This is a genomic window from Marinobacter salicampi (assembly GCF_011074795.1).
Taxonomy (GTDB): Bacteria; Pseudomonadota; Gammaproteobacteria; order Pseudomonadales; family Oleiphilaceae; genus Marinobacter; species Marinobacter salicampi.
Window position 1 is genome coordinate 173,015 of sequence record NZ_JAAMPF010000008.1, and the last position, 45,762, is coordinate 218,776.

41 protein-coding genes are annotated in these 45,762 nt (G+C 59.6%); 19 read left to right on the forward strand and 22 right to left on the reverse strand.

Annotated features, from left to right (window positions below):
• Positions 1-100 precede the first annotated feature (100 nt).
• The gene (locus G7W63_RS03470) at positions 101-724 is read left to right on the forward strand and encodes a YbhB/YbcL family Raf kinase inhibitor-like protein (protein ID WP_166253171.1); all 624 of its coding nucleotides are present in this window, start codon (positions 101-103) and stop codon (positions 722-724) included.
• Between the two features lie 68 nt (positions 725-792).
• Here the strand turns inward: G7W63_RS03470 and G7W63_RS03475 are convergent, their stop codons facing one another.
• The 4 genes from G7W63_RS03475 to G7W63_RS03490 all read right to left on the reverse strand — a co-directional run bounded on the left by G7W63_RS03475 (position 793) and on the right by G7W63_RS03490 (position 4,995).
• Positions 793-1,500, reverse strand: coding sequence for an amino acid ABC transporter ATP-binding protein (locus G7W63_RS03475; protein ID WP_207308875.1), 708 nt, complete (start codon positions 1,498-1,500; stop codon positions 793-795).
• Between the two features lie 105 nt (positions 1,501-1,605).
• Positions 1,606-2,691: an amino acid ABC transporter permease gene (locus tag G7W63_RS03480; RefSeq protein ID WP_166253174.1), complete on the reverse strand. Its 1,086-nt coding sequence runs from the start codon at positions 2,689-2,691 to the stop codon at positions 1,606-1,608.
• On the reverse strand, positions 2,691-3,878 hold the full coding sequence (locus G7W63_RS03485; RefSeq protein ID WP_166253177.1) for an amino acid ABC transporter permease: 1,188 nt from the start codon (positions 3,876-3,878) through the stop codon (positions 2,691-2,693). Before G7W63_RS03485 ends, G7W63_RS03480 begins: the two co-directional genes overlap by 1 nt.
• Before the next feature lie 91 nt (positions 3,879-3,969).
• The gene (locus G7W63_RS03490; RefSeq protein WP_166253180.1) at positions 3,970-4,995 is read right to left on the reverse strand and encodes an amino acid ABC transporter substrate-binding protein; all 1,026 of its coding nucleotides are present in this window, start codon (positions 4,993-4,995) and stop codon (positions 3,970-3,972) included.
• A gap of 555 nt (positions 4,996-5,550) precedes the next feature.
• Here G7W63_RS03490 and G7W63_RS03495 point away from each other — a divergent pair.
• The 8 genes from G7W63_RS03495 to G7W63_RS03530 all read left to right on the forward strand — a co-directional run bounded on the left by G7W63_RS03495 (position 5,551) and on the right by G7W63_RS03530 (position 16,213).
• Entirely contained in the window at positions 5,551-7,743 is a 2,193-nt protein-coding gene (locus G7W63_RS03495; RefSeq protein ID WP_166253183.1) for an FAD-dependent oxidoreductase, read from the forward strand.
• A gap of 109 nt (positions 7,744-7,852) precedes the next feature.
• Complete coding sequence (locus G7W63_RS03500; protein WP_166253186.1) at positions 7,853-8,854, forward strand: radical SAM protein; 1,002 nt, start codon at positions 7,853-7,855, stop codon at positions 8,852-8,854.
• Between the two features lie 81 nt (positions 8,855-8,935).
• Complete coding sequence (locus G7W63_RS03505) at positions 8,936-10,339, forward strand: sodium:solute symporter family transporter (RefSeq protein WP_166253189.1); 1,404 nt, start codon at positions 8,936-8,938, stop codon at positions 10,337-10,339.
• Between the two features lie 8 nt (positions 10,340-10,347).
• Positions 10,348-11,307, forward strand: coding sequence for a hypothetical protein (locus tag G7W63_RS03510; RefSeq protein ID WP_166253191.1), 960 nt, complete (start codon positions 10,348-10,350; stop codon positions 11,305-11,307).
• A 134-nt stretch (positions 11,308-11,441) separates the two neighbouring features.
• Positions 11,442-11,954, forward strand: a complete 513-nt coding sequence (gene ectA / locus G7W63_RS03515) for a diaminobutyrate acetyltransferase (protein ID WP_166253194.1) — start codon at positions 11,442-11,444, stop codon at positions 11,952-11,954.
• 165 nt (positions 11,955-12,119) lie between these two features.
• On the forward strand, positions 12,120-13,391 hold the full coding sequence (gene ectB, locus G7W63_RS03520) for a diaminobutyrate--2-oxoglutarate transaminase (RefSeq protein ID WP_166253197.1): 1,272 nt from the start codon (positions 12,120-12,122) through the stop codon (positions 13,389-13,391).
• 102 nt (positions 13,392-13,493) lie between these two features.
• Positions 13,494-14,960 carry an aspartate kinase gene (locus tag G7W63_RS03525; RefSeq protein WP_166253200.1) on the forward strand — a complete coding sequence of 489 codons (1,467 nt, stop codon included), beginning with the start codon at positions 13,494-13,496 and terminating at the stop codon, positions 14,958-14,960.
• A 254-nt stretch (positions 14,961-15,214) separates the two neighbouring features.
• Positions 15,215-16,213, forward strand: coding sequence for a sigma-70 family RNA polymerase sigma factor (locus G7W63_RS03530; RefSeq protein ID WP_166253203.1), 999 nt, complete (start codon positions 15,215-15,217; stop codon positions 16,211-16,213).
• 72 nt (positions 16,214-16,285) lie between these two features.
• Here the strand turns inward: G7W63_RS03530 and G7W63_RS03535 are convergent, their stop codons facing one another.
• The 5 genes from G7W63_RS03535 to pdxH form a co-directional block, all read right to left on the reverse strand.
• Positions 16,286-16,732, reverse strand: a complete 447-nt coding sequence (locus G7W63_RS03535; protein WP_166253206.1) for a DUF3429 domain-containing protein — start codon at positions 16,730-16,732, stop codon at positions 16,286-16,288.
• On the reverse strand, positions 16,729-17,034 hold the full coding sequence (locus G7W63_RS03540) for a DUF6482 family protein (RefSeq protein WP_166253209.1): 306 nt from the start codon (positions 17,032-17,034) through the stop codon (positions 16,729-16,731). Before G7W63_RS03540 ends, G7W63_RS03535 begins: the two co-directional genes overlap by 4 nt.
• An 88-nt stretch (positions 17,035-17,122) precedes the next feature.
• Positions 17,123-17,734, reverse strand: a complete 612-nt coding sequence (locus G7W63_RS03545; RefSeq protein WP_242634296.1) for a DNA-3-methyladenine glycosylase I — start codon at positions 17,732-17,734, stop codon at positions 17,123-17,125.
• Positions 17,715-18,497, reverse strand: a complete 783-nt coding sequence (locus tag G7W63_RS03550; protein ID WP_242634297.1) for a 4'-phosphopantetheinyl transferase family protein — start codon at positions 18,495-18,497, stop codon at positions 17,715-17,717. The genes G7W63_RS03545 and G7W63_RS03550 overlap by 20 nt, the downstream gene beginning before the upstream one ends.
• Complete coding sequence (pdxH, locus tag G7W63_RS03555; RefSeq protein WP_166253212.1) at positions 18,466-19,101, reverse strand: pyridoxamine 5'-phosphate oxidase; 636 nt, start codon at positions 19,099-19,101, stop codon at positions 18,466-18,468. The genes G7W63_RS03550 and pdxH overlap by 32 nt, the downstream gene beginning before the upstream one ends.
• 242 nt (positions 19,102-19,343) lie before the next feature.
• Between pdxH and G7W63_RS03560 the strand changes: the two genes are divergently transcribed.
• Positions 19,344-22,301 (forward strand): DUF748 domain-containing protein, encoded by a 2,958-nt coding sequence (locus G7W63_RS03560; protein ID WP_166253215.1) that lies wholly within the window; start codon positions 19,344-19,346, stop codon positions 22,299-22,301.
• Between the two features lie 24 nt (positions 22,302-22,325).
• On the opposite strand, the gene G7W63_RS03565 is transcribed toward G7W63_RS03560, so the two are convergent.
• Positions 22,326-23,102 carry a substrate-binding periplasmic protein gene (locus tag G7W63_RS03565; protein WP_242634298.1) on the reverse strand — a complete coding sequence of 259 codons (777 nt, stop codon included), beginning with the start codon at positions 23,100-23,102 and terminating at the stop codon, positions 22,326-22,328.
• Positions 23,103-23,229: 127 nt separating this feature from the next.
• Between G7W63_RS03565 and yfbR the strand changes: the two genes are divergently transcribed.
• On the forward strand, positions 23,230-23,823 hold the full coding sequence (gene yfbR, locus G7W63_RS03570) for a 5'-deoxynucleotidase (RefSeq protein WP_166253218.1): 594 nt from the start codon (positions 23,230-23,232) through the stop codon (positions 23,821-23,823).
• A gap of 12 nt (positions 23,824-23,835) precedes the next feature.
• Here the strand turns inward: yfbR and G7W63_RS03575 are convergent, their stop codons facing one another.
• Together G7W63_RS03575 and G7W63_RS03580 are read right to left on the reverse strand one after the other, a co-directional pair.
• Positions 23,836-24,870: an SPFH domain-containing protein gene (locus G7W63_RS03575; RefSeq protein ID WP_166253221.1), complete on the reverse strand. Its 1,035-nt coding sequence runs from the start codon at positions 24,868-24,870 to the stop codon at positions 23,836-23,838.
• A 2-nt stretch (positions 24,871-24,872) separates the two neighbouring features.
• A complete protein-coding gene (locus tag G7W63_RS03580; protein ID WP_166253224.1) occupies positions 24,873-25,331 on the reverse strand; it encodes a nodulation efficiency, NfeD-like protein in 459 nt (152 codons plus the stop codon).
• 285 nt (positions 25,332-25,616) lie between these two features.
• Here G7W63_RS03580 and G7W63_RS03585 point away from each other — a divergent pair, with 285 nt between their 5' ends.
• The gene (locus G7W63_RS03585; protein WP_166253227.1) at positions 25,617-26,432 is read left to right on the forward strand and encodes an SDR family NAD(P)-dependent oxidoreductase; all 816 of its coding nucleotides are present in this window, start codon (positions 25,617-25,619) and stop codon (positions 26,430-26,432) included.
• A 125-nt stretch (positions 26,433-26,557) separates the two neighbouring features.
• Complete coding sequence (locus G7W63_RS03590; protein ID WP_166253229.1) at positions 26,558-27,643, forward strand: GGDEF domain-containing protein; 1,086 nt, start codon at positions 26,558-26,560, stop codon at positions 27,641-27,643.
• Positions 27,644-27,656: 13 nt separating this feature from the next.
• On the opposite strand, the gene G7W63_RS03595 is transcribed toward G7W63_RS03590, so the two are convergent.
• From G7W63_RS03595 to G7W63_RS03605, 3 genes are read right to left on the reverse strand one after another with little or no spacing between them, the layout of a single operon-like run.
• Positions 27,657-28,628, reverse strand: coding sequence for an FAD-binding oxidoreductase (locus G7W63_RS03595; RefSeq protein WP_166253232.1), 972 nt, complete (start codon positions 28,626-28,628; stop codon positions 27,657-27,659).
• 7 nt (positions 28,629-28,635) lie between these two features.
• A complete protein-coding gene (locus G7W63_RS03600; RefSeq protein ID WP_166253235.1) occupies positions 28,636-29,442 on the reverse strand; it encodes a family 1 encapsulin nanocompartment shell protein in 807 nt (268 codons plus the stop codon).
• Positions 29,443-29,444: 2 nt separating this feature from the next.
• Positions 29,445-29,831 (reverse strand): encapsulin-associated ferritin-like protein, encoded by a 387-nt coding sequence (locus G7W63_RS03605; protein ID WP_166253238.1) that lies wholly within the window; start codon positions 29,829-29,831, stop codon positions 29,445-29,447.
• A gap of 202 nt (positions 29,832-30,033) precedes the next feature.
• Here G7W63_RS03605 and G7W63_RS03610 point away from each other — a divergent pair, with 202 nt between their 5' ends.
• Positions 30,034-30,690: a phosphoribosyltransferase gene (locus G7W63_RS03610; RefSeq protein WP_166253241.1), complete on the forward strand. Its 657-nt coding sequence runs from the start codon at positions 30,034-30,036 to the stop codon at positions 30,688-30,690.
• Between the two features lie 49 nt (positions 30,691-30,739).
• Here the strand turns inward: G7W63_RS03610 and ftsH are convergent, their stop codons facing one another.
• Together ftsH and G7W63_RS03620 are read right to left on the reverse strand one after the other, a co-directional pair.
• Positions 30,740-32,842, reverse strand: coding sequence for an ATP-dependent zinc metalloprotease FtsH (gene ftsH, locus G7W63_RS03615; protein WP_242634299.1), 2,103 nt, complete (start codon positions 32,840-32,842; stop codon positions 30,740-30,742).
• Between the two features lie 158 nt (positions 32,843-33,000).
• On the reverse strand, positions 33,001-33,888 hold the full coding sequence (locus G7W63_RS03620) for a metal-dependent hydrolase (RefSeq protein ID WP_207308872.1): 888 nt from the start codon (positions 33,886-33,888) through the stop codon (positions 33,001-33,003).
• 221 nt (positions 33,889-34,109) lie between these two features.
• Here G7W63_RS03620 and G7W63_RS03625 point away from each other — a divergent pair, with 221 nt between their 5' ends.
• Complete coding sequence (locus G7W63_RS03625) at positions 34,110-35,216, forward strand: AraC family transcriptional regulator (RefSeq protein WP_166253247.1); 1,107 nt, start codon at positions 34,110-34,112, stop codon at positions 35,214-35,216.
• 29 nt (positions 35,217-35,245) lie between these two features.
• Positions 35,246-35,647, forward strand: a complete 402-nt coding sequence (locus tag G7W63_RS03630) for a TM2 domain-containing protein (RefSeq protein WP_166253250.1) — start codon at positions 35,246-35,248, stop codon at positions 35,645-35,647.
• 53 nt (positions 35,648-35,700) lie between these two features.
• Here G7W63_RS03630 and nirD read toward each other — a convergent pair whose 3' ends face one another.
• The 3 genes from nirD to G7W63_RS03645 are packed head-to-tail and all read right to left on the reverse strand — an operon-like array spanning position 35,701 to position 39,637.
• Complete coding sequence (gene nirD, locus G7W63_RS03635) at positions 35,701-36,069, reverse strand: nitrite reductase small subunit NirD (RefSeq protein ID WP_166253253.1); 369 nt, start codon at positions 36,067-36,069, stop codon at positions 35,701-35,703.
• A gap of 11 nt (positions 36,070-36,080) precedes the next feature.
• Positions 36,081-38,585: a nitrite reductase large subunit NirB gene (nirB, locus tag G7W63_RS03640; protein ID WP_166253256.1), complete on the reverse strand. Its 2,505-nt coding sequence runs from the start codon at positions 38,583-38,585 to the stop codon at positions 36,081-36,083.
• A gap of 29 nt (positions 38,586-38,614) precedes the next feature.
• Positions 38,615-39,637 (reverse strand): NAD(P)/FAD-dependent oxidoreductase, encoded by a 1,023-nt coding sequence (locus G7W63_RS03645; RefSeq protein WP_166253259.1) that lies wholly within the window; start codon positions 39,635-39,637, stop codon positions 38,615-38,617.
• On the opposite strand from G7W63_RS03645, the gene G7W63_RS03650 reads away from it, so the two are divergent.
• From G7W63_RS03650 to G7W63_RS03655, 3 genes are all read left to right on the forward strand, one after another.
• On the forward strand, positions 39,624-41,369 hold the full coding sequence (locus tag G7W63_RS03650; RefSeq protein WP_166253262.1) for an efflux RND transporter permease subunit: 1,746 nt from the start codon (positions 39,624-39,626) through the stop codon (positions 41,367-41,369). The genes G7W63_RS03645 and G7W63_RS03650 overlap by 14 nt on opposite strands.
• A 204-nt stretch (positions 41,370-41,573) precedes the next feature.
• Complete coding sequence (locus tag G7W63_RS19930; protein ID WP_242634300.1) at positions 41,574-42,026, forward strand: hypothetical protein; 453 nt, start codon at positions 41,574-41,576, stop codon at positions 42,024-42,026.
• Positions 41,939-44,395 (forward strand): nitrate reductase, encoded by a 2,457-nt coding sequence (locus G7W63_RS03655; protein WP_242634307.1) that lies wholly within the window; start codon positions 41,939-41,941, stop codon positions 44,393-44,395. Before G7W63_RS19930 ends, G7W63_RS03655 begins: the two co-directional genes overlap by 88 nt.
• Here the strand turns inward: G7W63_RS03655 and G7W63_RS03660 are convergent.
• Both G7W63_RS03660 and G7W63_RS19800 read right to left on the reverse strand, forming a co-directional pair.
• Positions 44,330-45,169, reverse strand: coding sequence for a hypothetical protein (locus tag G7W63_RS03660; protein ID WP_242634301.1), 840 nt, complete (start codon positions 45,167-45,169; stop codon positions 44,330-44,332). The two genes, G7W63_RS03655 and G7W63_RS03660, sit on opposite strands and share 66 nt — an antisense overlap.
• Before the next feature lie 107 nt (positions 45,170-45,276).
• On the reverse strand, positions 45,277-45,762 hold a 486-nt coding region (locus tag G7W63_RS19800; protein WP_207308873.1), incomplete at its 5' end, for an energy transducer TonB.

The window sequence follows — 45,762 nt, forward strand, 5'->3', positions numbered from 1 at the left end:
CGTAGCCGATCCCTGTAGTAGACAGAGTCCGCAGGTGACTGTTAAAACAAACATGACAGATCAAATAGCAACCGGAACTGAATTCTAAAAGGAGTTTACCGTGAAACTTCGCGTCAAAGGCATCAGCGACAACCAGCCCATTCCAGAGACCTTTGCGTTTGGTGTCTACAACGAAGAAGACCACATGAGCTTTGGTCCCAACCGGAACCCGGAACTGGAGTGGTCGGACGAGCCCCCGGAAACCAAAAGCTTCGTGGTCATGATGTTCGACCCGGACGTACCCAGTGTGGCAGATGACGCCAACCAGGAAGGCAAGACCGTGTCAAAAGACATACCCCGGGTGGACTTTTTCCACTGGCTGCTGGTGGACATTCCGGCAGACGTGCATCAGATCCCCGAAGGCGCTGACAGCGACGGCGTCATTCCCAAGGGCAAACCGGCAGAAGCGGGCCCTGTGGGGCTGCGCGGGGTCAACAACTTCACCCAGTTTCTCGCCGGCAACCCCGACATGGCAGGCACTTACGCCGGCCACGATGGCCCCTGCCCACCCTGGAACGATGAGATCATTCACCATTACCACTATGAGGTGCACGCCCTTGACGTGGAGTCGCTGGGACTCACCGGTGAGTTTGACGGTGCCGCCGTACGCGAGGCCATGGCCGGGCACGTGCTGGACACTGCCCGGGTGACGGGTACCTACACCCTGAACCCCGAGCTGCGTTAACAGCACGGCCTCTATAGAAATGGCAGGGCCCCGGTCAGATGCCGGGGCCTGCCGGATAGTCCTCTTGCTCAGTGCAGGATCTGTTGCAGGAACTGCTGGGTCCGGGCTTCCTTTGGATTATCGAAAAACTCATGGGGAGGCGCGACTTCCACAATTTCGCCCGCATCCATGAAAATGACCCGGTCAGCCACGGTCTTGGCAAAACCCATTTCGTGGGTCACACAGATCATGGTCATGCCGCTCTCCGCCAGCTCGACCATGACGTCCAGCACTTCCTTGATCATTTCCGGGTCCAGGGCGGACGTTGGCTCATCAAACAGCATCACCTTGGGCTTCATGCACAGGGCACGGGCTATGGCGACCCGCTGTTGCTGACCACCCGATAACTGACCCGGAAACTTAAGGGCCTGCTCGGGTATGCGCACCCGCTCCAGATACTCCATCGCTGTAGCCTCGGCTTCCCGCCTTGGGGTTTTGCGTACCCAGATGGGTGCCAGGCAGCAATTCTCCAGCACGGTCAGGTGCGGAAACAGGTTGAAGTGCTGGAACACCATGCCCACTTCACGCCTGACCGTATCAATCTGGCGCAGGTCATCGGTCAGCTCCACGTCATCGACAATGATCTTGCCTTTCTGGTGCTCCTCCAGCCGGTTGATGCAGCGTATGAAGGTGGATTTACCTGAACCGGAAGGGCCGCATATGACTATGCGTTCCCCCTGGCCCACATTCAGATTGAGGTCTTTCAGGACGTGAAACTTGCCGTACCACTTGTGCATGCCCTCGACCCGGATAAAGGGCTTGTCGGTGGCGGTAGTCTGGACCGGCTCTTTGGGCTGTTCAGCGGTTTTCTGGTTGGTCATCTCAGTCATGATTGTTTTCCGTCAGGTCCGGTGGCCGGTATCAAGCTTGCGTTCCAGGTTCTGGCTGTAGCGGGACATGCCGAAACAGAAGATCCAGAAACAGAATGCGACGAACACATAGCCTTCGATGGCGACATTCTGCCAGGCAGGGTCTGTCACTGTGGATTGCACGGCCCCGAGGATGTCGAACAGGCCAATGATCAATACCAGGGTGGTGTCCTTAAACAGGGAGATAAAGGTATTCACGATACCGGGGATCACCAGGGTCAGGGCCTGGGGCAGCACAATCAGGCCCATTTTGCGCCAGTAGCCAAGTCCCAGGGCGCTGGCTGCTTCATACTGGCCCCGCGGGATCGCCTGCAGGCCGCCTCTCACCACTTCAGCCATGTAGGCTGACTGCCATAGCGTGATACCGATAAGCGCCCGCATCAATTTTTCAAAGCTGACGCCTTCGGGCAGGAACAGGGGCAGCATCACCGATGCCATGAACAGGACGGTGATCAGGGGAACAGCTCGCCAGACCTCAATGAAAACCACACAGATGCCACGAATGATAGGCATCTCAGAGCGTCGACCCAGAGCAAGCACGGTGCCGATGGGCAGTGCCGCCAGGATGCCGACATAGGCGAGGATCAGTGTCAGCATCAGCCCGCCCCATTTATTGCTGGGCACTTCTTCCAGGCCGAACCAGCCGCCGGGGATGAGGATGTAGCCAATGATGGGCAGCCCGGTCACACCGAACAGACCGAACCACTTCCGGCCTGGGAAGCGCTCGATGAACTGGGGCACGAACGCCAGAGCCAGCAGCCCGAACATGATGTCTATCCGCCACTGCAGCGTATCCGGATAGAAGCCATAGATGAAGAAGTTCAGGCGCTGGCTGATAAAGAGCCAGCAAGCCCCTTCTCCCGAGCAGTCCGACGCAGTTTCCCCGGTAAACGTGGCTTCCAGAAAAAGCCACTTGAACAGAGGGATGGCGCTGGAAATTACCAGATAGCTGACTACAAGGGTCAGAAGAGCGTTATACCAGGTCGAGAAAAGATTCTTGCGGGCCCAGCCGACGACCCCGAGCTCCGATTTGGGAGGCAACTCTGTTGGATGAGTCATTAGCGCTCCTGCAAGGCGACTTTGCGGTTATAGATATTCATCAGCAGGGAGATCAGCAGACTGATGGTCAGATAAACGGCCATAGTGATGGCCACCACTTCAACGGCCTGGCCGGTCTGGTTCAGGGTGGTGCCCATGAACACACCCACCAGGTCCGGGTAGCCAATGGCGGTTGCCAGGGACGAGTTTTTCACCAGGTTCAGGTACTGGCTTGTCAGCGGCGGCACGATCACCCGCATCGCCTGGGGTATCACCACAAGTCTCATGATCGTCCCGGGTTGAAGACCCAGGGCCTGGGCAGCTTCGGTCTGGCCTTTGCTGACCGCCAGAATGCCGGATCTGACGATCTCGGCGATAAAGCTGGCGGTATAGATCGACAGTGCGAACCACAACGCGGCAAGCTCCGGAATGATGGTAATGCCACCAACGAAGTTGAAGCCCTTGAGCTCCGCCAGCTCCCAGGTCAGCGGCGTTCCGGTGATAAGAAAGGCAAGCCCTGGCAGGGCAATCAGTATTGCCAGGCTCACCCGGAACGTGGGAAAAAGCTGGCCGGTTTTCAGCTGGCGCTTCCGGGCCCAGCGTTTGATGCCCACCACCAGTGCAACAGCAATGGCCAGTGAGGCCAGAACCCAGCCAAAGCCGGACTCCGTGAGCGGTTCGGGCAGGTACAGGCCGCGGTTATTGAGAAAGAATACCCCACCCACGTCGACGCTCTGGCGGGTCGACGGCAGGTTGCGCAGAACCGCGAAGTACCAGAAGAAAATCTGAAGCAACAGAGGAATGTTGCGTATGGTTTCTACAAAAACGAGTGCCAGCTTGGCTACTACCCAGTTACTGGAGAGACGGGCTATGCCCACAATAAAGCCGATGATGGTGGCGGCGACCACGCCCATGGCAGAGACCAGCAGGGTGTTCAGTAGACCCACCCAGAAGGTGCGGCCATAACTCATGGTGGCATCGTAGGGAATCAGGCTCATGATGATGCCAAAGCCCGCGGACTCGTCAAGAAAGCCGAACCCGGTGCTGATGCCGCGGCTTTCCATGTTTTCAAAGGTGTTCTGAAGCAGGCTCCAGCCAGCCCATCCTACTGCGAGTATCGCTATTATTTGAAATGCCAGTGAACGAACCTTGGGGTCGTTCCAGGGCCGTCGCTGGGCCGTTGCCGGCGGCGTATCGGAATCGTTCATCGGGTACCCCGAAATGCATCCCGTGTCAGGGAAAATCAACAGGAACGTCCCGGTCGCCAAAGGCCAACCGGGACAGGAACGCTATCGGGTGTTAGCGGACAGGCGGGGCATACATGATGCCGCCATCAGTCCACAGGGCGTTGAGACCGCGTTCCAGACCCAGCGGGGTGTCAGGTCCGACGTTGCGATCGTACATTTCCCCGTAGTTACCCACTTGCTCGACTATACGATACCCGTAATCAGCCGACAGGCCCAATTTCTCGCCCATGTCGCCCGAGGTGCCGAGCAGACGCTGGATCTCAGGGTTTTCCGACTTCTTCATTTCGTCGACGTTATCCTGCGTAATGCCCAGTTCTTCAGCGTTGATCTGGGTGAACAGCGACCACTTGACGATGTTGAACCACTGGTCGTCACCCTGACGTACCACCGGGCCCAGAGGCTCCTTGGAAATAATGTTGGGCAGGATCACGGCACTATCGGGGTCATCCAGCTTACTGCGCAGGGCGGCCAGTTGCGAACGGTCCGAGGTCAGAACGTCACAGCGGTCAGAAGAGAAGCCCTGCACGGTCTGTTCCGATGTATCAAATACAATTGGCTTGAAGGACATATCGTTGGAGCGGAAATAGTCAGCCAGGTTGAGTTCGGTCGTGGTGCCTGCCTGAATGCACACTGTAGCGCCATCCAGCTGCTTGGCGTCGTCCACACCAATATCCTTCCTGACCAGGAAACCCTGGCCATCGTAGTAGTTGGTGCCGGTAAAGTTCAGGCCCAGGGAGACGTCACGGGTCAGGGTCCAGGTGGTGTTGCGGGAGAGGACGTCAATTTCGCCGGACTGAAGCGCAGTCAAGCGCTCCTTGGCTGTCAGGGGTGTAAACTCGACCTTGGAGCCATCGCCAAAAATCGCGGCGGCTATAGCCCGACAGGTATCCACGTCGATTCCGGTCCAGTTGCCTTTGTCGTCTGGCTGGGAGAAGCCGGGCAGGCCGGAGGTAACGCCGCACTTGAGGTTGCCTCTTTCCTTGACGCTTTCGAGGGTGGTTGCCGCGCTGGCAGAACCGGCAGCCAGCATTCCGCCAGCAAGGGTAGCCGCGGCAGCGAACGAGATTATTTTCTTCATTATGATAAATCTCCAGATGTCAGTTGGGTGCTCAGCACTTTGCCTGAGCAAGGTGCAAGCCAAGCCATTCAAGTCCCTGATTTTTATATTGATATCTCGTGTCCTAAGAACAGAGGCGGTACTTGCGACACATTTTTACGGCCAATTGTGCGCCACAATAGTGCGAAAATACCCGCCGCCCAGCAAGGACGCATCACCTTGATCTAAGCGCTCTGAACCAAAAACCCAGGGATCACGGATAAGCGTAGTTCACAATGTCAGGAATGCCGAGAAGCTAATACCAAGGTCGAATACCTGATGCCCAAGGCGACAGATTGAGAGCCGACCAGCGTCCGAAAAATGGCTCCTGAAATAGCTGTCATCTCTTTTGCACCGGGAAGCGTATGAGGAATGCCCGGAGCGGCTGCATTTCACCTTTTTCAGGGGAGCAGGGGTGCCAGCCAGGAACAGCCGCCCTTTTGAAGAATGGGAAATAAGTGCCCGGATCTGTAACCTTTTGAGAATCGGGGTGTCCAGCAGGTAAGCAAAACATACAACCCAGCACGGATCGGGATCATGAATCGCAAAAAACTGACCATTGTTGTCGTAATCGCTGCCCTGGTAGCCGTATTTATCGGATTTGACGGGCACCAGCTCCTGACTCTGGAGAACCTGCAACGACACCAGGCAGGTATTGAGCAGTGGATTTCGGAGAATATGGTCACCGCCCTGGCGGGCTTTATCGGCACCTATATCCTGGTAACCGCGCTCTCACTGCCCGGGGCCACCATCATGACCCTGGCGGCCGGTGCCTTCTTTGGCAATCTGACGGGTCTGCTGGCGGCCTCTGTGGCTTCTACCATAGGCGCCTCGCTGGCCTTCCTGGTGGCTCGGTTTCTGCTGCGGGACACGCTCAGAAAGCGTTACGCCCAGACAGTGGCGAGAATAGACAAAGGCGTAGCGAAAGATGGGGCCTTTTACCTGGCCACTCTTCGTCTGGTGCCGATCTTTCCGTTTTTTCTGATCAACCTGGCCATGGGCCTGACCGGCATGAAACTTCGCACCTATGCTCTGGTGAGCTGGCTGGCCATGATTCCAGGCACTTTCGTCTACGTCAATGCGGGCACCCAGCTGGCTCAGATCCAGTCGGTGGGCGATGTGGTTTCTGCCGAAGTGCTGTTGTCCTTTGCCCTGCTGGGTCTCTTTCCCCTGATTGCCAAGGCGGTCATCGGGTTGATCCAGCGTCGCCGGCTTTACAGTCGCTTCGAAAAGCCCAAAAGCTTTGATTACAACCTGCTGGTGATAGGCGGCGGGTCGGCGGGACTGGTGTCGGCCTACATTGCGGCAGCGGTCAAGGCCAAGGTGGTGCTGATCGAACGGGACAAAATGGGCGGCGACTGTCTCAATACTGGCTGTGTGCCCTCCAAGGCGATCATCCAGAGCGCCAGGGTGGCGGACACCATGCGTAACGCTGATCGGTATGGTCTCGAATCCGTGCCGGTGAAAGGCTCCTTCCGCACCATAATGGACCGGGTCAAGCGGGTGATTGCGGAGGTAGAGCCCCACGATTCTCCCGAGCGCTATCGTAAGCTGGGTGTTGACTGTATTGCCGGCGAGGCCAGCTTTGTTTCCCCCTGGGAGGTGGACGTGGTTCACAACGATGGCCGCCGCGAACGCCTCTCGGCCCGCAGTATTGTCATTGCGACCGGCGGCAAGCCGGCATTGCCTCCCATCCCCGGCCTGTCTGATATGGCGCCGCTGACTTCCGAAAACCTCTGGCAATTGCAGGACCAGCCCCAGCGGCTGCTTGTGCTGGGCGGCGGTCCCATCGGCAGTGAACTCAGCCAGGCGTTTGCCCGGCTGGGCAGCAAGGTCACCCAGGTGGAAATGGGTGACCGTCTGCTGAGCAAGGAAGACCCGGATGTGTCCGAGCTTGTGCTCAAACACTTCCGGGACGATGGCATTGAGGTTCTGCTGAACCACAAGGCCGCAGAGTTTGTTGAAGAAGAGGGCGAGCGGGTAGCCTACTGTGAGCATGAGGGCGAGCGGGTGCGTATACCTTTTGACCGGGTGCTGGTGGCCCTGGGCCGTGCCGCCAACACCGCGACCCTTAATCTGGCGGCGCTGGGGATCGAGCCTGATGACAACGGCACCGTTCCCACCGGGGATGACCTCAGTGTGGTCTACCCCAACATCTTTGCCTGTGGTGATGTGGCCGGACCTTTCCAGTTTACCCATATGGCGGCACATCAGGCCTGGTACGCAGCGGTCAACGGCCTGTTCGGTAGCTTCAAACGCTTCCACGTGGATTACCGTGTCACGCCGTGGATCACTTTCACCTCACCGGAAGTTGCCCGGGTAGGTCTCAGCGAAGAAGAGGCAAAAGCCCGGAATATCGACGTTGAAGTGACCCGATATGATCTGGGCGACCTGGACCGGGCGATCGCCGAGAGTCGTGCCGGAGGGTTTATCAAGGTCCTGACCCGACCCGGGAAGGACAAGATATTGGGGGCCGTTGTTGCCGGTCCACAGGCCGGCGAGATTCTGGCTGAATTCACACTGGCGATGAAACACGGCCTGGGGCTTAACAAGATTCTCGGGACTATCCATCCATACCCGAGCTGGAACGAAGCCGCGAAATTCGCCGCCGGTGAATGGAAGCGCGCCAATGCTCCCCAGGGCGTGCTCGGTTTGCTTGAAAAGCTGCATGACTGGCGTCGGGGCAAGTCGGATGCCGGTACTGGGTCGCCCGCGCGTGGCCACTCCTGACGCTGGGACACACTGGCGAATGTCGGTGGTGCCGACAGGCTGATTTCGGGTCCCGGGGCCAGGTTTGGCCTCGAACCACGTTTTGAACAGATAGAGCTACGGAGAAATTATGGTTTTTGAAGCGGCGAACCGCGCTAGCGCAGACTCAGAAGCGGTCAGTAAATCCACATTACGCCGTATTTCTGCAGTCGAACTGGTGGCTCCAAGGGCGGCCGATAGCTGGACTCATACCCGGGCGGGCGAGCCACGTGGCTACATTGATGCAGACCGGCTCCAGGAACTCTGGATCCATACGGGTACGGCCTGCAATCTGGCCTGCCCGTTCTGTCTGGAAGGGTCCCACCCCGGTGACGGGCGAATTCCCGGCATGAAGCTCTCCGATGTGAAACCCTTTATCCACGAGGCGCTGGACATGGGGGTTGCCCAGTTCTCGTTTACAGGGGGCGAGCCCTTTGTAATCCGGGATTTTGTCAACATTCTGGATTATACCAGCCAGCACAGGCCCTGTTTCGTGTTGACCAACGCCACCGACCCTTTGCTCAAGCGCAAGCGGCAGGTCCTGCCCTTGCTCGACAACCCCTACCCGATTCACTTCCGGGTGAGTCTGGACTTCCCGGATCAGGCCCGCCATGACAAAGACCGGGGAGACGGCAGTTTTGCCAAGGCGCTGGAAGGTATCCGCTGGCTACACCAGCAGGGCTTCAAGGTGTCCATTGCCCGCCAGACCGACAGTGATGAAGTGCCGGCCGAGGTAGAAGCCTCTTTTGGTGCCATCTTCCGCGATTGGGGGATTCCTGAAGACCTGGCGTTCACCGCCTTTCCCGATCTGGGCGCGCCCGGGTCCGAAGATGGCAGCCCCGAGATCACAGAAAACTGCATGGACAAGTATCCGACCAAAGAGGCGCGGGCCCATTTCATGTGCACCTACACCCGCATGCTGGTGAAAAAGAACGATCAGGTTCGGGTCTACGCCTGCACGCTGGTGGATGACGATCCGGAATATGACCTTGGGGGTACCCTGCGGGAAAGCATGGAGGAGCGCGTTATGCTGCGACACCATCGTTGTTTCTCGTGCTACCGCTTTGGTGCCAGCTGCTCGGCACCTGCGTGAACGACGGCAGCTGACTTGGGGCGCCCGACGGGGCGCAGCATCTTGCGGCAGTGGCGCCGCGGTTGAAATGGAGAAGGCACAATGGCATTCACTGAAGCCACCCTGTTCTGGGGCTTCCTTGTGGTCTATGGCATCGTTATGTATGCCCTGTCACCGCGCAGTAAAAATGCGGCGTCTTTCTATCGTGGAGCGGATGACAAAGGTAACCCGGTTGGTCAGTGGTCACTTACAGCCAGCATTTTCATCTCGTGGATTTTCGCCAAGTCGGTCACCAACGCCGCCAACCTTGGCGCCAGCTACGGTGTAGTGGGCGGACTTGCCTATGCCACCTACTGGCTTTCAATCCCTGTGGCCGGTTACATCATTTACCTGATCCGCATCCAGACGGGCGCTACCAGTCTCCAGCAGTTCCTGACCTCACGGTTTGGCCGGCTCGCCTCCCTGAGCTTTGCCGCCGCCATCCTGATTCGGCTTTACAATGAAGTCTGGAGCAATACCGCTGTGGTTGGCGGCTACTTCGGGCTGCCCGGGCAGTGGCAATACTACACCGCGGCCATGGTGTTCACTGCCTTTACCCTGGCCTACAGCCTCAAAGGGGGGCTGCGCAGCTCCATCTTCACGGATGTGATACAGGCTGTGGTGTTCGTGTTTTTTGTCGGGGCCGTCCTGTTTCTCATCGTCCCGGCCAACGACGCAGGCTCACTGTTTGCCAGCGGTGAATTCAGGCTGGATGCCGGCGCCGACCTCCTGCTGGTGGCCGGGCTGCAAATTTTCAGCTACCCGTTCCACGATCCGGTGCTGACCGACCGGGGCTTCGTAAACCGCGAAAAGACCATGCTGAAGAGCTTCGTGGTTGCGGGCCTGCTGGGCTTTGTGGCGGTGTTCATCTTCAGCCTGGTGGGGGTTCATGCCCAGCTCAACGACATTGCCGTCAGTGGCAACGCCCCGGCGGCAGTGGGTCAGTCCCTGGGCCTGGCGGCGCTGTTCTTCATGAGCGTGGTCATGATGACCTCCGCTGGCTCAACCCTGGATTCCACCTTCAGCTCACTGTCGAAATCCCTTGCCGTGGACCTGCCTCAGCTGGTCCGACGCACGGCAAACCGGCTGCCCAGTGTCCGGTTCGGGGCCCTGGTAATGGTGGCCTTTGCCATCCTTGGGAACCTGCCCATGTTCGCCGGCACCGATATTCTCAAGGCCACGACCATATCAGGAACCATGGTGATGGGGCTGGCACCGGTGTTCCTTTTCTACGGGTTTACCCAGTGGTCGCCCTGGAGCTTCCGCCTGAGTTTCTGGACCGGCATCGGGTTGGGCCTGTTGCTCGCGGTGGGGCTTATCCCACAGAGCTGGGCCATCGGGTCGGGGGCTTACGGCACCCTACTGGGCGTCAATGCCTATGGCTTCCTTATCTGTTCCGCGGGCTTTCTGCTGCCTCTGGTGCTACGCCGGCTCACCGGCCGCACCGCTGCCGCAGGGCAGGTGTGAGGTCCGCGATGAACAACGGTGCCGGCGAGGAAGGCCGCAGTTGCCCCCTGCATTACCGCTACCGGCCCGAGTCTTTACTCGACAGGCTGGAGCACTGGCCGGAGGACGTGATCTATGTGGTGGGCGGACTCTATGGTAATCCTTTCGCGTTGGGCGAAGTGGAGGCCATGGCGGCGCAGGAGCGGGCGGCGGGCTTGCGGGTCAGGCTGCTGTTCAATGGGGACTTCAACTGGTTCAACGCGGATGGGGACCTGTTCGAGTCGATCAACCATCGGGTGCTACGACACGACGCCATGCTCGGCAATGTTGAGTATGAATTGGCCAACCCTGCCCCGGGCGCCGGCTGTGGCTGTGCCTATCCGGACTTTGTCGACGACCAGGTGGTGGCGAGATCGAACCGCATCATGATGCGACTGCAGGAAGTGGCCCAGACCCGGTCGGGCGTGAGGGCAAGCCTGTCAGGTCTGGCACGCTGGCGCAGTATGATATTTGGTGGCCTAAAGGTTTTGGTTCTGCATGGCGATCCCGAATCCCTGGCCGGCTGGGGTCTTTCCCGTGACACACTGAGCGGGTCAGGCAGCGACCGGCTGACCGATTGGTTCCGCCGCACGGATGCCGACCTTATTCTCTGCTCACATACCTGCCAGCCACTGCTCTGGACCGGAGAGGTAGGCGGTCGCCCCCGATGCGTGCTCAATAATGGCTCCGCAGGGATGGCGAACCTGAAAGCCGACACCCGCGGGCTGATCATCCGGATGAGCGTCCATGCGTCGCCTCTCGGTTCAGTAGCGACAACCTCGGTTTCAGGGTTAGAGTTAAGTCTTGAGGCTGTGGCCTATGACCATGAAGCCTGGGTGGCGCTGTTCGATGAGCTCTGGCCTGGGGGCTCGGACGCTTCTGTGTCGTACCGGCAGCGCATCACCGAAGGCGGCACGCTGGCGCCTTCCCAGATTTATCTGAGCCAGTAGCCCGGGGCTTGATCCAGGTCAGTCGGATTCGACAAACGCCGTGCCAGTATGGTCGCTGATCAGGGACCAGGTTGATTTTTATTTTGTGGTCTATATAATTTAACCCTAACTTTTTAAGGTGAATTGATCACAACATGACAGAGAAAAGTTCGGAAACCACGGCCATCGCTTTGCGCAAACCGAACAAGGATGATGGCTACAGGCTCCACCAGCTGGTGGCAGAGTGTCCTCCCCTGGACCCTAATTCGATCTACTGCAATCTATTACAATGCAGCCATTTTGCCGAAACCGGCGTGGCTGCGGAAAAAGAAGGCGACCTGGTCGGCTTTATTTCCGGTTATATTCCCCCCATGCAGCCCGATACCGTATTTGTCTGGCAGGTCGCCGTTCACGAGAAAGGTCGTGGGCAGGGTCTGGCCAAGAAAATGCTGAAAGAGATTGTGGCCCGTGATGCCTGTAAAAACGTCACTCACATGGAAACCACTATTACGGAAGACAATGAAGCCTCGTGGGCGCTGTTCCGTTCCTTTGCCCGGGATATGGGCGCGGAAGTGACCTACCACGAGCACTTCGAGAAAGAGACCCACTTCGGTGGTCAACACGATTCGGAATTCCTTCTACGAATCGGTCCTTTCACGAAGCCTTAGTGCACTGTAGCCATTGATGACCCGCTACTGAGCGCAGTCACACAGCCTGCAGGCTCTTGAGGAACGCCTGCGCCCGGCTTTAAAACGCGCGGTGACCGGGCCGCGACCGCACCGGCCCGATCTCCCCGCAGTTACCTCGAACCTTACATGCTAAGAGGCAGGACAATGGAACTTTTGAAAGCAGTTGAATCCCAGGTACGCGTCTATTCACGGGCTTTCCCGATGATATTCAACCGCGCCAAGAACGCGCACCTGTATAGTAAGGACGGTAAGGAATACCTGGATTTCCTGGCCGGCGCCGGCTCACTGAATTACGGTCACAACAACGACATTCTCAAGAAAGCACTGATCGAGTACATCGAAAACGACGGCATAAGCCAGGGGCTCGACCTGTGGACTACGGCCAAACAGGACTTCATCAAGAGCTACCAGGCCCATATTCTCAAACCCCGGGGTCTTGACTACAAGATGCAGTTCACCGGACCGACCGGCACCAACTGTGTGGAAGCGGCACTCAAGCTGGCACGCAAGGTTAAAGGGCGTGACGGTATCATCTCATTTACCAATGGCTTCCATGGCGTTTCCCTGGGAGCCGTGGCCGCAACCGGTAACAAGAATCATCGTGGCGGTGCCGGTGTTCCCCTGAGCAGTGTCGAGTTCATGCCCTACTGTGGCTACTACGGCAAAGACATCGATACCGTAAAGATGATGGACAAGCTGCTGAGCGACAATTCCTCAGGGACCGACCTGCCTGCGGCTGTCATCGTGGAAGCGGTCCAGGGTGAGGGCGGATTGAACGCTGCCAGCGTCACCTGGTTGAAGGACCTTGAGAAGTTGTGCCGCAAGCACGACATTCTTCTGATACTGGACGATATTCAGGCTGGTAATGGGCGCACCGGCGAGTTCTTCAGTTTCGAGGCGGCCGGCATTGTCCCGGATATTGTCACCGTGTCGAAATCATTGAGCGGTTATGGTCTGCCCATGGCCCTGGTACTGCTGAAACCGGAGCTGGATATCTGGAACCCTGGTGAGCATAACGGCACCTTCCGTGGCAACAACATGGCCTTCATTACCGCCCGCGCCGCCATTGAAACCTATTGGACGGACGACAAGTTTGCCAATGAGGTCAAGGCCAAGAGCGAGATTCTGGCCAAGCGTCTCCAGGGCATCTGCGATCAGTTCGGCCCCATGGAATTCGCCCTGAAAGGTCGAGGCATGATGCGGGGAATCGCCTGCAGTAGCGGCGAGCTGGCGGACCGGATCACAACCAGAGCGTTCGAGAAAGGCCTGATCATTGAGACCGCTGGCCCCGACGATGAAGTGGTCAAATGCCTGATGCCACTGACCATCAGTGAGGCTGACCTCAATAAAGGGCTGGACTTGCTGACCGAAAGCGTTAGTGAAATCATGGAAGAAGATTTAAGCAAGGCATCCTGAATTTGCCTGCTGGAGAGGTAGTGGCCCAGCCGGGAAGCCCACAACGGGCGCCTCTTCAATGCTTTTTCCCGGCGCTAAATTCATGCGACCGAAGACAAGCTTATGACTGAAGAACAGAAAACACAGCAAGATAGCCAACGACATACGGTTGAAAAGATTGGTGGCACCTCGATGTCGAATTACGAGGCTGTTCGCGACAACATCGTTCTTGCCAACCGCAACAAAAACGAACTCTACAACCGCATTTTTGTGGTGTCCGCCTATGGCGGCGTTACCGATGAGCTCCTGGAGCACAAGAAGACCGGTGAACCGGGGGTCTATGCGCTCTTTGCCGATGCCGAATCAGACTGGGCCTGGGGCGATGACCTGACCAAGCTGGTCAAGTTCCTCACCGACCTGAATGCGGAGCTGTTCGATGACCATATGCTGAGGCAGCAGGCCGACCAGTTCATTATGGACCGGGTCGAAGGTGTTCGCGGCTGTCTGATTGATCTGCAGCGTCTGTGCTCCTATGGCCAGTTCCAGCTCGAAGAGCACCTGCTGACTGTCCGGGAAATGCTGGCCGGCATCGGCGAGGCCCATAGCGCCTTCAACACCTCCCTGAAATTGCAACACGAAGGCGTCAACGCGCGATTTGTTGATCTGACCGGCTGGCGTGACAACGAGCTCCTGCCCCTGGATGAGAAGCTGAAGAAGGCGTTTGATCCCATTGACCTGACCCGTGAGATGCCCATTGTCACCGGTTACGCCCAGTGCAAGGAAGGGCTCATGCGGACCTTCGATCGTGGCTACAGCGAGATGACGTTCAGCCGTATAGCCGTTATCACCAACGCTGCCGAAGCGGTGATCCACAAGGAATACCACCTGAGCTCGGCCGATCCGAACATTGTCGGCGAAGACAAGGTGGTGCCGCTCGGACGTACCAACTATGACGTCGCCGATCAGCTTGCCAACCTGGGGATGGAGGCGATTCATCCCCGCGCCGCCAAGGGCCTGCGTCAGAGCGATATTCCGCTACGAGTGAAAAATACGTTTGAGCCGGAACACACCGGCACCCTCATCACCCGTGACTATGTCAGCGAAAAGCCTCAGGTGGAAATTATCGCGGGTCATAAAGGTGTGTTTGCCATTGAGGTGTTCGACCAGGACATGCAGGGCGAGCCTGGCTATGATCGCCGGATTCTGGATGTGCTGACCCGTTTCAAGGTCCGGTTCGTCACCAAGGACACTAACGCCAACACCATCACCCATTATGTGGACAGTACGCTCAAGCATGTGAAAAGGGTTGTGAAGGCGCTGGAAGAAGAGTTCCCCAATGGCGAGGTGAGTACCCGTAAGGTTGCGCTGGTGTCTGCGATCGGTAGCGACATGCAGGTGCCGGGCATTCTGGCCAAAACGGTGCAATCACTGGCGGATGAGGACATCAGCATTCTCGCCATCCATCAATGCCTGCGCCAGGTGGATATGCAGTTCGTGATTGAGGAGTCCCACTATCGCAAGGCCATTGCGAAACTGCACCAGACTCTGATTGAGCCCCATAATCACGGGTACGCGATCGTCGCAGCCTAGGCCAGGCTGATCTTTGCTGATCGCGGGAATGACTCCCGGCCGGAACCGGTCGCTTCGGCGGGGGTAATGGTGGTTGTCTTGCCTCCTGATCGGACGCCTGGCATTAATGCCAGGCGTATCCGGTCCCTTTCCACGCCTGATTGCTAGCAATTCCTTGGGCCTGTTCCCGGCTGTCGCGAATGCGAGTTTACAGGCGATCCGCCAGACCGTTTTCTGCGTATTCTCTGGAAACTCTGGGAAGGCGGAATAACGTCATGAATGATCTCCAAGAAAGGACAGCAACACCTGTCTATGGGCCCAGTGGCGACCTTGGCACGCTTGTGGGTCATTACTTTCGCGATGCGTCACAGCACAGCTTGTTGACGGAGCAGAGCGAACGCATGCTGAGTCGGCGACTGGTGTGGTGTCTCGACATTATCGCGGCCGATCAGGGCCTGGGCCAGGAGGTACCCCGCACGATACGGGATGTGGTTGGCACCCTGAACGAAAGCCAGCTGAGCACTCTTCGGGCAAAACGGGCCCTGAGACTGATCCGGGCCAGCCGCGAGCGACTGATTCAGAGCAACCTGCGACTGGCGGTGCACATAGCCCGTCGCCATGGCAACCGGGGTCTCGCCATGTCAGACCTGATCCAGGATGGCAACGTAGGTCTCATCAAGGCAGTCGAACGTTTCGATCCGGGCAAGGGCTTTCGTTTTTCCACCTACGCCTACTGGTGGATCAGCGAAGAAGTCAAGCGCTGCCTCAAGCGTGGCCGGCGGGTGGTGCGAACGCCAGACCATATTGTTGATGAGCTTAGAGCCCTCCAGAACACCACCATGAGGCTGAACCGCCAACTGGGGCGCACACCCCGCCAGAGCGAGCTTGCCCATGAACTGGAGTGCACCCCGGGCCGGGTCAATGAACTGATGACCTTTGCCGGCGCCGAAGTCTCCACAGAAGCGCCTTCCAATGATGACGGCACCCTTGTGCTCGGGGACGCCCTGACACTGGGCGACGCCGAAGCCCCCGAGCAGTCCCTGCTGCCCAGAGACCGCCGGCGGGTACTGGACAACGTACTGGATCTTTTGACCGACCGTGAGCAGACCGTATTGTCACGGCGTTACGGTCTTGACCGGCCGGAGCCTGAGACCCTGCAGGTGATCTCAGAGGACATGGGCATCAGCCGGGAGCGCGTACGGCAGATCGAAAAAACCGCGTTGGCCAAGCTGAGGGACAAGTTCGCAGGGCTCGGCGACCTGGTTGGTATCTAACTCATCAGGTGTACCGAAAAAGGACCCAAAGGGTCCTTTTTTCGCTCCCGAAGCGTGCCTCGGCCTACTGAGTCAAAGCATGACCAGCCAGGTGGCAACGCTCACCTGCGTGACAACCGCCACGCTGGTCAGCACCAGCCTGAGGTTGCGGTACCAGCGCGGCCAGTAGATGGTCATCCAGCGTGTGTCGACCACATACAGCCCCAGGAAGGCAACCGGGTAGATGATCATCTGCGCTGCAAGAGGCAGGAGCAGCGTTATGCCGGCAGTCAGGAAAAAGACCTGGCTGATGAGCATGGTCGAAAGCGGCGACAGGGGATAACACCGATTCTCCAACTGCAGCGCGATCGGCCAGTATACCCCGGCCATGAAGGCAAGGATGCCGGCACTGTAAAGGTAGAAGTAACTGACCAGGGCCAACCCGCTCTCCGGCCAGACAAACAGCGCCGCTGCGCCAAGGAGGAAGGGCAGCAGGCCGGCCAGGCCAATGGCGATGGCCAGCCGCGCCACTGCAATCACGGTTTTGCCTTCTGGATCGGGACCCTCATGGGTTCGACCGGTCCCGACGGCATGCCTACCATTTCGTTATAGGCCGATGGATGAACCATCTCGGCAGCCTTGATGGAAAAACCGGCCAGAAGATCCTGGAGTGCCCAGCTGCCCGGGCTCAGCAGTGTCTTTCCATGGTCATCGGATAATATGTAGCGCTTGTCTGAAATATGGAGGCAGGCCATATACTGCTGGCCCTCAATGGATACGATCTCCAACAGGTCAATCGCTGGGTCGGCCATTGCTTGCAGCTCGGTCAGGGTAATTCTCATGGTTTGGCTCCAGCATGTCGTCTGTAGGAACCAATACGACGAAGGGCGGAGACAGGATCAGCTCAGTTCGTTGATCAGTGAGCTGCCTTCAGCGACGGTTCTGGCTCGCCAGCAGTCGGCAGGGCTCTCTGGCCGGGCAGTTGACCAGGTGGTCGTTGACCATCCCGGTCGCCTGCATGAAGGCATAGACAATGGTCGGCCCGACGAAATTGAATCCCCGCTGCTTGAGGGCTTTCGACATGGCTTCTGACTCGGGCGTCACGGCGGGTACATCCGCCAGGCTCCGGGGAGCGTTCTGCCGGGGATGGCCATCGACAAAGTCCCAGAGAAACTGGCTGAACGACTCACCCTGCTCCCGGAACTGCAGGAAGCTTCGGGCATTGCGGATGATGGACTCGATTTTCAGACGGTTCCGGATGATGCCCCTGTTTAGCATCAGAGCGTTAATCCGGTCCTGGTCATAGCGGGCAATCTTCTCGGCATCGAACTGGTCGAAGGCGGCCTTATAACTGCCCTGTTTACGCAGAATCGTGATCCAGCTCAGGCCAGCCTGCTGGCCATCGAGGCAGAGCTTTTCAAACAGGGCCTGATCATCATACTCGGGCCGCCCCCAGACCCTGTCGTGGTAATCCACATAAAGTGGATCGTTTCCACACCAGCCGCAGCGCTGACTCATGGTGTTACGGATGGGACTGGTCATCAGTCATGGTCTCCTTGATGCGCGCACAGGTCCACCAGTCCGGTGCCTCCACCTGGGGAGCTGCCGCTGGCCTGTCGGAACAGGGAGCTTCCAGCCAGAGCAGATCCGGCTCATGAACGTCCGGGGCTGGGGGCCGGCAATGCGAGCCGGACACAACCGCAACAGTCACTCCAGCGGTTTCGCCAACACAGCCCTGCCAGCCGGGCCGGTCACCGGTCAGCTGGCCTTCATGGCTCACAACCAGGGTCTGAAGATGGCCTGCAATGCCCCGCCCCGTCGCTTTCAACCAGGCCTCCTTCAGGGTCCAGACGCGCAAAAAGCTGGCATTGTTATCGCAAGCCAGCAGCCAGGCCTGCTCCGAGGGGGTGAACCAGCGCTTTACCACTCGCTGCCACTGGGCCGTGCGGCTCCCGGGTTCGATATCAACGCCCACGGAAGCACCGCGGCTGACAGCACAGGCTGCAACCCCGTGACTGTGGCTCAACGACAGAGCCCAACCGGGGGGCGAGCTGGAGCGGACCGGGCGACCCTCTTCCGGGCAACAGAGTTCCGGGTCCAGGCCACTGGCGTGGGCCAGGGCCTGGCGGATCAGCCACCGGCTGTGGCTGTATTCGATCTGCCGGGCAGGGCCCAGCCTGGCCATGCGCTCACGCTCGGGTATGCTGAGGCAGCAGGTCAGGCGGTCGATGTCCGGCTTCTCGGGTAACCTGCTGAGCCAGATCGAGGTGGCGTCAGGGTTGGAGTCGTTGAATGAGCCAGTCATCACCTTGCCTGAGATATTCGAACCGGTCGTGGAGACGGCTGGGCCGGCCCTGCCAGAACTCGATACGATGAGGAATGACCCGATAGCCGCCCCAGAACGAGGGTAAAGGCACGTCACCATCGCCAAACTTGCGTTTGATTTCGGCCACCTTCTGTTCGAGCAACCCCCTTGAGGTTATAACCTGGCTCTGGGTAGACACCCAGGCGCCAATCTGGCTGCCACGGGGACGGCTGGCAAAGTATTTCAGGGACTCCGATTTTGATACCTTCTCAACGGCCCCCTGCAGGATGACCTGCCGGTTCAGTCCGAGCCAGGGAAACAGTAAGGCCGCGTTCGGATTCTGGTCCAGCTCGGCGGCTTTGCGGCTGCCGTAGTTGGTGAAAAATACAAAACCCTGGTTATCAAAGTACTTCAAAAGAACTGTGCGCAGGTCTGGCACGCCGTCATTGCCTGTGGTCGCCAGGGACATGGCGTTAGGTTCGAGAATGCCGGCTTTGCGGGCGTCCTCGAACCAGACTTCGAACTGTTTTACCGGGTTGGCCTCCAGAGCGCTCCGGTCCAGCCCGTCGCTCTCGAAATCCCGCCGCATATCGCTGATATCCATTAGCCTGCCCCCAAATCGGTCGAGCCTGGTATACGATCAATGGCGATGGCAGGTTCAGCCTCGCTGCACCTCGCCTGATGAGCGTTTCAATCATACGGGTTCAAGGCAGTAAACGGTATCCGGGGCAGGGCGTGCAAGTCGCCATGACAAACCAGGGTCCGGACAGCTATCCTTGATGAACTCCAATTCATTAACCCGAGAGCGGAGCGGACCCAAACACCCTTCCGGACAAGGAGCTCAGCGTGGCAGAACCACAGACAGGGAAACCATGGTACAAAAGGGTGTCCTTCTGGTTGCTGGCGTTACTGGTTCTTTACGCCCTGCTTGGTTTCATCGCCCTACCCTGGTGGTTGCAACGTGCCCTCCCGGATCGGCTTGAGCAGCACATGGGCTGGACGGCTTCTGTGGGTGAAGTCCAGACCAATCCCTTCGCCATGAGCCTGTCGGTCGAGGAGCTGGACGCCGAGGATGACGACGGCGAGCCGGTTCTGCATTTCGACCAGCTCCACCTCAACCTGGGCTTTTGGCAGCTGTTCCGTGGTGTCATTGCCCTCGATGTCATTGAGATGAATGAACCCTTTGTACGGATTGACCTGCTCGAAGACTACGGTCTGAACTTTACCAGGGACTGGCGCGACCATAACGACACCGAGGCCGAGGATCGCTCGGCTGATGGCCAGCAGGACGCCGGTGGCGCCAGTGGACCCGATGACAGTGAGTCGCAGGATCTCTATTTCGGTCGTATTGTCATTACTGAGGGCAGCATTCTACTGCGGGATTTCAGCCAGGGGGAGGAGGCCCGCTTCCAGGTCGAGTCCGTTGACCTCACCCTCCAGGACCTTTCAACGTTTTCCCGTGACAGTGACAGTGACAGCGGCTATACCCTGGACGCTGTGGCCGGTGAGCAGAGTCTGACCTGGGAGGGCACCATGACCATTGCGCCCTTTACCTCCGAAGGCAGGATCCAGATCAGCGATGTCGATTACCAGACCATAGCCCACTTCGCAGGCCAGAACCTGCCCTACGATCTTAGGGGTGGCCGCGCCACCTTGCGCACGGATTATGTGATCTCGGTTGCAGACAGTGTCCGTCTGACCACGCGGGACGGCATCCTGCAGATTCGCGACCTCGTTCTGGCGACCTCCGACGAAGAGGACCCGCCCGCCCTCCAGTTGGCCAGTCTCGACATCGATCAGATCGGATACGATCTGCAGGCCCGGGAGCTGGGCGTTGGCGTAGTGGATTTTTCCGAAGCCCGGGTGCGGGTTAGCCGCGACGCCGAAGGCACCATTAACTTCGTCCGGCCGTTGAGCGAGGGTGAATCCGGCTCCGATGACGGGGACGACGCTGGTGAAGACAGTCAGGACAGCGGCGACCAGCCCTTCCGATGGTCGGTGGGTACCCTTCAGGTTCGTGACAGCCAGGTCCAGTGGCAGGATGACCAGCCAGGCCAGCCAGCCGACATCACCCTGACTGACATCAACCTGAGCCTGAAAGACCTGAGCCAGAGGCTCGCTGAAACCCTGGATTATTCAATAGAGGCAAACGTGGCCAGTGGTGGCAGCCTGAATGCCCGGGGCCAGGCGACCCTTACACCATTTACTATTCAGGCGGGTCTGGCCGTTGAGGAGCTAGCCATGGCGCCCTTTGATCCTTACCTGCGGGGCAGTGTTGCGCTGGATATCAACAACGGACGCCTGACCCTGGCGGGGGATCTCGATCTGGATGACCAGACCGAGCCCATGACAGGGACATTCAGCGGTCGGGGCGAGGTGACCGGGCTTGACGCCAGCATTGTGGATGGGGATGGGCAGCTACTGAGCTGGGATACCCTGAGACTGTCACCCATCGAATACAATCTTGACCCGGCCCGGCTTGAAATCGGCACCATCACACTGGTCAACCCGGATATCCTGGTGCAGCGATCAGGCTCAGGCGAACTTAACCTGAGCCGTATTACGGTGGATGGGGAGGATAACGGCGAATCCTCAGATTCCGGTTCCGATGAAGACGCCGTAGAAGACGATTCCCGGTTCATTTTCCGGATTGGCGAATTTGCCCTGGAAGATGGCACCGTCCGGTATCAGGACCAGTCCTTCAATCCGGCCTTTGCAACCCGACTTTACGCGCTTAACGGGTCGGTTTCAGGCATCAGTAACATTAGGCCCCAGCAGGGCAGGCTGAATCTGACCGGCAAGGTGGCAGAAGCCGGTGACCTGACCATGGAAGGCACCCTGGGTACGCTGGGCAGCGACGAGACCACGACCCTGAAGCTGACGCTCGAACAGCTGGGTCTGCCGGTCCTGAGCCCCTATTTTGCCCGCTACCTGGGCTACGCCGTCGATGGTGGCAAGCTGGCACTGGACATGGACTACACCATTACCGGCTCGGACCTGTCGGCGACCAATGAAATCATTCTGGACCGGCTGGAGCTGGGCCGGGCTGTCGACAGCGACCAGGCCACCGATGCTCCGGTCAAGCTGGGCCTTACGTTGCTGCGGGATTCTTCCGGTCAGATCGAAATCAACCTGCCTATTGAAGGCAGCCTTGGGGACCCGGACTTCCAGCTTGACCAGGTGATCATGAACACCTTCGTCAATATCGTGGTCAAGGCGGCCACGTCGCCGTTCAGCGTACTGGGGTCGGTGGTCGACCTGGCAGGTTTTTCCGGGTCGGAGCTGGGTGCCATCAAATTCCGGCCCGGGCTAGCCGAACTGGCACCGGAAGAGGGCCGCAAACTGAAAGTCGTGGCGGATGCGCTCAAAGAGCGGCCCCAGCTCAGTCTGGATGTAAGGGGTGCGGCGGCGCCGGAGCTTGACCGTACCGCCCTGCTTGGGCAGCGGCTGCTGGAGGACTTGGGTGTGGCCCAGGCGCCGATGGACAGCCAGATCGAGCAACTGGAGCAGGCCTACCGGAACAGCGACTCCGACCGTGACCTTGATAGCCTGAGGAGCGAACACAGCGGTGAACCGGAAGCCTGGCGACTGACGTTGATTTCAGCCCTGGTTTCAGACCAGAGTCTGCCGGAGAGTGAACTGCGGGAGCTTGCTGGCGAGCGTGGCCAGCTAATCCAGCGTGAGCTTCGGGAAAATCACGGGGTCTCATCGGAGCAGATTTACTTACGTGACCCGACTCTGCAGGGTGAGGCGACCGATGAGAGATCCCTGGTGAGCATTCCTTTCGAGCTGGATGTGCGCTAGGCGGCCGTTCTTGGGTCAGGGACACTAGGGAAGCTGCAGGCCATGGGATCGCACCAGGGCCTGGTAAACGCCGTCTTCCATCAGGCGGTCGATCAGGTCTTCCAGAGACTCCGCGCTGACCGGGCTGTCCGGCCGCGCAATGGCATGGAGCAGGTAACTCTGATCCACCTCGTGGGAAACAAGAAACTCATCCCGCTGGTCGGGGTTGTTGCGAAAGTACAGGGAGAGGTAGGAGCGACTGACTACCGCCACTTCGGCCACCGAGGGCCGGTCCGCCAGGATCAGTTCGATATTCCTGTGGTGGCTGTGGGAAAGTTCGATGTCAAACCGTTCACGCAGCTCGGCTTCATCGGTCACGCCGTCGGTGAAGCCATAATGGTAGCCAAGCATGGCCACGATGCGCCGGGAGCGGATGTCGTCAAAAAAATCCTGACCACGATCCGGCTTGTCCAGGGCGATATAGACTTCTTCATCTTTCAGTATGGGCCTGGTGACCTGGTGGGGCACTGAGTCCCAGTTCCATTCATCGCTTTCGAAAAAGATGACATCGTAGCGGGCGTCGGCGAAATCCCGGTGGCGGCGCTTGGGTGACGTGGCAAAGGCGACAAAGGTATAGTTCCCCTGCCGCTCATTCAGTTCCGTCAGTAACTCCGCGAGCAGACCCTCCACCTGACCGCTGTCCTGAACCACGGCAATCGGCGGGAAGTTGTAGGCGCCTACGACAACCTGGGTCTGGGCATTAGCGTTGCTGCAGATCGCCAAGGCGGTGATCAGGGCCGTCAGCATGATCACAAGCTTCATGTCATCACCTGGGAGAGTCGCTCCGGATGTATAATTGAATGGCCGTTCATGTATTGAGCGTAGCACTCTAAGACTGTGCTTTGAAGTTACATGTCACAATCTTATTAATTGAGGAAATCCAAGGCCCATGCCCGCCCCCGTCAGTCATTTTTTCGCATACATTGCCCGCTTGCGCTGGATACGCCGCTGGGGCCTGATGCGTAACGCCATTGAAGAGAACGTCGCCACCCATTCCTGGGAAGTGGCCACCCTGGCCCATGTCCTCGCGCTGATACGAAACCGCTACTTTGATGGCAGCGTAGACCCGGACCATATCGCGACGGCCGCGCTATACCATGACGCCACCGAGGTCATAACCGGCGATATGCCAACGCCCGTCAAGTACCACTCAAAGGTCATGCGGGAGGCGTTTGGTGCCATTGAACATCGGGCAGAGGAAGAATTGCTGGCATTGCTGCCGGAGGACTTGCGGGAAGACTTTGCGCCTTACGTTCAGGAGTCCCGGTGGTCCGATGAGGTGCGGGAGATCATCAAGGCCGCGGACAGGCTGTCAGCCTGGCTGAAATGCCAGGCCGAGATTCTGGCCGGTAACAAGGAATTTGAGCCGGCGGCAGCGCAGATCTACAGCCGGCTCCAGGACGAGGCCCTGCCAGAGGTGATGTATTTCCTGACGGTGTTCGCCCCCAGTTACCAGCGCCCCCTGGATCATCTGCTGGAATAGGAGCTGCCCCGGTCAGGCGCCGCCGGCGCCGCCGACCAGGCCACCACGCAGAGTGTCTGTCTTGAGGGACTGGCGAACCACGTCTTCCGGGCTGCCGGCCATTTCCCTGAACATCCCCATCGACCCGAGCAGGGCTGAGGATTCGTAAGGCACGAAGACCCGCTCGCCGTCCTTCGCCATATTCGGCAGGACCTTGATATAGCTCTGGCCCAGAAGATAGCCGACAACAGTGCGCTTGTTCTCTTCACTGTCGCCGATGGCATTGAGCACCAGCCGGATGGACTCCTGCTCGCCCTGGGCACGCAGGATGGCCGATTCCTTATCGCCCTGGGCGTTGAGGATGGCGGACTCGCGCTGGCCCTGGGCCATGGCGATGGCGGCCGTCTTTTCGCCTTCGGCTTCAGTCACTGTGGCGCGGCGTTTGCGCTCAGCCGCCATCTGTAGGCGCATGGCTTCTTCCACTTCTTCCGGCATGTTGATGTCCTGGACTTCCACCCGGGTCAGCTTGACGCCCCATTTGGAGGCAGCTTCTTCCATTTCCGCCTGGATCGCGCTGTTTACCTCGGCACGGGATTCGAACAGCTTGTCCAGCTCCATCTTGCCGACGACGGAGCGCAGTGTGGTCTTGGCAAGGACCTCAACCGCCTGGCTCATGTTTGCCACCTCGTAGACCGCCCGGCGTGGGTCAATGATCTGGTAGTACAGAGCGCCGTTGATGGTCACGGTGACGTTGTCGGTGGTTACCACTGGCTGGCCGGGGAAGTCCATGACCGTCTCCCGGCGGTCAATGCGATTCTCATCGGTGGTGACCGCCTGGTACTCATTGCCGAGTTTCATATAGCGGATCATGGTGATGGCCCGGGGGCGCTCGATGAAAGGCACGATGATGTTAACGCCGCTTTCCAGAACCCGGTTGAACGAGCCGAGGCGCTCAATAACCATGACTTCGGACTGGCGGATGATAACAAGTCCTTTGGCAATGATCAGGATTCCTATAACAACGAATATCAGACTGAGTACCAAGCCTGGTGAAAGCAGTGATTCCATGTTTACTGATCCTTGTGGGGTGAAAGGTGGACGACGGCGGTAGTGCCGTCGAACCGGTCAAAAATGACTTCCGTATGCTCCGGCAGTTCGGTCTCGCCGCCGGGTTTAACCCGCAGGCGATAGAAGTCGCCATTGATCTTGAGTCCGGTGGCCCCGTCAAAATCCCGCTTGGTGCTATGGTAGCTTCGGCCCTGTTCTACCCCGGTCCCGGTTGTACCGTAGGCCACCCCCCTGGGTGAAAACCGGGGACGGATGACCCAGACCGCCACGGGCACAAGCAGCCCGGAAAACAGGCCCATACCCACCAGCTGGCCGCTGAAGGAAAACCCCAGGGCGGCAAGGACGGCGGTGAGCGCTGCCGAAAGACCAAGAGCCAGTAGCACAAGGACGCCGGAGGTGAGTTCGGCCAGACCCAGCGCCAGAGCGAGCACGAGCCAGAAATGCGTTATGGTCCATTCCATGTCGGGTTTTCCAGTCAGGGGTGGGCAAGAGGCCGGCTTAGAGGGTGGACCGGAGAATACCAGCTTCGGTAAAGGCCGGCTATGGTGCCCTGTTTTGCGGTGTGGCACGCCAGCAGCATCCGGGTCCGGGGCTGGCTGCAGCGCCGCGGGTCTGGCGTTCTCCTGCCATTTGCCGGCGCCGGTGGCCTGTTAAAGTATCAGGACCTTAAAGTGTCTGCTTTAATAGACCCGGTGCGAGGGGCCGGAAAAAGCTCGACTAACGTTTCGACTCAGAGGTCAGAATTAATGAAAAAGCTCAACAATAAAGTGGTTGTCATTACCGGCGCGGGCTCAGGCATCGGCCGGGCCCTGGCAAAAGAGTTAGCGGCCCGTGGCTGCCGGCTGGCTCTCTCGGACGTCAACGAAACCGGGCTCAGGGAAACCGCTGAATTGTGCGATGCCTCGGAAATCAGGACCTACCGGCTGGATGTGTCAGATCGTGATGGCATCTATGCCCACGCCGACCAGGTGGCGAAAGACTTTGGCGTGGTCAACATGGTCATCAATAACGCCGGTGTTGCTCTGTCAGCGTCCGTTCGAGAAATGACAGATGAAGACTTCAAGTGGGTCATGGATATCGACTTCTGGGGTGTCACCCACGGCAGCCGGGCCTTCCTGCCCCACCTGATTGCCTCCGGCGATGGTCACCTTGTTAATATTTCAAGCGTCTTCGGACTGATCGGTGTGCCCAAGCAGAGCGCCTACAATGCGGCCAAGTTTGCGGTGAGGGGTTTCACCGAAGCCCTGCGTCAGGAAATGAAACTCGAGAAGCAGCCGGTGGCGGTGAGCTGTGTCCATCCCGGCGGCATCCGGACCAACATTGCCAACTCGGCCCGTATGGGCAAATCCGAGAACGCTGAAGCCCAGCGCAAAGGCTTCGACAAGATCGCCGTCACAACTCCGGAAAAAGCCGCCCGCACCATCGTCAAGGGCATTCTGAAGGATGAGTCCCGGATCCTGGTCGGTCCAGACGCCTGGGGCATCGACGTCATCAACCGGGTCCTGGGTTCAGCCTATCAGCCTCTGGTGGAAAGGTTCTCCCGCAAAAACCTCTACCTGTAGCAGGTCAGGCTTCAGCCGGCCGTGCTGGCTGTTGCAGCAAGGGCTGACGTCATTGCCGCGATCGCGTCGCTAGCGTCCTGGGCTCCCAGACTCTATAATTTTCGGAGACTAGGAGTCCTTGTCTTATGAAATCACCATTAAAGGGTGATGAGAGCGTTGGCGTCCCCTACAGTAAATCCGGGCTCCGGGATGCTCACCGGCGTGGCATCATGCGGCTTATTTTTGTCGCCACAGGCATTACGCTGGCAATTTTCGCCGTTTTCCAGGTATTCAATAACAATCCCGTGCTGGCGCTTCTGGAGCTGGGGGCGAGCGTTTTGCTGCTTTTTGGTGCCACCCGGGTCATGAAGACCTCGCGTCTGCACGCCTGGATCTACGGCTATCTGGTCTGTGCGTTCAGTTTTTTCCTCTACATCATTACCATGCCCGAGGCTTCAAGTACTGCCTTTGTCTGGGTGTTTATCATGCCGATCCTGTCCTATCTCCTGCTGGGCCGGGTTGCCGGGTTCTTCCTGGCATTCCCTTTCATGCTGGCCGGAGGTGTTTTCTTCTACCTGCAACTCAACGCGCTGACCAACGCCGGGGTCATGATCGACCTGCTAAACCCCATGTTCTGCGCGATCCTGATCCTGATGTTCATGCATGTCTATGAAAGCCGTCGCGCCGACGCCCAGGCACGGCTGGTCACCCTGGCCGAAACCGATGCCCTGACCGGTATGGCCAACCGCAGCAGCTTTCATGCCTCCCTCGAGCGTGTTCTGAGAGAGTCCCAGCGCAATCGCCGGCAATTTGCTCTGGTGCTGATGGACATCGACCATTTCAAGCGGGTCAATGACAGCCTGGGGCACGTTGCGGGAGATGAGGTATTGCGCCACATCGGCCGGTGCCTGACGGAACGGCTGCGTAACACCGATTTCGTCGGACGTCTCGGTGGCGAGGAGTTCGGTCTTATTGTGCGAGAGGTTGCGCCGAGGGACGCTGAGGGCCTTGTCAACGAGCTGCGTCAGCGTATTGCAGACACCCCGGCTCACTATGAAGGAATTGCGGTGGAGCTGACGGCAACCTTCGGAATTGCATTCTGGCCCGCCGATGCTGAAAAGCTTAATGAGCTTTACCAGATAGCAGACCGTCGCCTTTACGAAGGCAAGAGTGCGGGGAGGAACAGGGTGGTCGCGTCTTCCTCAGGCAGTGAGATGCTTGCTTCGGCCTGAGCTACCTGCGGAATCAATCGTAGTCTTCGGTTTCTATTTGGAATCCCCGGGGCCGGAACTGCTGCTCCACCGACCCAATCATTCCCGAGTGGCCACAGATATAAAGCATAGTCGAGCTGGCATCCAGGCCTTTCCGGGCAACATAGTCCTCTATTATGGCATCCACCCGACCCTGACTCGCTGTCCATCCCGAGTTTGCGGGCTCTTCTGGCCGGCTGACCGTCGGCACATAGTCGAGGATCTCCGGGTGGCTGGCGGCAATACCTTGCAGCTCTTCCCGATAGCCGAACTCATTCTGATAGCTGGCACCATGAAGCAGGTGAAACCGGTGGTCACCACGACCCTGGTGAAGAGCATCCCGGATCATGCTAACAAAGGGATTGATGCCGGTCACAGTAGCCACCATAAGATGTTCACGGTAGCGGCTATCCAGCAGAAAGCTCCCTTTCGGGTTACCGAGGATGATTGTGTGGCCGGGGGCCAGGGTGCGCAGGCGCTCGGACATCTGGCCACCGGGCACTAGCTCCACGAAGAATTCGAGCGTCGGCTCATGAGGCGCGGAGACAATGGAAAAACTGCGTTTGACTCCCTCTACACCTACCTTGACTGATTGGCCGGGCCGGAAGCTGAAATCCAGGGGGCGTGGCACGCGGAATATGATCAGCCCGGGTGCGACTTCCCGGCACTCGGTCACGGTGACGCCCTTCTCCGCCGTCGCTGGCCTTTCATCAGATACTGCCCCAGCCCTGGCGGAGTCATGACCGCCAGGTATTCCTTTACCGGCTTCGGGCAGGGCTTCCTCGTGCCGGCTCAGCCAGGCCTGCAGCCTGGCGCTCTGTCTGGCCCTGCGTCGGCCTATGTCCCCCAGCAGCGAACCGAGTGCCGGATCCCTCGCCCCTTCCCTGGCCCGGCTGATGGAGTTCAGGTCATCCAGGACCTCCCGGCCGCCACTGCGCGCTCGCTCTACGTCCCTGCTGCTGACCATGAGGTGCCTATACCTTCCTGCTGAGAGTACAGATGGCGCCTGGCTCCTCCACCATGAGCACCAGGCTCTCGCTGGCAAACATCTGGTGATGGATGCCATCGTTGGTTGAGTAGCCGGTCATCAGATCCTGGCCGACGATGATACGGCCGACTCTGGCGTCCACCAGCACGGCGCCCTCGATATCTGCTTTGAACACACCCAGCTCACACAGCCGTTTGAGGTGCTCTAGCTGCAGCATGTCGGTGCCTTCGTAGCGCCGGAAAAGCAGGTTATACCACTTGGTCGACAGAGCCAGGGCGTAAGGTCCGTGAAAGCCGTTGTCGTCGAGTTGGTTCACCGAATTGAGCACGTCCTCCAGGGCCTGCTCGATCTTGCTCCAGTCAGCGCACTCGACCTGGTTGCGGCCCTTGGCGGTCAGCAGGCCTTCCAGGCCGAAGTCAGGCTGGCCGTAGTAGATAAACTCTTCCTCGCGGCGCGCCACAGCCTCCGCGGCATCCTCGACAGCGCGCAGATCCAGGGGCTGGCCCATGGATTCGAAGCCGTCGATCCGGCGCACACTCAGGCCAAAGTTCTTGCGCAGCATGGGAATGGCAATAGCCCGGCTGAGCACGGCGCCGGCTTCGTCAGGTTTCGGCTGACGGCAATAGCCCTCTTCACCCACTTCGATGGAGGTCAGCCCTACGCCGTAGGGCCCTTCGACATCGAGGAAGCGGCGGCCAGTAAGAATATCGCTGGCGGCGCCCACGGCGGCACTGTCGATTCTGTCCCAGATATCACTGGAAAACGAGGCTTGTTCCCGATTGAGATAAGTCATGATTATTTCTTGCCCTTCATATCGCCAATGGTGAATTTGTTCAGGGACCGGTTCCGGCTGCCTGAGCCACCGCCGCCGACGTCACCGTCGTCTTCTTCGGCCTCGAGGATGGGCTTGTCTGTGTACAGATAGATGTCCATCTGTTCTGCAAAGTCCGGGCTGTTGCGGCGCAGCCATTCAAGCACCATGCAGGCATGCTCGACCTCTTCCCGCATGTTGTGGAGGAGAAGGCCTTTCAGTTCCTGGTCACTGGTGGCGTCTGCCCGCTGCTGATACCAGTCAACGGCCTCAAGTTCTTCCTGAACCGACACCAGGGCCCGATGCATGTCCTTGGTCTTTGCCGATAGCAGTTCTCCAGGTTCATGATAGCTTTCACTTGCGCCAGCCATTTTCCTCTCCCAGACGTTATGTTCGATGGGATCCCCCTGCAGGGAATCCTTCAGAAGTTACCCTAATACTTTATGCCACGACCGCCTGATTGCAACCATGCGAAATCGGCCGGGGCGGTTGATAAGCCAGTCTGTGGCCGCAGATATTATTCAGGTAGCTGGAATACATCTACTCAAAGATAACTACGCAAGGAGCCTGACTATGGATGTCCCGATAAAAAACCGCACGGTTGCCGGCCAGGCACTGGCGGAAGAACTCAGTAATTACAGGGAACGTGATGACGTCCTGGTTCTTGCCCTGCCGCGGGGCGGGGTACCAGTGGCTGCAGAGATAGCAAAATCCCTTGATGCAGGTCTGGACCTGATGCTTGTGCGCAAGCTGGGGCTGCCGGCCTGGGAAGAGCTGGCGATGGGTGCCATTGCCAGTGGCGGCGTGAAGGTGCTGAACGACGACGTAATCAGTTCCCATGGGGTGTCGGACGCCGATATCGAGAAAGTCGCAGAGAAAGAGGGCAAGGAGCTGAAGCGCCGGGAGACCACCTATCGGGGAGACAGGTCGGCGCCGAAAATCGAAGGCCGCTGTGTCATCCTCGTCGACGACGGCGTTGCCACCGGTGCCACTATGGAGGCGGCCATTGATGCGGTGCGAAAACAGAATCCCGGAGAAGTGGTGCTGGCGGTGACGGTAGCCCCTCAGGAAACTCTGGACCGGCTGGGCAAAAAGGTGGACCACATTGCCTGTCTGGCTACGCCTGAGCCCTTCATGGCCATTGGCAAGTGGTACCGGGATTTTGGTCAGACCAGTGACGATGAGGTGCGAAAGCTGCTCGATGAGGCCTGGAAGCGGGAAGAGGGCTGAAGATCGAAAGGCCCACCGGCGGGTATCGCCCGGTGGGCCGGTTTCCGGCTCAGGCCTGTTCTTTCCGGTCTGAATCGCCTTTGCCTTTCTCCCCGTCGTCGTTCCCCTTGTCCTTCTTCTGGTCCGTGTTTCCGTCCCTGCTTTTTCCTTTCTCTTTACCCTTACCGCCTTTGCTCTCTGAGCTTTCGTCGCTCTTTCCGTTATCAAGGTCCAGAAGGGAACTGATGCGTTTCGCCTCGAGGGTTTCGTCCTCAAGCAGGGCATCCGCCAGTTTGTCGAGGCGCTTGCGATTTTCTTTCAGGCGTTTCTCCACCTCACGTTCGATACCCATGATCAGCTTACGCACTTCGTCGTCTATTTTTTCAGCGGTGGCTTCGCTGAAATCCCGTTCCCGGGAAATCTCATGGCCCAGGAAGACTTCCTCCTGACTGGCGCTGACGGATACTGGCCCGATCGCGTCGCTCATACCCCAACGGGACACCATCCGACGGGCGAGTTTGGTGGCCTGCTCTATATCGTTTTCGGCACCACTGCTGACCTCATCGAAAATGATCCGCTCGGATACCCGACCGCCGAGCATGACGGCTATACGGTCACGGGCGTAGCTTGCGGTCATGTTGTACCGGTCCTCATCCGGCGCCTGTTCCGTAGCGCCCAGGGCGCGGCCTCTGGGGATTATAGTTACTTTCTCCAGAGGATCAGCCTTGGGGAACAACAAGGCGGCAAGGGCATGGCCGGACTCGTGGTAGGCGATGACTTTGCGTTCTTCCTCGCTCAGGGTCTGCTCTCGCTCGGCACCCATCAGCACCTTGTCCCGGGCCATATTGAAATGATGCATGGCCACGGTTTTGCAGTCCTCACGCCCCGCAAACAGGGCAGCTTCGTTGGCCAGGTTTTCCAGGTCAGCGCCGGAAAACCCGACGGTGCGGCGCGCCAGTGCTTCCAGGGACACGTCATCCGCCAATGGCATGGCCCGTGTGTGTATGCCCAGAATCATTTCCCGGGCCTTGCGATGGGGCCGGTCCAGTGTGACCTTGCGGTCGAAGCGCCCGGGCCGCAGCAACGCCGGGTCCAGAACGTCGGGACGGTTGGTGGCGGCAATGACCACCACAGTTTCGTGGGGCGAGAAGCCGTCCATTTCAGACAGGATCTGGTTCAGGGTCTGCTCCCTTTCGTCGTGGCCGCCTCCAACCCCGGCGCCACGGGAACGGCCGATGGCGTCCAGTTCGTCGATAAAAATAATGGCAGGGGACTCCCTGCGGGCCTCCTCAAACATGTCCCTTACCCTGGAAGCACCCACCCCCACGAACATCTCGATGAACTCGGAGCCGGAGATGGAAAAGAACGGTACGCCGGCCTCTCCGGCCACCGCCCTCGCCATGAGTGTTTTACCGGTACCGGGGGGGCCCACCATCAGGACGCCCCGGGGCAGCTTGGCGCCTAGGCGCTGGTAATAGGCCGGGTTTTTCAGGTAGTCGACGATTTCGGTGAGGTCCTTCTTGGCGTTCTCGGCGCCAGCTATGTCCTCAAAGGTCTTTTTGGGTTCATCTTCCCGATAGCGCTTGGCCTTGGATTTGCCCACATTAAACAGGCCGCCGGTCTGTTGTCCCCCCATCTGTTTCTGCATGCGGGACCAGAAATAGAAGAACAGACCAAGAATAAGTAGCCAGGGGAGGAAGCTGATCAACAGGCGGCTGAGCCAGTCCTGCCCGGACTCTTCCGCGTCAATGGTGACATTGTTCTGCTCCAGCAGCTCCAGGATCTCGCTGTCGCCCACTTCGGGAATGTGGCTGCGGAAGTGGGTAGCGGTCTGGGGGTCAACTTCCTCGCCGTCACCGGTAGCGAATCGTCCCCGGACCTGGTGCCCCTCGATGGTCACCTCGGCCACCTCCCCGGCAGTCACCCTTTGCTTGAACTCGGTGAACGTCAGTTGCTCAACACCGGAATCAGACACGATCTGGATGGCATAGAATATAATGAACCCCACCAGGAGCAACTGGAACATCCGGCTCCACTGGGGAGGTTCAGGGCGTGCAGCCGGACCCCCGGGCTCGAATCCGGGGGAGCGTTGCCCGTGCTGGCGTTGGCGCTGATCGCTTTCAGATTCCCTGTCGTCGTTCCGATTCTTCTTCTGTGGGCCATCCTTGCGCACGCTCGACTCCTCCAATAAGCAATTGTTGTGAATCCACTAGAGCATACCTTGATGGCGATGGCAGGATTTTCAACTCCATTAGGACTAAAGAAGGGCAATCGGGGCATTGGCGCAGCCGGGCCATCCCGCGGCTGCGGGCGGCCCGGCAGGGACGGGACTTACTGCAGGGTGCGGGTGCTGCCTTTCTGGTATTGCGGGGCGATGTACTGCTCGATCTCGGCCTTGAACCGGGCTATCAGTTCGCTGTTGTCGTGCTGCCACGGGTGGAAACCGGGCCGGAAATAGTTCAGCCAGGTGGGAATCAGGCTCGAGAAGGTGCCGTTTTTGCCCCACATACGCCAAAGCCCGCGAGCCCCGTCCCTGAGCGAGAAGTTCCTGCGGTCACTGAGCATCATGCGGCCGGTGAAATAGCTGGCTACCACCCCGAGTATGGCTGTGCTGAAGGCCAGGTAGAAAGTCCGTTCGGCGTAGGTGCCGCCGGATTCCTGGAATACATCAAAAGCCACGCCCTTGTGCTCTGTTTCCTCGATTGCGTGCCAGACCCACAGGGGCCGCATGGTTTCGTGCATGTCTTCCCGAACATCGCTGCGCTCCAGCAGCATGTCGGCCATCATTGCGGTCAGGTGTTCAAGGCCACAGGTGACCGCAAGCTGGTGCCGTTTAGGCAGCTTGCGGGTCAGGTCCAGTACCATCTTGAGCTGTTTTTCCAGCTCTTCCACGGGCATGCCCTGGTCTCGCACATGACTGTTCATGGCGTCATGTTCCAGGGAGTGCATCGCTTCCTGGCCGATAAACCCGCGAACCTCAGCTTTTTTGGCGGGGTCTGTGACGCAGTCCCGGAAATATCGCACCGAATCCACGAAGAACTGTTCGCCCTGGGGAAACAGCACTGACAGGGCATTCATGGTATGGCTCAGGGTATAGCTGTCATCAAGCCAGTAATTGGGCACCTTTTCGTCGAACTCAAAGCCCATGCGCTGGGGCTTGATGGCAACCTGCTCGGGCTTGCGGGCAACCGCTTTGTCGACAGACGGTCTTGTCTGCATACGTCCTCCTCTGCGCATCTGCGCTTTGCCTGATGTCATGGCTTCAGTGTGCGCGGCGCAAGTGCGGTGCGGAAGGCGCGAAGGGGACGTCCGTCGTGGAGGTTGGGACAGGGCCTCGGGCATTGGCTCAAATGACAAAGGAAGGTTGGGCCCCGGCCTCAATGTCCCAGGCTGCGGCCCATGCTAGCATCCTGACTGTCTGCCAATAATAAGGATACCCAATGGCCAACCGCAGCTCTGGCAAAGACCGACCGATGCCCGGCCTGTTTCTGGTTCCGGGCGCCTATATGCGTGTGCTGGCGGACACCGTCAGGAAGCTCGGCCACAACGAGCGGGTACTGTATCAGGGGCTGACTATCGGTCCCGAGGATCTGCGTACCGATGATAGCCGGGTGCTGGTTACCGATGCGATGGTAATGGCCGACCGGGCGGTAGCGCTGGCCGGCCACCAGGGACTGAGCTTCATGCTGGCCCGGGAATTACGGGTCACCATTCACGGCACTCTTGGTTTTGCGGCCCTCACCAGCCCTACCATGGCGGATGCACTGGACTCGGTCAGGCGCTACCTGCAGCTGCGCGTTCCTTTCCTGAGCATCACCCTGCGGGAAACCGAAGATGCGGTGCTGGTGCAGTTAAAACCCGAATATTCCGCTCGCAGTCTTGATCCGTTCCTGGCGGAAACCGTGAGTGCCACCCTGATGATGTTGGCGGACCAGCTGGTGGACAGGGACAGTGCCGAGGCTGAAGGGTGCGAGCTGGTCAATGGCAAGTTTCCCGGCATGGCCGTGCGCCTAACCGCGCCGGAACCTGGCTATTACCGGGAGTTTGCCAGCCAGCTCCCGGTGCCCTTTGAGTATGGGTGCGATACCGAGATGATGATGTTTCCCCTGGCGCTGCTTCGGGCCCGCATGCGCCTTGCCGATGCGGAAGCCTCCGAGATGGCGCGCCAGCAGTGTGAGCTGGAGCTGCAAAAAGCCCTGAAGGATCAGGGTGACATCACCTTTGCCATCCGTAACATGCTTCAAGTCATGCCCGGACCTCTGCCCTCCCTGGAGGCTATGGCCGAGCGCTTTTACGTGTCCTCAAGAACCCTCAAGCGCCGGCTGTCCGAGCGCAATACCAGCTATCGCGAGCTGGTTGAGTCGGTACTCAAGGACCGGGCCATCCAGTTGCTGAGGTACACTAACCGTTCTGTCAGCGAAATCGCCTACGAGCTGGGTTATGCTGACCTGTCCAATTTCAGCCGGGCCTTTCGCAAGTGGACGGGAAAATCCGCCAGCGAGTTCCGCGACGACGGCTCAGATCCGGCGCCGGAGGTTGGTCCTTAAACTGCTCAAACGCTCAGGGAGGATTTGTAATGCCGCATTCGGATACCCACAGCAAGGCCATTGGTTACCTTTTGTGGATTTTTGGGTTCCTCGGTGCCCATCGCTTCTATTACGGCAAGCCCATTACCGGCACTATCTGGTTTTTTACCCTTGGGCTGCTGTTCATTGGCTGGATCATTGACCTGTTCCTGATCCCGGCCATGGACCGGGCCGCGGATATACGCTTCAAGAGCGGTAACATCAGCTATAACGTCAGCTGGATCCTGCTGACCTTCCTCGGGGTTTTCGGTATTCACCGCATGTATATGGGTAAGTGGATTACAGGGATTCTCTATCTGCTCACCGGCGGGCTCTTCCTGCTGGGTATTCTTTATGATCTCTGGACCCTGAACAGCCAGATCTCGGAGAAAAATTCGGGCCTGGGAGGCTAGCCTCCCGCGTCCCGGCTTACCTGGCCCCTGGGCCCGGCAAGCCGGTCAAATGATCAGGCTGCCAGTTCATCGCGGCTGCCGAGCCGCTGCTCGACACGGATCTGGTCCCCGTCCACCAGCACCCGGTATACCGGCACCCTGACCGACTCGTCTTCCAGGCACTGGCCACTCAACAGGCTGAAATGCTGCTTGTACAGGGGTGAGGCGACCACCGGCTCGCCCTTGATGTCACCGGTGATGCCGCGGGCCAGCACATTGGCACCGCTGAACGGATCCTGGTGGCCGATGGCAAAGAGTGCCGGCAGTCGTTCCGGCAGGTAGAAAACCGCAACCGGACCGCTGCTGGTCCAGACGGCCACACCTGAGTCCGGTACCAGATCCGCCACCTTGCATACCACATCCCACTGGGTCGTTACTTTCATCTCTGTTCTCCTCAGGCTGATTCAGTTACCGGGCGGCGCTGGCCGCGCTCGTGGGTCCACTGCTGTACCGGGTCGGTACGTTCGTCATTGACGAACTCGCGGAAGCGTTTGCGTTTTTCAGGGTCTTCCACCGCGGTTTTCCACTCGCACTGGTAGGTGCCCACCAGCCCTTCCATGTGTTCTTCGAGCTCTTCGCCCAAACCGAGGCTGTCCTCGAGAACCACCTGCTTGAGATAGTCCAGGCCGCCCTCCAGGTTCTCCATCCAGACGCTGGTGCGCTGTAACCGGTCCGCAGTCCGTACGTAGAACATCAGTACCCGGTCGATGGTGCGGATCAGTTCTTCATCGTTTAGGTCGGTGGCGAACAGGTCGGCGTGACGGGGGCGCATGCCACCATTGCCGCACACATAGAGGTTCCAGCCATTTTCGGTGGCAATCACCCCGATGTCCTTGCTCTGGGCCTCGGCGCATTCCCGGGTACAGCCGGACACCGCCATCTTGACCTTGTGGGGCGCCCGCAGACCCTTGTAACGGTCTTCCAGGAAGATCGCCATGGCCACGCTGTCCTGGACGCCATAGCGGCACCAGGTGTTACCGACACAGGACTTCACCGTCCGCAGTGACTTGCCGTAGGCATGGCCGGTCTCGAACCCGGCAGCAATGAGCTTTTCCCAGATCTCAGGCAACTGGCTCAGGGTGGCCCCGAACAGGTCCACCCGCTGGCCGCCGGTGATCTTGGTATAGAGGTCGTATTCCTTGGCCACCTCCCCCAGCACAATCAGCTTGTCGGGGGTGATCTCGCCGCCGGGTATCCGTGGCACAATGGAATAGGTGCCGTTCTTCTGCATGTTGGCCATGAACGTATCGTTGGTGTCCTGCAGGGGCACATGGTCGGTGGCGAGAATGTGTTCGTTCCAGCAGGTGGCCAGGATGGACCCGACGGTGGGCTTGCAGATTTCGCAGCCCTGGCCCTTGCCATGCTCCCGGATCAGGGTCCGGAAGGTGCGGATGCCGTTGACCTTGACCAGATGGAAGAGCTCCTGCCGGCTGTAGGCAAAGTGCTCGCAGATGTCCTTGCTGACTTCCACCCCCCGCTTGGCGAGCTCGCTGTCCACCACGTTCTTGAGCAGGGCGGCACAGCCCCCACAGCCGGAACTGGCCTTGGTTTCGGCCTTGACCGAACCCAGGTCGCCGCAGCCGGCGTCAATGACCCCGCAGATATCGCCCTTGGTGACGTTGTGGCAGGAGCAGATGGCAGCGGTATCCGGCAGGGCGTCAGGCCCCAGAGCCGGTGCACCGCCTTCGCTTTGTGGCAGGATCAGGGTTTCCGGATGCTCCGGCAGAGCAATGTTATTAAGGGCATACTGCAGCAGGGTATCGTAGGGGCCGTTGTCGCCCACCAGGATGGCCCCCAGCAGGGTCTTGCCGTCCTCGCTGATTACCATGCGCCGGTAGTGGCCGGCGGCTTCGTCATTGAAACGTATGCTGCGGGCGCCCGGGGTCTGGCCGTGGGCGTCGCCGATAGAGCCCACGTCCACGCCCAGCAGCTTGAGCTTGGTGCTCATGTCGGCACCGCTGAACGCAGCCTCGGCATCACCGTTCAGGTGGCTGGCCAGGGTCCGGGCCATGGTATACCCGGGCGCTACCAGACCGAAAATGCGCTCACTCCAGAGTGCGCATTCGCCGATGGCGAAAATACGCGGGTCGGAGGTGGTGCACTGGTTATCGATGATGATGCCGCCACGCTCACCCACTTCCAGGTTGGCAGCCCGGGCCAGGGCGTCCTGGGGACGGATACCGGCCGAGAACACGATCAGGTCGGTCTCCAGGTAATCGTCTTCCTCGAACTCCATGCGCAGACGGCATTCCGAGCCGGCTACGATCGCTTTGGTGGCCTTTTCGGTGTGGACCCGGACGCCCAGCTCTTCAATCTTGTGCTTCAGTACCGCGCCGCCGTCGGCGTCCAGCTGGACCGGCATCAGGCGGGGCGCGAACTCCACAACGTGAGCTTCCAGGCCCAGGCTCTTGAGAGCGTTGGCGGCCTCCAGACCCAGCAGGCCGCCGCCGACCACAACGCCGGTGCGCGCCCCTTCGGCGCTGGTCCGAATGGCGTCCAGGTCCGCCAGGGTACGGTAAACCAGGCAGTGGGGGTGGTCGTTACCGTCGATCGGTGGCACGAACGGATAGGAACCGGTGGCCAGTACGACCGCATCGTAGGGGTGCGAGCCCTTTGCCGTGGTGACGGTCTGCTGGTCCCGGTCGATGCCGGTCACGGCCTCATCAAGATGGAGCATAATGTCGTTCTGTTCGTACCATTCGGCGGTGCCCATGGCCAGATCCGCGTGGGTGGCCTGGTCGAAATACTCGGACAGGTGGACCCGGTCATAGGCCAGCAGGGGTTCTTCGCCAAATACCTGGAGCTCATAGCCCGAAGCCGCTTCGGTGGCCACGAACTGCTCAAGAAAATGATGGCCGACCATGCCGTTGCCGATGACGATTAACTGTTTCTTGCTCATAGTGTCTGCTCTCGTAATGATCGGTAAATTCAGGCCCGGGCACCGCAGAAGGCCTGGCCAAAGGCCAGACTGGACCGGAAAGCGCTGATATCGTCGGCCTGCTGGATGCGCTGGGCATACCAGGGACCTTCCCGGGTTTCGCCAAAAAGCACGGCCCCGGCCAGACGGCCGTCACGGATAACAAAACGGCAGTAGCGCTTTGCCTCGTGGTCCTGCCATACCAGGGCTTCGGTGGTACCGTCGGTTTCGGTCTCACCGCAGGAAAAGATGGGAATACCGCTGATTTTCAGGCGGGTGGGCGCCACCACCGGCACATAGGCCGGCAGCTCCCCGTTGCTGGCGTGGTTGAGAACCCGGGCCAGAACGTCTGCCTGCTGGTAGCCCGGGTCAACCAGACCGAAGGTCTGCTCGTTCACCTGGCAGCATTCTCCGAGGGCATAGATATCGGGATCGCTGGTCTGTAGCTGGGCATTGACGCGGATCGCACGGTCACAGGTAAGGCTGGCAGTCCGGGCCAGTTCGGCATTGGGCGTGATGCCGGCGGCCACGACCACCAGGTCGGTGCTGAGCAGTGTCTCGTCGTCCAGCTGAACGGCCCGTACCCGATGTTTGCCCAGCAGGGCCAGAGGTGAGGTGCCGGTGCGTATGACAAGGCCGCGCTCGGTGAGTGCATCTTCCAGCAGGTGGCCCCCGGTTTCATCCAGTTGGCGGTTGAGCAGGTGGGGCGATCGGTGGAGTACGGTGACCGACATGCCCCGGCGCCGTAGCCCTTCGGCGGCCTCCAGGCCAAGGAAACCACCACCGATGACGACGGCGCGGCGATTGTGCCTGCTGATGTCGATGAGTTTGCGGGTGTCCTGCAGGTCACGGAAGCCCACCACGCCCTCCAGGTCCTCCCCGGGCAGGCCCAGACTGGCTGACCGGGACCCGGTGGCGAGCACCAGGCGATCGTAGGTTTCGTGGTGGCCACTGGCGGTGACAACCTGCTGGTTCCTGCGGTCGATCTGAACAACAGCGTCGCCTTGCATTGTGGCGTCCATGCTGGTGGCCATCACCCTGATTCCGACCCTGAGCTCGCGGCTGAATTTCGGTGATTCCCGTGGCTCGTCCGGGGGGGCGGACGCCGGTCATTCTCCGGGGGAAGCTGCAGCGTCCCCCGGTTGGGTCCGACGGATCATGAAGCTGGTGGCCTGGCTTATCGCCACACCAGTGCGACGGTGGGTGACCATCATCACGACGGCCGTGGCCAGCACACTGATCATAATCGTGCTGACACCGCCCGCGGAGTACCTGCCGGAAGGGGAGGAAGCCAAGACCTTTGCCCGCATGAACGCGCCCCCTGGCTATAACCTTGATGAAATGGCTGCTATCGCCGAGCAGGTGGAAGCTCATTTCCTGCCCCATGTGGAAGCCGATCCGGACGGGTTTGAAGCCGGTGAAACCCGGGTGCCTCCCCTGGCCTACCTGAACCTCCAGGTATCCACCTCCGGCATGCGCATCATTTCTGAAACCCTGAACCCGAACCATATTGAACGGCTGATGGATGAGATCACCCGGGTGTATGAGCAGTATCCCGGTATGCGTGCATTCGCCTCCAAGGGGTCGATCATTTCCAGCAACGATGCCGGCACCCGCAGTATCGACGTTGACCTTTCCGGTGCCGAGCTGCCCACAGTCTACCAGGCGGCTGAGGCCGTCTACCGCAAGGCCGGGGAAATCTTTGACGACCCCAGGATCCAGACCCAGCCATCAACCCTGACCCTGGCCCAGCCTCTGATCCAGGTGCGCCCCGACTGGACCCGAGCAGCTGAACTGGGACTGGACACCGATGCTCTTGGCTTCACTGTTTCTGCCATGACCGAAGGTGCCTATGTGGGCGACTTCTTTCAGGGCGACGACAAGATAGACATCTATGTCTACGGCAGTTCCGGAGGTGAACCGGAACTGCACGAGGTACCGGAGCTACTGATACGGACGCCGACAGGAGCGACCCTGCCCCTGTCGAGCCTGGCTGAAATCGAAGAGACCGTGGATACCAGCACGGTCCGGCGGGTCAATGGCCAGCGCACGGTGACACTCAACATTGTGCCACCGCCGGATGTGCCGCTCGAGGCCGGCGTGGAACGGGTACGAACCGAGTTGATCGACAGCCTGAGGGACAGCGGCCAGTTGCCCTCAAGTGTCAGCGTGGCCATTTCCGGAGCCTCCGATCAACTCAATGCCACACGGGAAGCCCTGACCGGGAATTTCATGATTTCCCTGGTTATTGTCTACCTGGTGCTGGTGGCGATCTTTGCTCACTGGGGCTACCCGTTGCTGATCATGACCGCCATCCCCCTGGGCATCGCCGGTGGCATCGTGGGGCTGGCCATGATGAACCTGGTGGGCAGTCTGTTGCCCCTGATCGGCCTGCGCCCGCTGAGCCAGCCCTTCGACATGATCAGCATGCTGGGTTTCCTGATTCTGCTGGGAACGGTCGTCAATAACCCCATTCTGGTGGTGGATCAGGCCCGCCAGAACCTGCGCGAAAAAGGTGTGGATCTGGTGGAAGCGGTCACCAGGGCGGTGGCGACCCGATTGCGGCCGATCGCCATGACGACCCTGACAACCCTTTGCGGCCTGTCACCCCTGGTATTTATTCCGGGAGAGGGAACGGAGCTGTATCGCGGCGTAGGCGCCATTGTCCTGTTCGGCCTGGTCGGTGCGGCCACGGTGACCCTGACGTTTTTACCGGTGCTTACGGTGGTAGCGCTTGGCTGGTCCGGGGAACGGCACCGCCAGTGAGGACGGTCTCCCGTCTTCGTTTATGAAGCCTGCCCCTGGAGAGGGCGTCCGCGCCATCCGGTGCACTGTTATCAGCCGTGTTAAGCGGCTTCGGCCCGGGAAAGTACCTCCAACTGCCCTGTTTACCAGGGAATGGGGCCTAGGCATGACCTGGCCCTGAACTTGCTTGGCAAAAGGTAGATTGAGTAGACAATCGATCTGGCAATGTTGCCCGGCTGGGGCTCCCACAGCGCTGTATCTTCGGATGCAGCCGGGAGGCCCACCCGGGCTTTTTTGCGTTCCCGTTATTCGCAGGCAGGTGACAAGGTGGCAGCACACTCGATATCAGGACATCCGAAACAAGGACCGGGGCAGGCACCGGTGCGAACCACCTGCCCCTACTGTGGGGTTGGTTGCGGCGTCATAGCGGGAGCAGAGCCCGGCCAGACGGTCACCGGTGATAAAGCTCACCCGGCCAACACCGGCCGGCTTTGTGTCAAGGGCTCCAGCCTGGGCGAAACCCTGGGCACGGGGGGGGGCGGCTTCTCAAGGCCCATGTCGGCGGTAGGGAGGTCAGTCTTGACTTCGCACTGGATGCGGCAGCCTCGGCCATCGCCAGGGCAGTGGAGAACCATGGGCCCGGGTCGGTGGCCTTCTATCTGTCGGGACAGCTCCTGACCGAAGACTATTATGTGGCCAACAAGCTGGCCAAGGGGTTTATCGGCACGCCCCATGTGGACACCAATTCCCGGCTCTGTATGTCATCCGCTGTCGCAGCCCACAAACGGGCGTTCGGAGCTGACATAGTGCCGGGCTGTTATGAGGACCTGGAGCTGGCGGATCTGCTGGTACTGGCTGGCAGCAATACCGCCTGGAATCACCCCATTCTCTATCAGCGGATGCAGGCTGCCGCACGTCAAGACCGCCGGGTGACGGTCATCGATCCACGAACGGCCGCCACCACGGACCTGGCTGACCTTCACCTCAAGCTAAGGCCCGGGACGGATAGCATTCTGTTCAACGGCCTGTTGGCCTGGCTCGCCGATAACAAGGCGCTGAACAGCCAGTACGTCGAGCGTCACTGTGACGGTCTTGATTCTACTCTGGCAGCGGCCAGGGAAGCGGCGCCCGATGTCGCCAGCGTGGCCCAACAGTGCGATCTTGCCGAGCAGGACGTGGCCACTTTCTTTCAGTGGTTTGCCGCTACCCCACGGACGGTGACGGCCTTTTCCCAGGGCATCAACCAGTCGGTGGCCGGCACCGACAAGGGCAATGCCATCATCAACTGCCATCTGGCAACGGGTCGCGTGGGTTTGCCCGGCGCCAGTCCCTTTTCACTGACCGGTCAGCCCAATGCCATGGGCGGCCGCGAAGTGGGTGGCCTTGCCAATACCCTGGCAGCCCATATGGACTATGAGTCTGGAGCCGACCGGCACCGGGTCCGCAGGTTCTGGCAGGCACCGAACCTGGCCAGGGGCCCGGGCCTGAAGGCGGTGGACATGTTCGAAGCAGTTCATCGTGGTGACATAAAGGTGCTCTGGATCATGGCCACCAATCCGGCGGTGAGTCTGCCGGAAACGGCCCGGGTCCGGGAGGCCCTTGCCCGGTGTCCGACGGTCATCGTGTCTGACTGTGTGCCCGAAACCGACACCACCGCATTCGCTGACATTCTTCTGCCGGCAGCAGGCTGGGGCGAGAAAGACGGTACCGTCACCAATTCGGAACGCTGTATTTCCCGGCAGAGACAGTTCCTGCCGCTGCCTGGGGACGTTCGTCCTGACTGGTGGCTGGTCAGTGCGGTGGGGCGTCGTTTGGGCTACACGGCAGCCTTCGACTACCGGAGTCCGGCCGATGTTTTCCGGGAGCACGCCCGCCTGTCGGCTTTCGAGAACGAGGGCAGGCGGTTGTTCAATCTGACGGGGCTCACCGATCTTTCCGACACCCAGTATCAGGATCTGGAACCAACGCAATGGCCACTGTCAGGAGCTTCATCCCGACCGGTTGCCAGGCTATTCAGCGATGGCCGGTTCAGTACCAGCAATGGCCGGGCCCGTCTCGTGCCGATCAGGACCATACTGCCCTCACGGCAAGCGGATGCTGGTAGTTCGCTGGTGGTGAATACCGGCAGGATTCGGGATCAATGGCACACCATGACGCGCACGGCGCGCTCGCCCCGATTGTTACAACACCGGGACGAGCCTTTTCTGGAAGTGCATCCGGAGGACCTGACGCGGTACGGCCTGGTGGAAGGGGAGCTGGGGCAACTGATCCGGGGCAGTAACCGGTTTGTCGGGCGTGTACGCAGCAGCACCGGGCAGCGCCCCGGCGAGGTTTTTGTTCCGATTCACTGGAATGGCCAGTTTGCCTCTGATGCTATAGCAAACGCCTTGCTGGAACCGGTCACGGATCCTGTGTCCGGCCAACCTGAAAGCAAGCACGGCCACGCCAGCCCGGGCCCTTTTACGGCCCACTGGCACGGCCGCCTGCTGACCATAAAAGGCCAGCCCCGGCATTGGCGCACCGACTATTGGAGCCAGGCACCACTGGAGAGCTGCGTTAGCTGGCATCTTGCCGGCGGTAAAATCCGGGATTGGCCGGCACAGGTCAGTCTCTGGCTGGGTGGCGAGCCCCAGCTGGTCATGGCCGACCCGGCCCGGGGGGTCTTCCGGGCGGCGCGGCTACAGAGCGATCGGCTGGAGGCGGTATTGCTGGTGGATGCCCAGGCTAACCGTTTACCGGACATTGTCTGGCTGGCGGGCTGTTTCGCTGCCGGCGCCCTTGACGAGAACCGGCGCCGACATCTTCTGGCCGGACGGGATGTGGCACTTGATGATATTGGTCCGGTGATCTGCAGCTGTTTTGGTGTCGGACAGCGCCAGATAGAGGCTGCCATGAAAGCCGGCTACCGTGATGTGGCTTCCCTGGGCCGTCAGCTGCACTGCGGCACCAACTGCGGTTCCTGTGTTCCCGAACTCAGGGAACTACTTGAGAGTGATCGGGTTGAGAGTGATCGGGTCGAGGGTGGTATGGCCCTCGCGCCGGAGTAAGGCAAACGGCACCCGGTAGCGAAGCCCCTGCTTGCCCTGGGAGACCGTCACGGTGCAGGTTTTGCTGTTCACTTTCTGTACGGTGCCGCTGTGGACCCGGCTGCGGCTGCCAAAGCTGACCGCATCCCCCACACGCCACCGGGCGCGCATGTCCGTGGGCTCCGGGACCACGAAGGCAGTCTCCGGCAGGCTCAGGCCCAAGCGGTCGGCAGCCATGCCCAGGGCCTCTTTAACCGCATCGGCACTGCCGTCGGCATGGAGTTCGTGCAGAATCCGGTAGAATTCCTGGTTGTGTACCGAGCCATGACGGCGTTGGCCCGCAACCTGTTGTAACAGGTGGGCGAATTCATGAACGCAGGTATGGGCGAGCAGATTCCTGGGCGACAGAATACCGTCAAAATAGCGGAAGCGGATGATCTCACGACTGGAAAGCCAGCCTGCGGCCGTTTGGCTTTGATACTTGGCCATGACCATCCGGAGCCCGTAGGTTATACGGTGCACCTGATCACGCTGGTCATGGCGGTGATAGGTGGCCTGTCCTGAACCCACCCTGCATGCCAGAGTGGCACCCGGACGGACCTGGTGAATCCGGTTCCGTGAAGGTGCCCAGAGCACATCCGTGGTCGTGGTGCAGAGCAGTTCACCGACAGCGCGGGCCTGCTGGATACTTAATGGCATGGAGTAGTCAGAGTCCCGAGCCTGTTCTGGCTTGAATGCTGGAAATGCTTCCGGAAAGTACGCTCTTGAATGGGCGCCTTCTGATCGACAAATCATACCCCGCCTGGCGCTTAAGGGAAACATGGCGCCCGGTGTGTTGAAGACTCAATTGGGCGACATCTCCCGCTGGCACGACGGCACTCTTCAGGCCAGTTGAGTTCAGGTCAGTTGAGGTTAAAGCGCACAGGCACCCGGAAGGTGAAGCTTTCCCCCTTCATTTCATCAGGTACCGGTGGCAGCGGCTCGGCCTCAGCCAGCATGCGCATGGCGGCATCGTCCAGCAAGGTATGGGACGATTCCTCTACCAGACGGTGGCCGACCAGCCGGCCCTGCCTGTCAAACGTGAACTCGACCACCGGGGTGCCCTCCTGACCCAGGCGCTGGGCCCGGCGCGGGTAATCGCGGTGCCTGCCGAGATGCCGGAGGAGCTGGCTCAGGTAGGTGTCCACCTCGCTGGATTCGCCTGCCCTGAGTTCAATTTGCTCGGGCTGGCTCTGGTCTGACTGGGCCGCATCATCCGGGCTGGCAGTTGTCTCTGTTTCTGACGGAAGGTCAGCGTTTGCCACCGGCTCAGGGTCCGCCACGCTCTCTGGCTCTGGCTCTGGCTCTGGCTCTGGCTCTGGCTCTGGCTCTGGCTCTGGCTCTGGCTC

Coding starts and splice junctions, on each gene's coding strand:
- G7W63_RS03475 (WP_207308875.1), bottom strand. CDS start 1,500: ATGCACAAGTGGTACGGCAAGTTTCACGTCCTGAAAGACCTCAATCTG.
- G7W63_RS03480 (WP_166253174.1), bottom strand. CDS start 2,691: ATGACTCATCCAACAGAGTTGCCTCCCAAATCGGAGCTCGGGGTCGTC.
- G7W63_RS03485 (WP_166253177.1), bottom strand. CDS start 3,878: ATGAACGATTCCGATACGCCGCCGGCAACGGCCCAGCGACGGCCCTGG.
- G7W63_RS03490 (WP_166253180.1), bottom strand. CDS start 4,995: ATGAAGAAAATAATCTCGTTCGCTGCCGCGGCTACCCTTGCTGGCGGA.
- G7W63_RS03495 (WP_166253183.1), top strand. CDS start 5,551: ATGAATCGCAAAAAACTGACCATTGTTGTCGTAATCGCTGCCCTGGTA.
- G7W63_RS03500 (WP_166253186.1), top strand. CDS start 7,853: ATGGTTTTTGAAGCGGCGAACCGCGCTAGCGCAGACTCAGAAGCGGTC.
- G7W63_RS03505 (WP_166253189.1), top strand. CDS start 8,936: ATGGCATTCACTGAAGCCACCCTGTTCTGGGGCTTCCTTGTGGTCTAT.
- G7W63_RS03510 (WP_166253191.1), top strand. CDS start 10,348: ATGAACAACGGTGCCGGCGAGGAAGGCCGCAGTTGCCCCCTGCATTAC.
- ectA (WP_166253194.1), top strand. CDS start 11,442: ATGACAGAGAAAAGTTCGGAAACCACGGCCATCGCTTTGCGCAAACCG.
- ectB (WP_166253197.1), top strand. CDS start 12,120: ATGGAACTTTTGAAAGCAGTTGAATCCCAGGTACGCGTCTATTCACGG.
- G7W63_RS03525 (WP_166253200.1), top strand. CDS start 13,494: ATGACTGAAGAACAGAAAACACAGCAAGATAGCCAACGACATACGGTT.
- G7W63_RS03530 (WP_166253203.1), top strand. CDS start 15,215: ATGAATGATCTCCAAGAAAGGACAGCAACACCTGTCTATGGGCCCAGT.
- G7W63_RS03540 (WP_166253209.1), bottom strand. CDS start 17,034: ATGAGAATTACCCTGACCGAGCTGCAAGCAATGGCCGACCCAGCGATT.
- G7W63_RS03545 (WP_242634296.1), bottom strand. CDS start 17,734: ATGACCAGTCCCATCCGTAACACCATGAGTCAGCGCTGCGGCTGGTGT.
- G7W63_RS03550 (WP_242634297.1), bottom strand. CDS start 18,497: ATGACTGGCTCATTCAACGACTCCAACCCTGACGCCACCTCGATCTGG.
- pdxH (WP_166253212.1), bottom strand. CDS start 19,101: ATGGATATCAGCGATATGCGGCGGGATTTCGAGAGCGACGGGCTGGAC.
- G7W63_RS03565 (WP_242634298.1), bottom strand. CDS start 23,102: ATGAAGCTTGTGATCATGCTGACGGCCCTGATCACCGCCTTGGCGATC.
- yfbR (WP_166253218.1), top strand. CDS start 23,230: ATGCCCGCCCCCGTCAGTCATTTTTTCGCATACATTGCCCGCTTGCGC.
- G7W63_RS03575 (WP_166253221.1), bottom strand. CDS start 24,870: ATGGAATCACTGCTTTCACCAGGCTTGGTACTCAGTCTGATATTCGTT.
- G7W63_RS03580 (WP_166253224.1), bottom strand. CDS start 25,331: ATGGAATGGACCATAACGCATTTCTGGCTCGTGCTCGCTCTGGCGCTG.
- G7W63_RS03585 (WP_166253227.1), top strand. CDS start 25,617: ATGAAAAAGCTCAACAATAAAGTGGTTGTCATTACCGGCGCGGGCTCA.
- G7W63_RS03590 (WP_166253229.1), top strand. CDS start 26,558: ATGAAATCACCATTAAAGGGTGATGAGAGCGTTGGCGTCCCCTACAGT.
- G7W63_RS03595 (WP_166253232.1), bottom strand. CDS start 28,628: ATGGTCAGCAGCAGGGACGTAGAGCGAGCGCGCAGTGGCGGCCGGGAG.
- G7W63_RS03600 (WP_166253235.1), bottom strand. CDS start 29,442: ATGACTTATCTCAATCGGGAACAAGCCTCGTTTTCCAGTGATATCTGG.
- G7W63_RS03605 (WP_166253238.1), bottom strand. CDS start 29,831: ATGGCTGGCGCAAGTGAAAGCTATCATGAACCTGGAGAACTGCTATCG.
- G7W63_RS03610 (WP_166253241.1), top strand. CDS start 30,034: ATGGATGTCCCGATAAAAAACCGCACGGTTGCCGGCCAGGCACTGGCG.
- G7W63_RS03620 (WP_207308872.1), bottom strand. CDS start 33,888: ATGCAGACAAGACCGTCTGTCGACAAAGCGGTTGCCCGCAAGCCCGAG.
- G7W63_RS03625 (WP_166253247.1), top strand. CDS start 34,110: ATGGCCAACCGCAGCTCTGGCAAAGACCGACCGATGCCCGGCCTGTTT.
- G7W63_RS03630 (WP_166253250.1), top strand. CDS start 35,246: ATGCCGCATTCGGATACCCACAGCAAGGCCATTGGTTACCTTTTGTGG.
- nirD (WP_166253253.1), bottom strand. CDS start 36,069: ATGAAAGTAACGACCCAGTGGGATGTGGTATGCAAGGTGGCGGATCTG.
- nirB (WP_166253256.1), bottom strand. CDS start 38,585: ATGAGCAAGAAACAGTTAATCGTCATCGGCAACGGCATGGTCGGCCAT.
- G7W63_RS03650 (WP_166253262.1), top strand. CDS start 39,624: ATGCTGGTGGCCATCACCCTGATTCCGACCCTGAGCTCGCGGCTGAAT.
- G7W63_RS03645 (WP_166253259.1), bottom strand. CDS start 39,637: ATGGCCACCAGCATGGACGCCACAATGCAAGGCGACGCTGTTGTTCAG.
- G7W63_RS19930 (WP_242634300.1), top strand. CDS start 41,574: ATGTTGCCCGGCTGGGGCTCCCACAGCGCTGTATCTTCGGATGCAGCC.
- G7W63_RS03660 (WP_242634301.1), bottom strand. CDS start 45,169: ATGATTTGTCGATCAGAAGGCGCCCATTCAAGAGCGTACTTTCCGGAA.